Source organism: Clostridium sediminicola, assembly GCF_050402865.1.
Taxonomy (GTDB): domain Bacteria; phylum Bacillota; class Clostridia; order Clostridiales; family Clostridiaceae; genus Clostridium_AF; species Clostridium_AF sediminicola.
This window is the reverse complement of sequence record NZ_BAABMF010000010.1, coordinates 57672-115342: the sequence shown is the minus strand read 5'-3', so window position 1 is coordinate 115342 and position 57671 is coordinate 57672. Positions and strand designations below refer to the sequence as shown.

At 30.8% G+C, this 57671-nt stretch carries 56 protein-coding genes, 2 pseudogenes, 2 riboswitches and 1 other annotated feature (2 of these 61 cut by a window edge); of the genes and pseudogenes, 10 read left to right on the top strand and 48 right to left on the bottom strand.

All coding sequences use genetic code 11. The features are described from left to right. From gltA to ACQ3F0_RS16175, 14 genes are all read right to left on the bottom strand, one after another. Positions 1–320: the 5' end (the start) of an NADPH-dependent glutamate synthase gene (gltA, locus tag ACQ3F0_RS16240; protein WP_428866418.1), read on the bottom strand. It extends 1063 nt beyond the left edge of the window; 320 of the gene's 1383 nt are visible here — the first part of the coding sequence; the start codon lies at positions 318–320; the stop codon falls past the left edge of the window. Further along, positions 320–1210, bottom strand: coding sequence for a sulfide/dihydroorotate dehydrogenase-like FAD/NAD-binding protein (locus ACQ3F0_RS16235; RefSeq protein ID WP_428866417.1), 891 nt, complete (start codon positions 1208–1210; stop codon positions 320–322). The genes gltA and ACQ3F0_RS16235 overlap by 1 nt, the downstream gene beginning before the upstream one ends. A 22-nt stretch (positions 1211–1232) precedes the next feature. Further along, positions 1233–2414, bottom strand: coding sequence for a glycine/sarcosine/betaine reductase complex component C subunit alpha (gene grdD / locus ACQ3F0_RS16230; protein WP_428866470.1), 1182 nt, complete (start codon positions 2412–2414; stop codon positions 1233–1235). 17 nt (positions 2415–2431) lie between these two features. After that, positions 2432–3970 (bottom strand): glycine/sarcosine/betaine reductase complex component C subunit beta, encoded by a 1539-nt coding sequence (grdC, locus tag ACQ3F0_RS16225; protein ID WP_428866416.1) that lies wholly within the window; start codon positions 3968–3970, stop codon positions 2432–2434. A gap of 96 nt (positions 3971–4066) precedes the next feature. Then, on the bottom strand, positions 4067–4540 hold the full coding sequence (gene grdA, locus ACQ3F0_RS16220) for a glycine/sarcosine/betaine reductase complex selenoprotein A (protein WP_428865769.1): 474 nt from the start codon (positions 4538–4540) through the stop codon (positions 4067–4069). Between the two features lie 48 nt (positions 4541–4588). Continuing rightward, on the bottom strand, positions 4589–4909 hold the full coding sequence (trxA, locus tag ACQ3F0_RS16215; protein WP_428866415.1) for a thioredoxin TrxA: 321 nt from the start codon (positions 4907–4909) through the stop codon (positions 4589–4591). Positions 4910–4951: 42 nt separating this feature from the next. Then, a complete protein-coding gene (gene trxB, locus ACQ3F0_RS16210) occupies positions 4952–5890 on the bottom strand; it encodes a thioredoxin-disulfide reductase (RefSeq protein WP_428866414.1) in 939 nt (312 codons plus the stop codon). A 34-nt stretch (positions 5891–5924) separates the two neighbouring features. After that, on the bottom strand, positions 5925–7406 hold the full coding sequence (locus tag ACQ3F0_RS16205; RefSeq protein WP_428866413.1) for a glycine betaine uptake BCCT transporter: 1482 nt from the start codon (positions 7404–7406) through the stop codon (positions 5925–5927). Positions 7407–7420: 14 nt separating this feature from the next. Continuing rightward, positions 7421–8734, bottom strand: coding sequence for a betaine reductase selenoprotein B (gene grdH, locus ACQ3F0_RS16200; RefSeq protein WP_428866412.1), 1314 nt, complete (start codon positions 8732–8734; stop codon positions 7421–7423). Between the two features lie 15 nt (positions 8735–8749). Then, entirely contained in the window at positions 8750–10078 is a 1329-nt protein-coding gene (locus ACQ3F0_RS16195) for a glycine/sarcosine/betaine reductase component B subunit (RefSeq protein ID WP_428866411.1), read from the bottom strand. A 210-nt stretch (positions 10079–10288) separates the two neighbouring features. Then, positions 10289–10957, bottom strand: a complete 669-nt coding sequence (locus tag ACQ3F0_RS16190) for a TetR/AcrR family transcriptional regulator (RefSeq protein WP_428866410.1) — start codon at positions 10955–10957, stop codon at positions 10289–10291. A 232-nt stretch (positions 10958–11189) separates the two neighbouring features. Next, a complete protein-coding gene (locus ACQ3F0_RS16185; protein WP_428866409.1) occupies positions 11190–11417 on the bottom strand; it encodes a thioredoxin family protein in 228 nt (75 codons plus the stop codon). Between the two features lie 62 nt (positions 11418–11479). After that, a complete protein-coding gene (locus ACQ3F0_RS16180) occupies positions 11480–12496 on the bottom strand; it encodes a permease (protein WP_428866408.1) in 1017 nt (338 codons plus the stop codon). Positions 12497–12511: 15 nt separating this feature from the next. Continuing rightward, on the bottom strand, positions 12512–12862 hold the full coding sequence (locus ACQ3F0_RS16175) for an ArsR/SmtB family transcription factor (protein ID WP_428866407.1): 351 nt from the start codon (positions 12860–12862) through the stop codon (positions 12512–12514). A gap of 422 nt (positions 12863–13284) precedes the next feature. On the opposite strand from ACQ3F0_RS16175, the gene ACQ3F0_RS16170 reads away from it, so the two are divergent. Continuing rightward, positions 13285–14658: a DUF4317 domain-containing protein gene (locus ACQ3F0_RS16170; RefSeq protein WP_428866406.1), complete on the top strand. Its 1374-nt coding sequence runs from the start codon at positions 13285–13287 to the stop codon at positions 14656–14658. A gap of 114 nt (positions 14659–14772) precedes the next feature. Continuing rightward, positions 14773–15108 (top strand): DUF1292 domain-containing protein, encoded by a 336-nt coding sequence (locus ACQ3F0_RS16165; RefSeq protein WP_428866405.1) that lies wholly within the window; start codon positions 14773–14775, stop codon positions 15106–15108. A gap of 118 nt (positions 15109–15226) precedes the next feature. Here the strand turns inward: ACQ3F0_RS16165 and ACQ3F0_RS16160 are convergent, their stop codons facing one another. The 6 genes and pseudogenes from ACQ3F0_RS16160 to ACQ3F0_RS16135 form a co-directional block, all read right to left on the bottom strand. Continuing rightward, entirely contained in the window at positions 15227–15583 is a 357-nt protein-coding gene (locus ACQ3F0_RS16160) for a hypothetical protein (RefSeq protein ID WP_428866404.1), read from the bottom strand. 83 nt (positions 15584–15666) lie between these two features. Beyond that, positions 15667–15778: riboswitch (SAM riboswitch) on the bottom strand. 346 nt (positions 15779–16124) lie between these two features. Then, the gene (locus ACQ3F0_RS16155) at positions 16125–16430 is read right to left on the bottom strand and encodes a hypothetical protein (RefSeq protein ID WP_428866403.1); all 306 of its coding nucleotides are present in this window, start codon (positions 16428–16430) and stop codon (positions 16125–16127) included. 140 nt (positions 16431–16570) lie between these two features. Continuing rightward, complete coding sequence (locus tag ACQ3F0_RS16150; protein ID WP_428866402.1) at positions 16571–16798, bottom strand: ATP-binding cassette domain-containing protein; 228 nt, start codon at positions 16796–16798, stop codon at positions 16571–16573. 190 nt (positions 16799–16988) lie between these two features. Next, positions 16989–17852, bottom strand: a pseudogene (locus ACQ3F0_RS16145) (iron chelate uptake ABC transporter family permease subunit). 11 nt (positions 17853–17863) lie between these two features. Then, positions 17864–18124: a hypothetical protein gene (locus ACQ3F0_RS16140; RefSeq protein ID WP_428866401.1), complete on the bottom strand. Its 261-nt coding sequence runs from the start codon at positions 18122–18124 to the stop codon at positions 17864–17866. Positions 18125–18229: 105 nt separating this feature from the next. Next, a riboswitch (cobalamin riboswitch) is annotated at positions 18230–18401 on the bottom strand. Positions 18402–18781: 380 nt separating this feature from the next. Beyond that, positions 18782–19972, bottom strand: coding sequence for a PspC-like choline-binding domain-containing protein (locus ACQ3F0_RS16135; RefSeq protein ID WP_428866400.1), 1191 nt, complete (start codon positions 19970–19972; stop codon positions 18782–18784). A gap of 538 nt (positions 19973–20510) precedes the next feature. On the opposite strand from ACQ3F0_RS16135, the pseudogene ACQ3F0_RS16130 reads away from it, so the two are divergent. After that, positions 20511–20764: pseudogene (locus ACQ3F0_RS16130) on the top strand (helix-turn-helix domain-containing protein); the annotation flags it as partial. A 723-nt stretch (positions 20765–21487) separates the two neighbouring features. On the opposite strand, the gene ACQ3F0_RS16125 reads toward ACQ3F0_RS16130, so the two are convergent. The 14 genes from ACQ3F0_RS16125 to ACQ3F0_RS16060 all read right to left on the bottom strand — a co-directional run bounded on the left by ACQ3F0_RS16125 (position 21488) and on the right by ACQ3F0_RS16060 (position 38683). Further along, positions 21488–22288, bottom strand: coding sequence for an ABC transporter ATP-binding protein (locus ACQ3F0_RS16125; RefSeq protein ID WP_428866399.1), 801 nt, complete (start codon positions 22286–22288; stop codon positions 21488–21490). After that, complete coding sequence (locus tag ACQ3F0_RS16120; RefSeq protein ID WP_428866398.1) at positions 22275–23192, bottom strand: ABC transporter permease; 918 nt, start codon at positions 23190–23192, stop codon at positions 22275–22277. The genes ACQ3F0_RS16125 and ACQ3F0_RS16120 overlap by 14 nt, the downstream gene beginning before the upstream one ends. 18 nt (positions 23193–23210) lie before the next feature. After that, positions 23211–24215 carry an ABC transporter substrate binding protein gene (locus tag ACQ3F0_RS16115; protein WP_428866397.1) on the bottom strand — a complete coding sequence of 335 codons (1005 nt, stop codon included), beginning with the start codon at positions 24213–24215 and terminating at the stop codon, positions 23211–23213. Between the two features lie 57 nt (positions 24216–24272). Further along, positions 24273–24515 (bottom strand) — a binding site (T-box leader). A gap of 323 nt (positions 24516–24838) precedes the next feature. After that, positions 24839–25723: a hypothetical protein gene (locus ACQ3F0_RS16110; RefSeq protein ID WP_428866396.1), complete on the bottom strand. Its 885-nt coding sequence runs from the start codon at positions 25721–25723 to the stop codon at positions 24839–24841. 19 nt (positions 25724–25742) lie between these two features. Further along, positions 25743–28109 (bottom strand): ABC transporter permease, encoded by a 2367-nt coding sequence (locus ACQ3F0_RS16105; protein WP_428866395.1) that lies wholly within the window; start codon positions 28107–28109, stop codon positions 25743–25745. A 1-nt stretch (position 28110) separates the two neighbouring features. Next, positions 28111–28869 carry an ABC transporter ATP-binding protein gene (locus ACQ3F0_RS16100; protein WP_428866394.1) on the bottom strand — a complete coding sequence of 253 codons (759 nt, stop codon included), beginning with the start codon at positions 28867–28869 and terminating at the stop codon, positions 28111–28113. Between the two features lie 333 nt (positions 28870–29202). Next, entirely contained in the window at positions 29203–30633 is a 1431-nt protein-coding gene (locus ACQ3F0_RS16095; RefSeq protein WP_428866393.1) for a sensor histidine kinase, read from the bottom strand. Then, positions 30623–31330, bottom strand: a complete 708-nt coding sequence (locus tag ACQ3F0_RS16090) for a response regulator transcription factor (protein ID WP_428866392.1) — start codon at positions 31328–31330, stop codon at positions 30623–30625. Before ACQ3F0_RS16090 ends, ACQ3F0_RS16095 begins: the two co-directional genes overlap by 11 nt. A 310-nt stretch (positions 31331–31640) precedes the next feature. Then, entirely contained in the window at positions 31641–32750 is a 1110-nt protein-coding gene (locus tag ACQ3F0_RS16085; protein ID WP_428866391.1) for an ABC transporter ATP-binding protein, read from the bottom strand. Between the two features lie 12 nt (positions 32751–32762). Continuing rightward, entirely contained in the window at positions 32763–34439 is a 1677-nt protein-coding gene (locus tag ACQ3F0_RS16080; protein ID WP_428866390.1) for an ABC transporter permease, read from the bottom strand. 78 nt (positions 34440–34517) lie between these two features. Next, entirely contained in the window at positions 34518–35615 is a 1098-nt protein-coding gene (locus ACQ3F0_RS16075) for an ABC transporter substrate-binding protein (RefSeq protein ID WP_428866389.1), read from the bottom strand. Positions 35616–35645: 30 nt separating this feature from the next. Then, a complete protein-coding gene (locus ACQ3F0_RS16070) occupies positions 35646–36470 on the bottom strand; it encodes a DUF3919 family protein (protein WP_428866388.1) in 825 nt (274 codons plus the stop codon). A 105-nt stretch (positions 36471–36575) separates the two neighbouring features. Continuing rightward, a complete protein-coding gene (locus ACQ3F0_RS16065; protein WP_428866387.1) occupies positions 36576–37985 on the bottom strand; it encodes a sensor histidine kinase in 1410 nt (469 codons plus the stop codon). 8 nt (positions 37986–37993) lie between these two features. Then, positions 37994–38683 (bottom strand): response regulator transcription factor, encoded by a 690-nt coding sequence (locus tag ACQ3F0_RS16060; RefSeq protein WP_428866386.1) that lies wholly within the window; start codon positions 38681–38683, stop codon positions 37994–37996. Positions 38684–39142: 459 nt separating this feature from the next. Here ACQ3F0_RS16060 and ACQ3F0_RS16055 point away from each other — a divergent pair, with 459 nt between their 5' ends. Together ACQ3F0_RS16055 and ACQ3F0_RS16050 are read left to right on the top strand one after the other, a co-directional pair. After that, positions 39143–40534 carry a leucine-rich repeat domain-containing protein gene (locus tag ACQ3F0_RS16055; protein ID WP_428866385.1) on the top strand — a complete coding sequence of 464 codons (1392 nt, stop codon included), beginning with the start codon at positions 39143–39145 and terminating at the stop codon, positions 40532–40534. 413 nt (positions 40535–40947) lie between these two features. Next, a complete protein-coding gene (locus ACQ3F0_RS16050; protein WP_428866384.1) occupies positions 40948–41445 on the top strand; it encodes a superoxide dismutase family protein in 498 nt (165 codons plus the stop codon). Positions 41446–41787: 342 nt separating this feature from the next. On the opposite strand, the gene ACQ3F0_RS16045 is transcribed toward ACQ3F0_RS16050, so the two are convergent. The 3 genes from ACQ3F0_RS16045 to ACQ3F0_RS16035 are packed head-to-tail and all read right to left on the bottom strand — an operon-like array spanning position 41788 to position 43993. Further along, the gene (locus ACQ3F0_RS16045) at positions 41788–42468 is read right to left on the bottom strand and encodes a hypothetical protein (RefSeq protein WP_428866383.1); all 681 of its coding nucleotides are present in this window, start codon (positions 42466–42468) and stop codon (positions 41788–41790) included. Continuing rightward, positions 42465–43148, bottom strand: a complete 684-nt coding sequence (locus tag ACQ3F0_RS16040) for a fluoroquinolone export ABC transporter permease subunit (protein WP_428866382.1) — start codon at positions 43146–43148, stop codon at positions 42465–42467. Before ACQ3F0_RS16040 ends, ACQ3F0_RS16045 begins: the two co-directional genes overlap by 4 nt. After that, positions 43145–43993 carry an ABC transporter ATP-binding protein gene (locus ACQ3F0_RS16035; RefSeq protein WP_428866381.1) on the bottom strand — a complete coding sequence of 283 codons (849 nt, stop codon included), beginning with the start codon at positions 43991–43993 and terminating at the stop codon, positions 43145–43147. The genes ACQ3F0_RS16040 and ACQ3F0_RS16035 overlap by 4 nt, the downstream gene beginning before the upstream one ends. A gap of 292 nt (positions 43994–44285) precedes the next feature. Between ACQ3F0_RS16035 and ACQ3F0_RS16030 the strand changes: the two genes are divergently transcribed. Beyond that, entirely contained in the window at positions 44286–44732 is a 447-nt protein-coding gene (locus tag ACQ3F0_RS16030) for a GNAT family N-acetyltransferase (protein ID WP_428866380.1), read from the top strand. 29 nt (positions 44733–44761) lie between these two features. On the opposite strand, the gene ACQ3F0_RS16025 is transcribed toward ACQ3F0_RS16030, so the two are convergent. The 5 genes from ACQ3F0_RS16025 to ACQ3F0_RS16005 all read right to left on the bottom strand — a co-directional run bounded on the left by ACQ3F0_RS16025 (position 44762) and on the right by ACQ3F0_RS16005 (position 48321). Next, entirely contained in the window at positions 44762–45040 is a 279-nt protein-coding gene (locus ACQ3F0_RS16025) for a zinc ribbon domain-containing protein YjdM (RefSeq protein WP_428866469.1), read from the bottom strand. Between the two features lie 88 nt (positions 45041–45128). Beyond that, positions 45129–46271 (bottom strand): toxic anion resistance protein, encoded by a 1143-nt coding sequence (locus tag ACQ3F0_RS16020; protein WP_428866379.1) that lies wholly within the window; start codon positions 46269–46271, stop codon positions 45129–45131. 23 nt (positions 46272–46294) lie between these two features. After that, complete coding sequence (locus tag ACQ3F0_RS16015; RefSeq protein WP_428866378.1) at positions 46295–47437, bottom strand: 5-bromo-4-chloroindolyl phosphate hydrolysis family protein; 1143 nt, start codon at positions 47435–47437, stop codon at positions 46295–46297. 316 nt (positions 47438–47753) lie between these two features. After that, positions 47754–47960 (bottom strand): hypothetical protein, encoded by a 207-nt coding sequence (locus ACQ3F0_RS16010; protein WP_428866377.1) that lies wholly within the window; start codon positions 47958–47960, stop codon positions 47754–47756. Positions 47961–47985: 25 nt separating this feature from the next. Beyond that, positions 47986–48321, bottom strand: a complete 336-nt coding sequence (locus ACQ3F0_RS16005) for a zinc ribbon domain-containing protein YjdM (protein ID WP_428866376.1) — start codon at positions 48319–48321, stop codon at positions 47986–47988. Positions 48322–48589: 268 nt separating this feature from the next. Here ACQ3F0_RS16005 and ACQ3F0_RS16000 point away from each other — a divergent pair, with 268 nt between their 5' ends. The 3 genes from ACQ3F0_RS16000 (at position 48590) to ACQ3F0_RS15990 (ending at position 51464) form a co-directional block, all read left to right on the top strand. Further along, on the top strand, positions 48590–49873 hold the full coding sequence (locus ACQ3F0_RS16000; RefSeq protein ID WP_428866375.1) for a dicarboxylate/amino acid:cation symporter: 1284 nt from the start codon (positions 48590–48592) through the stop codon (positions 49871–49873). 240 nt (positions 49874–50113) lie between these two features. Then, on the top strand, positions 50114–50863 hold the full coding sequence (locus ACQ3F0_RS15995; protein WP_428866374.1) for a PHP domain-containing protein: 750 nt from the start codon (positions 50114–50116) through the stop codon (positions 50861–50863). Between the two features lie 88 nt (positions 50864–50951). Beyond that, complete coding sequence (locus tag ACQ3F0_RS15990; protein ID WP_428866373.1) at positions 50952–51464, top strand: DUF3189 family protein; 513 nt, start codon at positions 50952–50954, stop codon at positions 51462–51464. 145 nt (positions 51465–51609) lie between these two features. Here the strand turns inward: ACQ3F0_RS15990 and ACQ3F0_RS15985 are convergent, their stop codons facing one another. From ACQ3F0_RS15985 to ACQ3F0_RS15970, 4 genes are read right to left on the bottom strand one after another with little or no spacing between them, the layout of a single operon-like run. Continuing rightward, on the bottom strand, positions 51610–51921 hold the full coding sequence (locus ACQ3F0_RS15985) for a hypothetical protein (protein WP_428866372.1): 312 nt from the start codon (positions 51919–51921) through the stop codon (positions 51610–51612). Between the two features lie 39 nt (positions 51922–51960). Beyond that, a complete protein-coding gene (locus ACQ3F0_RS15980; RefSeq protein ID WP_428866371.1) occupies positions 51961–52854 on the bottom strand; it encodes a hypothetical protein in 894 nt (297 codons plus the stop codon). Further along, positions 52847–53071, bottom strand: a complete 225-nt coding sequence (locus ACQ3F0_RS15975; protein WP_428866370.1) for a helix-turn-helix domain-containing protein — start codon at positions 53069–53071, stop codon at positions 52847–52849. Before ACQ3F0_RS15975 ends, ACQ3F0_RS15980 begins: the two co-directional genes overlap by 8 nt. Before the next feature lie 9 nt (positions 53072–53080). Beyond that, entirely contained in the window at positions 53081–54049 is a 969-nt protein-coding gene (locus ACQ3F0_RS15970) for a hypothetical protein (RefSeq protein ID WP_428866369.1), read from the bottom strand. A 231-nt stretch (positions 54050–54280) separates the two neighbouring features. Between ACQ3F0_RS15970 and ACQ3F0_RS15965 the strand changes: the two genes are divergently transcribed. Beyond that, positions 54281–54907, top strand: coding sequence for a GTP pyrophosphokinase (locus ACQ3F0_RS15965; RefSeq protein WP_428866368.1), 627 nt, complete (start codon positions 54281–54283; stop codon positions 54905–54907). 151 nt (positions 54908–55058) lie between these two features. Here ACQ3F0_RS15965 and ACQ3F0_RS15960 read toward each other — a convergent pair whose 3' ends face one another. Both ACQ3F0_RS15960 and ACQ3F0_RS15955 read right to left on the bottom strand, forming a co-directional pair. Further along, entirely contained in the window at positions 55059–57302 is a 2244-nt protein-coding gene (locus tag ACQ3F0_RS15960) for an alpha/beta hydrolase (RefSeq protein ID WP_428866367.1), read from the bottom strand. Positions 57303–57460: 158 nt separating this feature from the next. Continuing rightward, a protein-coding gene (locus ACQ3F0_RS15955) for a GNAT family N-acetyltransferase (RefSeq protein ID WP_428866366.1) crosses the window boundary here: on the bottom strand, positions 57461–57671 show its end. 245 nt of this gene lie beyond the right edge of the window; the window shows 211 of its 456 coding nt (coding positions 246–456); the start codon falls outside the window, past its right edge; its stop codon occupies positions 57461–57463.

The following is a 57671-nucleotide window of genomic DNA, read 5'->3' as shown; positions in this document are numbered from 1 at the left end:
CCTTTTATAGCAAGAACACATTTTCCTTCACACTGTACTTCTTGAGGACAAACTCTACCACATACAGCAGGAAGTGCGCTATATTTAGAAATTACTTTTGCAGCCTCTTCAAATTCTCTATTTTTTACATGTTGAATAAATCCAGGAATATCTATAGCTACAGGGCACATAGGCACACACATAGGTTTTTTGCAGTTGATACATCTACTTGCTTCTTTTACTGCTTCTTCTTCAGTATAACCAAGACAAACTTCTTCAAAGTTTTTTGCTCTTTTTGTAGCATCTTGTTCAGAGATAGGCACTCTAGGCATCTTAGCCATTACTCATCACCTCCGCATAAACCACACCCACCAGAGTGAGTATCACCTTCAATTTCTTTAAGTTTATTTCTTCCCTCTTCTGTTTTATACATAGTTTGTCTTCTCATAGCTTCATCAAAGTCTACTAAATGACCATCAAACTCTGGTCCATCAACGCATGCAAATTTCACTTCATCTCCAACAGTAACACGACAAGCACCACACATACCTGTACCATCAACCATAATCGTATTTAAACTTACAGTTGTTTTTACATTATATTCTTTTGTAGTAATTGAAACAAATTTCATCATTATCATAGGACCAATAGCTATAACATGATCATATTTTTTCCCTCTATTATCTACAAGATCTTTAAATAAATCAGTAACCAAACCATTGAAACCATAAGAACCGTCATCAGTAGCTACATATAAATTATCAGCAACTGCTTCCATTTCCTTTTCTAATATTAATAAATCTTTTGATCTAGACCCTAAAATCACGTCTGCTTTAATTCCATTTTGCCATAACCATTTAACTTGTGGATATATAGGAGCAGCACCTACTCCTCCAGCTATAAATAAAATATTTTCATTTTTTAGACTTTCTAAATTTTCAAAGATAAACTCAGAATGTTTTCCTAGAGGACCTACGAAGTCAGCAAAAGCATCACCAACTTCAAATTTAGCCATATTTTCAGTAGATTTACCAACACATTGAAATACAATAGCTACTGTACCTTTATCTCTATCGAAATCAACAATTGTAAGGGGAACTCTTTCACCCTTTTTATCATCTATAACAATAACAAATTGTCCTGGTTTAGCTGACTTTGCCACCATTGGCGCTTCTACATCCATATAAATAATGTTTGGCACCAAAACTCTTTTTCCTACTATTTTATACATTCTATTCCTCCCGTATATATTTCTAACAGCAATCTCCCTCTTTTGCAATAAATCCAACACATTGTAAAACTTCTCTAGCTTCTGCAACTTTTGTTTCATGAACCATTACTATTGGTCCTGTACATCCCATTCCACTCTCAGCATAGATTCCATTTTTCCAAAGTGCTTTTACGGCATCTTCAAGTTCCATTATATCTACTCCTGATAATGAACCTGTTACTACTTGCTTCGGTGGTGCTGTTATTTCTTCTTCATCTGAAGATTTTTTTGCATCTTTATTAAGAGATTCTAAAATTGAATTTAGTTTTGCATCTTTTGCTTTTTTGAATTCTGCTTTTGATTTTTCTACTACTTTACCTTTTGCAAGGTCTGCTGCATATTTTATTGCGTTTGCTACAACTGGTATTCCTGATGCTCTTGATACTATTAGTATATTTCTTTCATATCCTTCTCCAACTCCAGGACCATATCCGTATCCTGTTGCTTCGTAGCTTCCACCTGTTGTGTAAGCTGAGAATACTTTCATCATAATGTTACCTGTTAAAGTATCAGTAATCATAACATCTGCTGTGCCAGCTAATAAGTCATTACCTCTCATTACGGCTCCGCCATCGGCACGAGCTGAGTCAGCAAATTTTATTTTATATCCGTTACTATTTAATTCTTTTAAAATACGCTCTACTTGTCTTGCTCCATCTAAGTTAAGAATTCCAACTGTTGGCTCTTCTATTCCCATAGATTTTGCAGTTATAATTCCGTGCAAAGCGTTTTTAACCATAGCTTCTACTCTGTTTACTGCTGCCGTTCCTGTAGTAGTAGCTAGGAACATTTCTTTTCCCATTCCTGGAGTTATTACTCTTCCTACTGTTGAAACTCCAACTGGGAAGTTATAGTGCATAGTTACACAACCTTGAAGTTCTCCACTATCTAATAACTCTTCCATTTTAGAGTACATTTCATCTTCACTGTTTGCTTCAACTATTGTAAGTTCTGTTTCAACCTTCGGTCCTATTAAAACAACCTCAATATTTTCAGAAGTTTTTGAAGCTAATTCTGCTGCTTTTAGAAGATTTTCAGTTCCATGCTCTGAACCTAAAGTAGTTATTCCTATTCTTACTTTCTTTCCAAATTGACCAGATTCAATTGCCTCTGATACTTCAAGCAATGCATTTCCAATCATTTCTTTAACTGAAGATTTACTCATTGTCATATAGTTCACCCCTATTCCTTTAGTAGAAGTGCTGCTAAATCTCTCATTGATTCTGCAATTAATGTTTTAACTTCATCTTGAGAAACACTTGAACCAGCTTCCTCTTTTTTGCCTGAATTTCTTTCTATAACAACTGAAACTCCATCAAATAGGTTAGTCATACGACCTAAGAACAAGCTTCCTTTTGCTACGATCATTACTTTATTTAAACTACCTTCTGTTAAATCATCCATAGCAAAACCTAAGTAAGGAACTCCTGATGGAATATGACCTTGAGTTGGAGCCCATCCTGGCATTCCATGTTTTTTGATAAATGGAAGTAATTCTTTTCTTTCAAGCTCTTTTCTCTTAACACCTAATGCACCAATCATTTTGTAGTTTCCTTCTGGTACATCTCCAGCTCCTGCTGGTTTAGTTACATCTGGATTTTGCATTTCAACTGAGTATTTATCTATATCAGTGATTTTTAATCCTGCTCTATCTAAAGGTGCAGCGATTAATGATGTCATTACTGCCTGTGGTGAAGAACCTGTACCAACTGTATGTCTTCCTAAAATATCTGTTCTAATTAGAGGGCTTACGCCATCATTTTCACTAATTAATACTGCAAATCCACCTAATATATCTTCAAGTACAGGAATTCCTTTTTTAACATGGTCTTTTCCGTTCATTCCAAGCTTCGCTGTAGCACCACCAGCTACTATAACAACATTTTTGTATATTCCTGCTTGAACTAAAGCTGACGCTTCTATAAGTGCATGAGTTGGTGCAGCACAGAACCCTCTAGTATCAGAACCTGTTGCATTTACAGCACCTGATATCTCTGCTATAGATTTTGCAAAGTTTCCGCCACCTCTTTGGTTCATGTCTCCGCAAGCTTCTTCTGAACATTCAATTACATATTCAATATCTTCAACATTAATGTTGTTTTTAGCAACAAGATTTTTGAATGCAAGAACACCAGATGCTTTAACAACTAAGTTTTCGAATAAAACATGAGCAGTTAAGTTTCCATCTATATCATGAGCTTTTTTAACACATCCAACTAATTTCCCATCATTATAGATTCCTTCTCCATGAAGTTCGTTAACAATGTTCTCAATCTCTTCCATTGAGTCTCCATCTTGTAACTTATCTATCTCATCTTTGAATAATGGGTGATTAGCTAATTTTTCTTTGATGCTTGCAGTGATTTCTTTATTAAGTTTTACAAGTTCAAAAGCATCTGAAATCTTCATAAGACCAATAAACTCATCTTGTGGCATGATCTCACCAAATTTACCATCACGAGTTACACCTTCAACGCTCTTGTCGTACCAAGGCATCTCATATCCTCTTAATTCTTCTGGTGTCATGTTTCCTATATAAGCTTGGTTTGGTGCATAGTTAACCACTTCTTCAAATGGTCTAATATATTTAGAAATCTCCTTCAAATAATGTGAATCAGGATTTGTTATTTTCTCCATTGTTTGAGTTGTACCATTATGTAAAATCATGTCAGGAGTATTTACTAATACATAACCAGTTCCTTTAATAACTGCATAGTTCATTTTATTTTCCCTCCGATTTAATTAAATTTATAACTTGCCACTTCTATATATAAAAAAACGAGTGATGCGCACATCACCCATTTCATATTTTGAACATTATAAAAATTTACAAAATTGTTCTCTGATAGAAGACATTTCAGAAATTATATCATCTACATCTAATACCATTTCCATCATGCCTATTTGCTCTTCGTATACTTCCTCATTTACTGCTTCTTTTACTTCTGGCTCTACTACGTGATAAGTTTTTAGTCCCAACTGGACTCCTGCTAATGAACCTGCGAAAGTAGGGTCTCCGTTTGTAACTGTTTCTGCTGCTAATCCTGCAGCTTCACCTTCTGCTGCACCTAAAAGAACTATCATGTTCTCTGCACCATACTTTTCAGTTAAACTTTTTACCCTATTTTGATTTTCTAGATCCATAGCACCTGCAGCTGTTCAGACAAAGCATTCTGTTGATGAAAAAACTATTTCAGCACCAGTACCTTTGATACATTCAGCTATTGCAGGACCAGGTATACCATCTCTATCGCCAACGATGATTACTTTTGCTCCTTCAAACATACTCATGTTCGATATCCTCCTTTTATTTTATAAAATATAGATCTCTATTATTTTTTAGCCTAAGTGTTTATTAATCATTGCATCAATATTAGCTTTTGTTGCATCAGTTTTAGTTAATTCATCAATCTTAACTCCATCTCTATAAAGAGATATTGTTGGAAGACCTAAAACTTTTTGAGAAATTGCTAATCTTCTAGCTTTTGAAGTATTCAATTTAGTGAATTTCATTTTTCCTTCATACTCCTCAGATAATGCTATAACATCTGGTAATAATGCTTCGCATGGTACACATCCATCACCAAAATAGTCAACTAATACTAATCCTTCTGCTTCTAAAACTTCAGTATTAAAAGTATTTTTATCTAAAATAACCATACTTTCACCTCCCTAAACTTGTAATCTTTATAGTATAAATTCTTATTCAGAATCTTCAACGTATCTTTCAGCATTTACAGCTGCAATTGCTCCATCTCCTGCTGCTGTAATTACTTGTCTTAAAGATTTAACTCTAATATCTCCAGCCGCAAATACACCTTCGATATTTGTTTTCATGTCTTGATCTGTAACAATATATCCATGTTCCATTTCAATTTGTCCTTCATATAACTTACTAATTGGAGTGTATCCAATGAAAACAAATATTCCAAAGATTCCATCATCTTCATCAGCAAAATACTCAGTTGTTTCTCCAGTTTTAGTATTTTTGAAGATAGCTGACTCTACTATGCCATCACCTTTTATTTCTTCAATTACTGAATCCCACATAAAATGCATCTTCTCATTTTTAAATGCTTTTTCCTGAATTGACTTTGCAGCTCTTAATTCATCTCTTCTATGAACTATAGTTACTTTTCTTGCAAACTTAGTTAAGTATAATGCTTCTTCAACAGCAGAGTCTCCTCCACCTACTACAAATACTTCTAATCCTGCAAAGAAATCAGCATCACAAGTTGCACAATATGAAACTCCTTTACCTGTAAATTCTGCTTCCCCTGGACAACCAATTAATTTTGGTTCTGCACCAGTTGCAATTATTACAGATTTTGCATGATACTCTCCTTTTTCCCCTTTAATAACTTTTACTTTACCAGAAAGTTCAACTTCAACAATATTGTCACTTACTCTTTCAGCTCCAAATTGTTCAGTTTGATTGACCATTCTAGCTATTAAACTAGGACCACTTTCTTCCGGCATAGCACCAGGATAATTTGCAATCTCATGAGTTATCACAATTTGTCCACCTGGACTATCTTTCTCCAAAATTAAAGTTTTCATTCTTGCTCTAGCTGCGTAAAGTCCTGCAGATAATCCAGCTGGTCCCGCGCCAATGATGACAACATCATACAAATTCTCCATCATGTTACCTCCTAATATTTTAACTCAAATATATTTATAATTTTTCTTTATTAAATGCTTTAAATAATGATACACAAGCAAAGAACATTATGAATATGAAAGGGAAAGCTGCTGCAACAGAAGCTGTTTGTAATGCAAGTATTCCACCTGACAATAATAATGCTGTTGCAAGTAATGACTGTACTAATCCCCATATTACTTTTTTTCTTGATGATGGATTCAAATCTCCACCAGATGTAAACATCCCAAGAACAAATGTAGCAGAGTTTGCACTTGTAATAAAGAATGTGCATAATAATAATAATGTAATAATCGATAGTATTTTTCCTAAAGGATATTGGCCATAAGCGGCAAACAAAGCAGTTTCCGGAACTTTAACAACTTCTGCTAACTGTTGAATTCCCATTTTATCCACTAAACCTATTCCTAATCCTCCAAATATAGCAAACCATACAAATGATGCTATAGCTGGTGCAACTATTACTCCAAGAATAAATTCTTTTACTGTTCTTCCTTTAGATATTCTTGCAATAAAAGACCCTACAAATGGCGCCCATGCGATCCACCAAGCCCAATAGGATACAGTCCATCCATTTACCCATTTATTTTCTCCCAAAATATTCAAATGTAAACTGTCAGTAATGAAATTATTTAAATATCCTCCAAGACCTTCTGCAAGAGAATTCATCATTATTATCTTTGGTCCAATTAAAAATGTTAGTAAAATTAATCCACCAGCTAAATATAAATTGATATCTCCTAATAATTTAATTCCTTTTTCAATACCTGCTACTGCAGTACCAATATATAATACTGTGATTATACCAATAATCCCTATCTGAACATAAGAATTAATTGGTAATCCGAACACATAATTCATTCCACTATTTATTTGCATTGTTCCAAGGCCTAAAGATGTAGCAACTCCTGCAACTGTTGCAAATACAGCAAAGATATCAATAGTTTTTCCAATTGGTCCTCTCACTCTTTCTTCACCTAGTAAAGGAACAAATATACTACTTATTAACGCAGGATATCCTTTTCTAAATTGGAAATATGCTAAAGCAAGTCCTATTATTGAATAATTTGCCCAAGGATGAAATCCCCAATGCTTAAAAGATGCTCTCATAGCAAAAGATGCTGCTTCACTACTTCCAGGATTAGAGTGTGATACCAAGTGAGATATTGGTTCTGCAACTCCCCAAAATACTAATCCAATTCCCATACCCGCTCCAAATAACATTGCAAACCATGAAATAGTACTGAACTCAGGTTCAGAATCATCTGGTCCAAGCTTTATTTTTCCAAATTTACTGAATCCAAGCATCAAAGCCACAATTACAAATATAAACATAGCAAATAAATATAACCATCCAAAGTTATTTTGTAAAAATCCCATTAATTTATTTGCTACTTTTGAAAAGTGATCATTGAAGACCAATCCCCAAATAGCTATTATAAAAACTATGAACAAAGAAACGTAATATACTATTTTGCTGTTTTTTTGGGACGTCATTCTTAATCACCCTCCTATTTCTTTACTTTAAATACTGTTTGTTCTTCTACATCTTGTGTTAAAGCATCTAATGCAACTGATACACGATGATGTCTAAGTTTCCATTGCTCCTCTTTTGGTGTATTAGGATCTCCTAATGGATATGGTATTGAAATAGTAGGTACTATTTTGTTTGCTCCAACAGTTGTTGCTACTGGTATTAAGTTACACATTATAACTATAGGATAACCAGCTCTTTCAAATTCTTTTACCATCGTTGCACCGCAACGTGTACAAGTTCCTCAGGTTGAAGTCATTATAATTGCATCCACACCATCTTTTTGCAAGAATGGAATTATCTCTTTTGCCATTCTACTAGCCTCTGCTTCAGTTGTTCCAGTACCAACTGTAGAATAGAAATAGTCATCTAGCTTTCCAAGTATACCTTGTTTCTCAATATCTCTCATAACATCAACTGGTACACAAACATTAGGATCAGCATCTGCTGCTGCTGGGTCATAACCTGCGTGGATTGTTTTAAATACTCCGCCTTCTAATCTATCCATTTTACTTATATCATATCTTCCCCATCTTGTTGCAGATGCAGATTGAATTCTATCAGGATTATCTACTGGTACAATACCTCCAGTTGTTACAATAGCAACTCTAGTTTCAGCAAGATTTTTGATTGGTGCTGCAATAGGAATTCTGTCTATCTTAGGAATTGGTAATTCAGTTACATATGGTTCGTTATTTACTTTTTTAAGCAACATTTCAATAGCTCTATCTGCTGCTGGTCTACCATCGTTAAGCCATACTTGATGTCTTATTCCTCGTGCGAAATATCCTTCTTCTTCAGCTAAGAATTCAGTTTTTCCTTCTAATATTTTATCTCCTAATCCACCCATTTTTGCAGTATCTTTTCTCATAGCAGCTGCACTTTTTCCTCCTGGGAAAACATACATATGTTTTTTAAACATTTCAACACCTGGGTTTTCTTCGTGCATAGAAGTAATAACTTCAACACCGAATTTTTCCTTAACGTGTTTACATATAGTTCCACATGCAACTCCATAACGACCTGCTTGGAAAGCTGGTCCTGCGAAAAAAATATCAAACTCTATGCCTTCAAGCATTTCACTTATTAATTCTATAGCTTCTTCAGTATTTGAACCCATAAAATTATCTCCACATATTACAGTATGTGTTATTTCAGCATTTTTTAAATTAGCATTTAATGCCATTGCAGGTCCTACTAATCCTTCTCTAATTTCTGGTCTATGATCAGCCTTTTCTTCTCCACCGATCCCAGCGAAAAATTGATTTATATACATTATAGCTTTTCTCATAACGTTCTCCTTCCTTTAAAATTCTTTCATTGTCTTAGGTGACCATCCGCATACTTGATCTCCACAGAACATTGAATTGTTTTCTAATATAATACTTCCGTCTTCTTTAACTGATGGTCCTAACTTTTCATCATGTGCCCATCCGCCTGATAATCCATCTCTTCCTAATGCCTCTAATTCACCAATTACGTTTTTCATTGGAGGTAATTTTATAAGTTGAGATACATTTCCACAAGATACGATTGCATTTGCTAATTCATCTAGTGTTACAAGAGGTTGTGATTGTCCATCTCTACCTGTACATTCATTTGTCATTCCGACAGTTTTTACTCCGGCCTTTTCTAATTCAACAAAGCATGCAATAAAATCTGCATCAGGATTACCATAGCCTTCTTCTGCCAATATAGCACTATCAGCACCAACCATTTTAGCTAGTTTACTTACATATTGAGCTGATCTTTGCTTTTGTTCCAAAGAAACATTTAAGTTTGATAAAATAACGCCTAAGAAGTTCAATGTTTTTCCGTGTTCTTCATATAATCTTTTTATAGTTGGATTATTTTGAAAATCGTAAGTTGACCATTTAGATGAACAAGGCATAAATGATCCAGATATAATTGCTCCATCCAACACTTCATTTGGATGCACTAGTGAAGGTATATAATGATTTAAATCCCATCCATATAATAAATCATTGTATCCCATTTCTTCCATCTGAGATTGAGGTTGCATAACGTAAACAACTGATGGTAGCTCTTCTATAGATTTTTCTCGTTTAATCATTGCTCCTAGTTCATATACGTTTACATCATCAGGTTCCAAATCCTTAACAATAGATCCTAGATATTCTGCCAATCTGTGAGCTGCCCAACGAATTGCATGATTTTTCTTTTGTTGTTCATGTCTTTCTTCAACCTCATCAGTATCAACTACTAAACAAACATTATTTAATTGTGAAAAAAGTGTATATTTAGCACCTTCTCCTGACATATCAATAAGGCCATCTCCAAAACTTCCCCAATGTTTACCTACTGCTAAAACACTACAACCTTTTAACGCATGTGTTCTTCCATATCCAGTTTGTACTACTTCTCCTGTCACACCTGGAAAAGCAGGAATATCATCATTAACTTTAACCCTTGGTTCAACTGCCTCCTTTACTGGAACAATTCTTGTTTCATCGCCTGGCTTTGCAATAACCAAATCAGCATCAGTTATATGCTGATCTTCTCTTACTACTTCAAGAGCCTCTTCTTTATTAATCCAAAGAGTTCCATCTGAGAATTTTGATTCACTTCCAAATCTAATATCCTTGACATAAAAATTACCTAACTCTAACTTCACTATAGTAGCTCCTTTCTTTGTTAAATTTTAATCAATTTCATTGTACACTATTTTCAGACTTTTGTAAACATGATTATAAAATAAACATGATTATTTTTTCAGAAAATTTTCTTTTCCGTGTTAATTTAACATAAAAAATGAAAGAACAGGGAAATAATCACCCCTGTTCTTACATAATTTCTCAATTATATTTATTATTGTTTGGTCTTCCTACTCCTTATATCCCTCTAATATTTTACGGATGTACTTAACAGTCTTTTTAACTTCTTCTTCTATATTTATTTCTTCGTAATCAAGCTTATCTATAATTCTTGCAAGCATTCCTCTATAAAAAACTATGATAAAATCATTTATTTCATCAATGTTTTGCTCTCTAATATAATTTTCTTCCACTAAATTCATTAGTATTGCTTTATCTCTTGAATGAATATCCTTTTCAATTAACATTTGCGAAACGTAACTATTGTATTTACCAAAATCAAAAGGAAAAATACTAAAATAGTCATTAAATATTTCTGAAGTAGTCTGTTTAGTACTGGAAAAGAAAATAGTTCTATATATCTTAGGATTCTTGTAAGAATGAGTACAAAATTTTTCCCAAATTAATAAAAATCTTTCATATCCATTCTTTGCTTCTTTGATGTAATCATTTAAAGAAATATAATAATCTTTTAAATATGATATAGCAGAATAACATACTAAATGTTCAAGATTTTCAAAGTAATTGTATATTGTTGCACTATTATACCCTGCTAGGTCTGCAACCTTTCTTATTGTTAGTTGGTCAATTCCTTCTTCATCTATTATTTTATCTGCAGCGTCTATAAAATAACTCATCATTCTTTTTCTTTTTATTTCTTTTTTATCAATTGTTGTCATATGATACTCCTATTCCAAGCTATGTGATTTGAATATTATGTAGATATTCTTCGCTTTCCAATTTTATCAATATACTTCAGTATACTATTTTAATATAATTTATTCCAGTGTTAATAAAATAAAACTTATTTTGGAATAAAAAAGTTCTTAATTCTGTTTTTAATCATTTCATACTTTCATAATCAAAAATAACTACCTTAGTATTTATTCTAAGATAGTTATTTTAATTATTTTATAATAATTTGATTATTTCATCAACTTTTGCAACTCTACCTGAGACTTTTACTTTTTCATCTATTACTAATGCAGGTGTTTTCATCACTCCGTACTTCATAATATCTTTGAAATCAGTAACCTTTTCAACTGATACATCTTTCCCAGATTCTGAGACAGCTTTTTTTGCATTTTCCTCTAATTTCTTACACTTTGTACATCCTGTTCCTAATACTTTAATAATCATATTATTAACTCCTTTTCAAATAAATTTATTTATTGTGATTAATTTATCACTTATATCCTCTATTAAACAAATATATATGCGAAAGCATTAAATAAATATCCAATGATAATTATTCCAATAGACACTATTGTAATAAAAGCTCCTAATAACTTAGGTTTAACAACCTTACTTAACATTACCATAGAAGGGAGTGAAAGAGCTGTTACAGCCATCATAAAAGATAATACTGTTCCAATTCCTACTCCTTTTCCAAACAACGCTTCTGCTATAGGCAATGTTCCAAAAATATCTGCATACATTGGTATTCCAACTATTGTTGCTAATAAAACTGAAAAAGGATTATTACCTCCGATAACATTTTCTATAATAGATTGTGGTATCCAATTATGAATAGTAGCGCCTATTCCAACCCCTACTAAAACATATATCCAAACTCTATTAATAATATCCTTAACTTGATCCTTTGAATAAGAAATTCTATCTTCTTTAGTCATTTCTTCAATATTTGCATCAACATTTTCAATTTCTCGAACATAGCCTTCAACATACTTTTCGAGCCCTAGCTTGTCAATTAGAGTTCCACCAATGACTGCAAGTATTAACCCAACTATTACATAAGCACCTGCAATCTTAGCCCCAAAGAATGACATTAATAAAAGAAAAGATGCTAAATCCACCAATGGAGAAGATATTAAGAAAGAAAATGTTATCCCAATAGGTAACCCTGCTGAAGTAAAACCTATAAATATGGGAATACTAGAACAGCTGCAAAATGGAGTTATCGTTCCTAGTAATGCTCCTAAAATATTTCCTTTTATACCCTTTATACCACCTAACAACTTTTTTGTTCTCTCTGGAGGGAAATAACTCTGAATATATGAAATCACAAAAATAAGAACAGATAATAAAATAAATATCTTTATTGTATCATATATAAAAAAATGTATACTTCCACCAACATTATCCTCTATTGATAATCCAAAAACTTTTTCAACCAATAACCTTACTAAATTATGTAGCCAAGTCATTTTTAATAATTGATCATTTAACCACCCGAATATACTAGTAATAAAAACCATGTTACAAAATCCTCCCTACTTTTTACGTCCCCTTATTTTAATTTCTTTGAATATATCTGCTTCCTTTAATCTTTCTAAGTCTTTAGTGATTTTTTCATTATCACCAGATTGTTCGATGATACCCTCAAGAATATCTCTTAACATCTTATTATCACTTAAGTAATAGTTTATATATTGCTCTTCTCTTTGATCTTTCACAAATCCCATATCTCTAAGTTTTGCTAAGTGCTTTGAAATTTTAGGTTGTGACTCTTCAAGTATTCCTTGCATTTGACAAACGCATAACTCTCTATGGTACATTATTATCAAGATTCTTAATCTTGTCTCATCAGACAAAACCTTAAATAAGTTCGTCAACTCATCCATATTACCTCTCCTTCATCATCTTGGTTATTTATCATGTTTATATACCCATATGAGTATATAAACATGATAGTATTTTTATTTTAGTTTGTCAAGAAGAAATAGTAATTTTTCCAGATTTTTTTTAAACCACGCTCATAACAATCAAGAATCAAAAAAAACTGCAAATAAATTAAATTTCCATGCCACCTTCAATAAGTTTACCTAATAAAATCTTTAATTAATATAAAAAAAATACTATAATTAATAGTGATAATATACTATTTAATGATGTTAACAGTTGACTGTTTACAGTTTACAGTAACGGATACCTTTCGATAAATCGAAAGCTTTTAATTGAAATTTTAAGATTTTCTGAAAGAAAATCATCCTTAACTGTAAACTGTGCATTGTGAACTGTGAACTAGATATAAAGGGGTTTATATATGAGAAAAAAAGATATACTTGAGTTAAAAAGACGTTTTAAAAAAGGTCATTGTACCTTCACTAAAACGTGCGGATGCTATGTTAATGGTGAAAAACATGTTATTTTAAAATTTAGAGAATCCTTCCTAAATTTAGATGAGGATGAATACTTTAAATACTTAGAAATTGCTAAAAAAGTTTTATCTGGAACTATTGGAAATAATATTTTAGAACTTAACTTTCCAACTAATGAGGATCTTATAAATGAAAAGCAAATTTCTCTTATGCAGCTTAAAAACAGTAAATTAAAAGATGATGCTATTCTTGATGATTTTTATGAATCGATTATAGATAATTATGATTATACTGGTAATTTTTTAATACTTATTTTTCATGATGCTTATGATGTTATTACTAAAACCAAAGATAATGCAAAACTAGATGAATCTGAAGAAGTATATGAATATGTGTTATGTGCAATATGTCCTGTTTCACTTTCAGATCCTGGTCTTAGATACTATGAAGAAGAAAATAAAATAAAAGCACGTATTAGAGATTGGGTAGTTGGTGCCCCAACTAATGGCTTTGTGTTTCCTGCTTTTATTGATCGTAGTACAGATGTTAACTCTATTATGTATTATACAAAAAATGCAAAAGATACACATACTGAATTAATGGAAAATGCTTTAGGTTGTTATTCAAAGCAAACTGCTACTATACAAAAAGAAACATTCCAATCAATTATTAAAGATTCTTTTAGTGCTGACGAAAAGAAGGCTGATAAAATTTTTATGGAAATACAAGATAACTTAAATAATATGATAGATGAATACAATGATATATATGATGATACAGATCGTGAACCGATAAGCTTAACAAAGAAAGATATACAAAACCTTTTAATAGAAAGTGAAGTTCCCGAAGAAATTACTACTAAGATTGAAAAATCCTATATAGAAAACTTTGGTGATGATCTTCCTTTAGCAGAGAGTTTAATTGACTCAAAGGTACTTAAGGCAAATGTGCAAAGGAAAAAGGAAGAACGCCTACACAAACAAGTAGAAATACTTCAAACTAAACTTGAGCAAGTAGAAAAAGAGACTGCTATAGATAATGAAACTCCCCTGTCTACAGAAGTTAATGATGATAATCCGGTTTTAGAACAAGCTTCTGAAACTGATTTAGAAGAAACTTTAGAAACTAATTTAGAGCAAGTTCAGGATGCAAATGCAGAAGATATTAAGGTTACTTCTAGTTATGACGTTATACTTAAAGTAAAACCCGAAAAAATACCTCAAATAAAATCTCAAATGATTGATGGCCAAAAATGTATAGTTATTCCTATTAATGAGAATGAACAAACTACAGTTAATGGCTTGGATGATTTGATTTAAATTATTGGTTACTTGCAATTTAAAATTTTATGAATTAAAATGTATGAATAACCTTTTAAGGTTGCTTTTATAAAATACTAAACATATATAATTGAAAATAACGGAGGATTAAAAATGGATAACCATGAATGTAATTGCAATTGTAACGGGAATGAACTCAAAACAGAAAGTGGATGTGGTTGTGGATGTGGACACGAGCATGAACAGGAAACAATGCCTATAATAACAATACCATTGGACGATAATACTGAATTAGAGTGTAATGTGGTAGGAGTTTTTTCTTATAAAGATAATGATTATATAGCATTAATACCAGTAGATGAAGAAGAGGTTTTATTATTTACTTATGAAGAATTAGGTAACGAAATGGTGATGAATAATATAGAAGATGATGAAGAGTATGAAAAAATAGAAGAATATTTTTTTCAAATAACTAGTGAATCAAAATAATAATTTAAAAGTTAATTCTTATAAAAGAAGTGATATATTTTCAAATATATCACTTCTTTTATTGTGCATTTGAATTTAGTGGCCGTAATTGTGGTTACTACTAAAATCCCGGACCTAATTAGCTATTTATCATCCCATTAACCCTTTTATAATAATTTGAAGTTTCATCAAAATCATTAATTTTTAATTTAATCAACTCAAGAAGAGTCATATCAAAAGTAAGTATACTCTTTTGTCTAAAGGTCTCAATTTCTTCAAAAAGATTTTCTATAACCTTCTTTTTATTACAATAAATCAATGCAGTCTTTTGGTTTAACTTATACGTTATAACTTTTTCATCTTTAAATAATTTTTTGTTGATAATTGAAATTACGTATTTTACATACTCCTCAGTATTTGAATTTGTTCTTATAATAGAATCTGTAAAAGAATTACCTCCTATAACCCTTCTTGTTTCTGTATTAACATTATTCATTATTATCTGCTCCTTTTAATTTTTCTAATATATACAAAAAAACTTCCTATAGAAAATACTATAAGGAAGTTTTTTATTATTCTCGCTTATAGTCCCATATCCACAATGGCTATGGTGGGCATTAGCACCAACACTATTTCTAGTAGGTTGCTGTAAGTTCATAGAGCCTTAACTCTCCCTTACTCTTTATAAGTTTAACTATAAACATACCACTTCAACTATAAATCTAAGCAAATCTAAAACCTGCTATAACTTATGATTTTAGACTTGAATAGATTAAGTTCCCGTAAAGTATGTCATTATTCAATTGTAATTAAAAATATAAAAACCTTCTTATCCATAGGATAAGAAGGTTAATTAAACTTTTTTGTTTAAAATCTTTTTATCCTTTTTGGGTGGACCACCTTGCCCATAGACAGGTTGGTATAGGGTTACAGAGCCAATTCTCTACCCTAACTCAATATAAATAAATTTCTAAATATTTAATTATTAACATTATACATCTAAAAATCTTATTTGTAAATATACAGATTTTAAAAAATTAATATGGCAAACGATTCAATATTTGTTCTATCAAATACAAAGTACCTTTTATGCCAAAATGAGTTTTAGCGATGACATCTATATTTCCCATACTCGGAATATCAATCTCAATGGACTTAAATGTTTTATGCTCTCTACAACATTGACTAATGGTATTACCATTTGATAATAGTATTTGTCCCGGGCAATCTAGGACATCTTGTTTAAGAGCATATGATAAATGGTGATTGTTTAATAAACTCTCAAGAATATTTCTATATTCATTCATCAAACCATCTTGTACAGAAATTGATTCTGGTACCATACCTAAATAATAGAGTAAAAAGTTTGTATATGCTAAACTTGATGATGGCGCAGCATGAATTGAATATGTTACTCCTCTAGGTAATCCTGTTAGTGAATGAAGTCTTGATATATGAATATATGCTTCTCCACGTGCTCTTTCTAAATCATATTATAAGAGTGTTCCCTTAGAGAAAAAATTCCTACATCTTTTAAAGTTTGATATACAATTTCCTTATCCTCTTTATTTTTAAGTTGAAATCTATCTTGACAAGGAATTCTTCCCATCATTGCAATTTCTTCTACTGTAAAATCAAATGGAATGTTGCTTGACTCGGTCATTACACCAATCATCTTTGAAGCGTCTTTAATAGATACATCACTTAACAAATCATTACCCAGATATATTCTACTAACACTAGGCTTGATAACCCTATATATTGTCTATAGTAGTGTAGATTTTCCAGAGCCATTGGGACCAATTATCCCACAAATTCATTATTATCTATACTTGCTGAAACATCATTTAAAATCTCTTTTTCATCATATTTAAAATGTATATTTTCTAATTTTATTTTCATCAGTTTTCTCCAAAACCATATGTCTTTTTAGAAATCATATAAATAAAAAATGGGCCTCCAAGTAAAGAGGTAACAATTCCAATCGGCAGTTCCTCAACTCCCATTGCTGTTCCAGCAATATCATCTCACCAAATTAAAAATTCAGCACCAATAATCGCAGAACATAATAAAACCCTTTTATTATCTGATCCGACAATAATTCTAACAACATGCGGAACTACCAGACCTACAAAACCAATAGTTCCAGTAACAGAAACAAGAATACCTGTTATTAAAGACGTGATTACCAAATATTTTTTTCTAACTTCTTTAACATTAACGCCTAAATTTAATGCATTTTCCTCTCCTAGCAATAAAGCATTAAGAATATTACTTTCAAATATAAAATATAGCATACCTATCAATACAACTATGGTTGGCAAAATAAAATTATTCCAAGAGGCAGTTGCAATACTTCCCATAGCCAAAATGACGCAGTACGTATCCCCGCTGAATTTTTCGCCATAAAGATAACAAAGTTTGTACACGCAGCCGCCACCATTTTTATCTTCAACAGGAGTACTACCATAATCTAAGAAAATAATATAATCTGGGTTTGCATCTATTAATACTTCTGCAAAAACACGTCCCCATGCTTTATTAAGTATTTTTTCACAAACGTTAACGCCGCCTACTAACTTTATTACTTCATTAGCCATGATTGTACCAGAAGTGAAAATTAAGTTTTCATCATTAATACTGTCACATACAAATAGTTTAACTTTATCTTCTTGCTTAATATCTTTTTCTTTATCCTTAACAGCAGCAATTTTATCTTGCATTTCTTTCACTAGAGATTCTTCTTTGTCTGTTACATGGAATATAACACCAAGATTTAATATATCATCATAAACTTGGTCGATTTTTTCATAATCATGTAATGTTCCCTCTGAACAGTTATGTTTGTACTTAATACTTTTTCTGGTACATAATCCATTTCAAAGATTCTTGTACCATTTTTAATAGTAACAACTTCTTTTGACTCACTAGCTTCAGTTTGTTGCTCTGAACTAGTTGCTTTTTCATTTGTTCCTCTACATGCTACCAAAGATACCATAAGTATCATAGCAATAAGTGTTGATAATAACTTTTTCATTTTTTTCTCTCCTCGTCAACAGAAACAGTCCACAAGCGCAAAAAAAGCTATAGGAGTCCCATAGCTTTTAAATATCTACACGAACTATATTCCCCATTGAAATATTAGTTAATTCTTTTTATGGCAGGTCTCCTGACTCGAAATCAACTTCACAATCGTCTTCCCAATATAAATATCAGTGACATTTGATTGCTCATCCTTCTTACAGTAGCAAGGGCTGTTACGGATTTACACCGTATTCCCTATTAAGAATAAATTCACCATTTGAATATAATAACACTAAGTGAAATTTATGTAAAGTTATCCATGTAAACAAGCAGGATAAACGCGTGAAAAGTTATAACTGCATAAGTAAAACTACGATTTATTAAATTCAAATAATTTTACTTATGCAGTTGATTGGATTTCAACATATCGCAAATCTTTTTAATTTTCAACTTATCTTTTTTCCTATATCTAAAAGTTTTAATATTTACAATGTCCATTTACAGAAAACAAGTTCGTCGGCAAAGCCTCCTTACAAAAGCACTGGCAGGCTGTGCTCTTAGTGAGGAGGCTTTGCCGACGAACTTGCTTCATACATGTTCAAATACAAAACTACCATGATTATCCTTAAACTAATTCACTAAAAAAATTTATTACTAATTGAAATAACGACTAATGTAGATCACCGAACTCATCAAAAAAGTACCACTTTCCATCTATTTGTTTATAATATGTTACTAGTTCACCGTTAGGTAATGAATAGTTCCATGCATCTCCATCCCAAACCCAACCATTTTTATTTAGCACACCATCAGAATTAAAGAAATAAAAAGTATCATCTAGCTTCCATTTACCACACAATAATGTAAAGTCATATATAGCATAATCATTACCTGATTTATTTATCCATCCTGATTTTATTAATTTTCCTTCTGAGTTTGCATAACCCCATTGTCCATTAGATAATTTTGCCCAACAATCATGAAGTAAAGCTCCACTAGAATCAGCTGCATACATACACCCTTTAGCATTAAATTCATGTGTAGCTAATTTTCCTTCATAACTAAAGCAGTACCATTTGTTATTATGTTCAAACCATCCTGTTTTTAAGCTTCCATCAGGTTGTATATAAAACCACTCACCATTATATTCATACCATTCCCCTTGAGCTAAAGCCCCTGATTCTGTAGATAGGTAGTATTTATTACCATCAGTAAAGTTTCCTGTAAGCATATTACAAGCCTTATCAAAATAGTACCAATTACCATTTAGATTTTGCCATCCTTGCACTAAAACTCCCTCAGAATTTGCATATTTCCAACTTCCGTTATCTTCAATCCATTTATTAGGCAATAATTTATCCTGTTTATCTGTTTCTTGATATGTATCATCTTCTTTGTATGCCTTTAATCCAAAACTATCTTGATAGTAAGTTTTACCATCATATTCAAACCAACCATTAACCATAACCCCATCATCATTAAAATAATAGTTTTTACCACTAATCTCCATAAACCCTTTTAACATTCCATCTTCCAAAGTGAAATAATAAGTATTTTCAACATTTGTTTCATCCGTAATTTCTACCCACCCTAATTCTAGTTCGCCACCATAAGGACTACAATAATATTTTTTCCCTTGATAATCTAACCATCCTACAAAGTTTTTACCGTTGGCATCTTTGTAGTACCAATTATTATTCCATTTTACAAATCCATAATCCGCAGCCACTATCTCAGTTGAAATAGTTTCTGCTATTTTTGAGCCAGTATTATTAAGTTCTCCAGAGCTTGTACTAGCATAAACTAACTGAGATGATAACAATAAAGCTCCCATAACAATAGGTATAATCTTTTTTATCATAATTGACCTTTCCTCCTCTAATATCAATGTATCAACTTATATTTTCAACTAATTATAATTATAAATTATATCATACATTTTTAGAAATTAATAGCATTAATACCGTATTAAGTATGCTAATCTGATTTTATAATAAATGCTATAATTTAAAAAATAAACTAAAAAAAACAATAAGTATAATCTATCATGCTCACATTTTAAATAATTATATCTACATATTAAAAATATTTTTCTTCTTTTTCTCTCAATTTCGTATTCATTAGTAATAAATCAAAATCTTACAAGTCACCTATACTACTTTCATAGAATACATAATGTATCGAACTCACTCCTTCAGCTACATCTCAGACACGATATTTTACTGTTAAATCGTGACTTTAGAAGATTGTGAACTGCCCCTAATTTGTTTTAGTATATTGCAAACTCCTGTAAGTATCCATATATGCCGACAACATCATGGTTTTAATTCCAAAAAAAGGATTTTCATTGTTTTCTATAGCAAAGATATAGAATCTAAAATCCGCCACCAAAAATAAATTATAATTATTTTTTATCGAAATATGAATTGTTGCGTAGCAAGCACAATGATAAGGATTTTGCAATATAACATATACTTTTAGCTGCATTCAACTTTAAAAATCGTAAAAAAGGTGTAAGACAAATTAAAATGACATTGGAATACCAATATGGAATTGTATATAATCTAAAACGTATTCGTAGAATTATGGAAAATATAATATTGTTTGTCCTCATAGAAAAGCAAATCCATATAAAATAATGATAAAGTTAACCTGATAACATAAAGTGAATCACTGTAGGAATCGCAATAAATGTTGGCATAGTAATAATGGCAAACCTTGGTTATTCATGACTGATAAAAATAGTCTAATAAACCTAAGGACGATTGACATTAAGCGTCACCCAAATCTACAGATATCAAAAAATCCGTTCATTGATAAGAGATACTTCATTAAAAGAAGGATTCGACTAAAATCTCATGCTGCCGCCAGAAATGGTTAAGAAATGCTTGAACCGTATGAGCGGGAAACTCTTACGTCCGGTTCTTAGATGAGGGAAAGGGAGTAATCCCTTTTTCTTAATCGATTACACAAGTCTCTAGTTTCAAAAGTTAGTAAAAGATTGTGGTCTTGATCAGTCTATGTATAGGAGAGGTAACTATTAGGACAACGCTCCTCAAGAATCGTTCTTCGGGCATTTAAAATCTCCATTTAATGTGATGAATTTACACTTTGGGTTTAATAGTCATAATTCACCTGATTTTAAGTAAACAAGTTCGTCGGTTGCCCTCCTCACTATGAGTACCGGTGCTTTTTTGTGAGTAAGATCTGCTGACGAACTTGCTTTCTGTGACTACCTTGATTTGGTTATTACCCCACACTCTATTGAATTCTGTACTCTACGCAGAACTCAGGAAAAGATATGTTTACAACCTCTGTTTACAATCTCTGAGAATCCTAGCAAAACCTTTAAGCTTATTCATTGCTCTGGTTACTTTTAATCTTCTTTTAATAACATTCTATCATTATTTAATCTAGTTCCACTTTTTTTACTAAATTGTTCTATTAAAGAATCTACTGTCATGTTTTCTCTTTCTTTTCCTTTAATATCTAAAATAATTCTACCTTCATTCATCATTATAGTTCTTGTGCCATATTCTAAAGCATGATTCATATTGTGTGTTATCATCATTGTACAAATATTATGTTCCTTTACTATTGTTTTAGTAAGAGATAAAACTTTTGCTGCTATAGATGGGTCTAAAGCTGCTGTATGTTCATCTAAGTGTAGTAGTTTTGGTTTTACAATTGTAGCCATCAAAAGAGTAAGTGCTTGTCTTTGACCTCCAGATAAAAGACCAACTTTATTTTTCATTCTATCTTCAAGTCCTAAGCCAAGTAGTGCTACCTGTTCTCTTAAAAAATTTCTATCAGACTTATGGATGCCTTTTCTCAGCCCTCTTCTTCTTCCTTTAGATAAAGCAATAGATAAATTTTCTTCTATTGTCATATCAAAAGCTGTTCCTCTTAGAGGGTCTTGAAATACTCTTCCAATTTCTTTTGATATTTTATACTCAGGCATATATGTAATATTTTTAGAATCCAGAAAAATATTCCCTTTATCTACATTGTGAACACCTGAAATACAATTAAGCAAAGTAGATTTACCTGCTCCATTTCCACCTATTATAGTCAAAAATTCTCCTTCTTCTAAAGAAAAACTAATGTTATCAAGCGCTAATTTTTCATTGATAGTACCTATACCAAAGGTCTTACTTATAGAATTAACTTTCAACATCTGTCATTCCCCCTTTAGCATTTGCTTTTCTTATTTTATAAAAGTAAAACTTTTTATTTATTACTGGCATAGATAAGGCCAACATAACAATAATAGCTGAAATTAATTTTAAATCAGTTGCTGGCATACCTAGTTCAAGTACAAATGATATTACAATTCTATATACAATAGCTCCTAATATTACTGCAATCAATCTTCTTAATAACGACTTTGTTCCAAAAACAACCTCTCCAATAATAACTGATGCTAGCCCAATAACTACCATTCCTACTCCCATGCTAATATCTGCAAAAAGCTGATTTTGAGCAATTAAAGCCCCTGTTAATGCAACTAAGCCATTTGAAAGTGCTAATCCAATTAATATAGTAAAGTCTGTATTTGCTCCATAGGCCTTCACCATATCTGGATTATCACCTGTAGCTCTTAAAACAAATCCAAACTCTGTTCCTAAGAAAAAATATAGCATTAGCAAAATACAAATTAAAATAATAGTAGAAATAATTAATACTCTGTATTGGCCAAATACTGTATCTTTCAAAATTGAAAATATTGTTTCTTGATATAACAGATTAATATTAGCCTTATTACCCATCACTCTTAAATTTATCGAATAAAGCGCTAGCATCATTAAAATACCCGCTAGTAGAGGTTGAATTTTAAGTTTAGTGTTAAGTAAAGCAGTAAAACTCCCTGCTATTGAACCTACTAAAAAAGCTACTAAAAGTGCTAAATAGGGATGTCCTGCAACAGTTAACATTGCAGAAACAGAAGCTCCTAAAGTAAAGCTACTATCTACTGTTAAATCTGGTATATTTAAAGTTCTAAATGAAAGAAAAACTCCAAGTGCCATAATGGCATATATAATCCCTAATTCTACTGCTCCCTGCATAGATGAAAATAACATTATAAGTTCCCCTTTTTCTTATTCAAATATTTCTGCTGCTTCTTCTAAAACATCACTAGGTATTTCTATTCCTAGCTCATTGGCTGTTTTTTGATTTAAATAAATATCCATATCAGTCATAGTCTTTACTGGTATATCGCCAGGATTTTTTCCATTTAATATTTGAACTGCCATATCTGCTGTTTCTTTACCTAGAATAGAATAATTAATTCCATAAGTAGCTAATCCACCATCTTTAACCATAGAATCTGCTCCTACATAAAAAGGTACTTGAGCTTTATTAGAAATTTGAGAAACTACTGGTAACGCTGTTGCTATAGTATTGTCAATTGGTGAAAAAAGAGCATCTACTTTTCCAACTAAAGATTGAGTAACTTGCTGAACTTCTGATGAATTTGTAACAGTAGCTTCGATTACTTCCATTCCATTTGCTGCAGCATATTCTTTTAAATTATTAACAACAGAGATAGAATTTGTTTCACTTGAATTGTAAAGAGCACCAACAGTTTTGATATCTGGAGTTATTCTTTTTGCAAGTTCCATAATTTTCTCTGCTGATACAGCATCTGATGTTCCTGTAACATTTTTTCCTGGTTTATTCATATCTAAAACAAGGCCAGCACCTAAAGGATCTGTACATGCAGAAAATATAACTGGAATCTCATCTGTTGCTCCTACTACCGATTGAGCTGAAGGAGTTGCAATTGCTACTATTAAATCATATTTTTTGTTTACAAATTTATTAGAAATAGTTTTTAAGTTTGTTTGATCTCCTTGAGCGTTTTGATAATCAATAGTTACATTTTCTCCATCTTTAAAACCTTGTTCTTCTAATTGCTCTATAAAAGATTCTCTAATAGTGTTAAGAGATGGATGTTCAACTATTTGTATAATACCTATTCTTTTCTGTTCATCTTCTTTTTTAGAATCCTCTACTTTTTCATTATTAGAACATCCTCCAAAAATACCTGCCACTAAAATAGTACATAAAAAAACAATAATACCCCTAAAATTCTTTTTCATTTTAAACTCCCCTTTTTATTTTTTAATTTTTTTACACGACAAAAAACCTGTCCTTAACCAAAGGACAGGTCTAACCTGCGGTACCACCTTAATTGATGTATAAAAACACATCCACTTTAATAGAGTGCTATCACACCCATTGCCTAGTAACGTTGGCAAAACGTTGGAAGCTACTAAATCTAGATTTTTCACCCCACCCTCAGAGACCCACTTGTCTACTCCAACACTTGCTAGGATTACAGCATCCCTAACTCTCTGTAAAGCTGGTTTGTAGTTTTACTCTCTCTTCAACGGTTTATAAATTAATTTAAAGAGATAATATCATAAAAAAATTCAACTGTCAAGCTCCTCTAAGGCTGTTACAAAGAAATTCTGATAGTTCTCATGCAGTAAATTTAGCTATTTTTTTGACTCAACCTGTTTAAATACCTTCATAATTCCCCAACCTATAAAGAATCATATATATTTTGTATAAATTTATAGTCTGAAAATTTGTGCATTATTTAGCTCCCCTATAATCAAATCATGTAAATTATTTTTTCTAAATTACGCATATATTAAAATGATTATATCACAACTTCTAAGCTATATGATTGATTTTATACATTACTTTGAATATTAATTCAATTTACATTTAATTTTTCCAGACCTTCTTTTATAGTTTTGCTTTTACTTTCGTTTATTTTGTACCATTTATTATTAAATTTAAATAGATATTCCGCTGTACTCTCTTCCCACCATAAGTCTATTTTTACTCCCTTGTCCTTTTCATCATAGGAATTTTGAAAAATAATTTTAAAATCTGGTTTATCACTATCATTTCCTTGTGTTTTATGTGCCTTTTTTGCAGTATTCACAGCATTCCTAATGATATAATCATAATTTGTATCTTCTGAGAACTTTCTTCTTATAGTTTTATCTTCTAAATCTTCACATTCTACTGTTACATCATGTTGTCTATTTCTTACAATATGATTTGTGAAAAACTCTATTTTTCTATCTGGTCCAATGGAATTATACATTAGTTTACTTGGCACAAGCAAAACATAAGGTGCTGTAAATATAGCAAGACTCAATGCAATAGTTTTCTTTATTTTCAGATCATAATTTAACTTTTTAAAAGATATTTTAAGATTAAATAAATAGATGGCAACTCCTGATACAATTATTGCAATAAACACATAGCTTAATGAATAAAAGTTATCAAAGGGATTATATGAAACTGGTGAATAAACAAATTCATACCACCAGTCACCATTAGGTATGTGGGATAGAAATAATATTCCTGCACCAATAAAATCTGAGAGAAAACCAAATAGCCACACTTTTAAAATAGACTTTTTGTAGTTCTCTTTTATATCTATCTGTTTTAAAAATATCATTGAGATAATCAAAACAATACTATCAATAATAAAGTTTGCAGGAAGCACAACTATCCATGTAATTGGAAAAACTAATAAAAACCATATAGGAAATAACACATTGTATAATTTAACTTCTTTCTTCATTTTAATTCCTCCTGTATTTCTACTCTTCTATAAGCTCTCTCAAGTTTATTCCCAATAATTTACTACTAGGAAACCACACTGCAGCAAATACTATTATTACAAATAATAAAACACCCAAAATAGTGGTTTCTGTAGTAATTAAAAATGGAAAATTAACCAAACCTTGTTTTGATAAAGCTAGTTCTATTATTTTAGGTCCTAGGGTGAAAGCTAAAATTATGCCTATAAAAGTTGCTAGTGCTGTCAATGCCATAATTCTATTTACTATTGATAGTCTTATTTGCTTTATTGTAAAACCTAAAGCTTTATATATTCCATAGTTTCTTCTTTCCTCGTATACATTTATTAATACAAGGTTAAAAATATTTATGAAACTAATTATTATAAATATCACACCTACCATTAATATTGGTACACTAGCATTTTTGCCGATTTCATTAAATATTTCCCCATTACTCTCTTTAGTTTTTTCAATACTTATATCATTGTATTTAAGAGTAAGCTCTTTTACATATTCATTAGTATCCACCCTATCTTTAAATACTATTAAATAGATCTTTGTATCAAAAGTTGGATATAAGTCTATAACGACAGCTTTTTGTATCCTAAAACCTTCTGCCTCATTAATCATAGTCTGATAAACTCCTGTAATTAAAAAAGTCTTACTTTGTCCTGCTATTGTAATATCAATATAATCTCCAACAGTCTTTTTTAGCCTTCTACTAGTATTTATTGCTATAGATACCTCATTTTTTTCTTTAGGACTTTTCCCTTCAATATTTAACATTCCTATGCTATCCATATCTCCATCATAACAGAATCCTACTATTTGTTTAGCTGGTATATCTTCTCTTTCTATAGCGTCAGTAAAGGACCCCTCAATATAGTAGTAAGGAACTACGGTTTCTATTCTATTATCACTTTTTAGTGAATCAAATAACTCCTCATGGGTTGTTGAACCTTTGGCACCACTTCTAGCTATTTGATAATCACTGCCATCATAACCCCAATATGCTAAATTATCACTAAGTCTAACCAAAGAATTTCTTACATTTATAGTTAAAGTTATCATAAATACTGTAACAACCAAAGTTATAAATATAAATAGAGATTGCTTCTTATTACTAATACTTTGTTTTATAGCTAAAATCAAAGATAATGGTAATGCTTTTAAAAACATAATATTTATTTTGGGATTTTTCTTATAATTTTTCATTGGCTTGGCATTTCTTATTGCCTCTGCTGGTTTGATTTTTGCTGCTCTTCCCGCAGTTATATAAGAAGTTATAATTACTATACCAACTATAAAAATAATAGTTATTATTATTTCTTTAACCATACTTTCATTAATATTTACTACACCTACCACTCTTAGAAAGGAATATAGTATGGTATTTATTAATATTCTACCTAATACTAAACTTGGCAGCACTGCTATTGTTGATAAAATAAAAAATTGTCCTGTATATATTGTTTTTATATTTACGTTAGATAAACCTTGTGCTTTTAACACTCCTATAGTTTTATAATCAGAAAATATAGCATTTTTTATGGTATAACTTATTACTAACACTGTTATAGCTAAAACTATTATTGATAATATCATCAATATAGAAGCTATTAACTTAGATTGAAAGGTATATATATACTTAATAAAACTATATTGAAATATACCACCCTTAAATTCTCCATTTTGACTATTTAAAAATTCACTCCATATTTTTTCCGCTTTATTATAATCTTTATATACAACTCCCATGGAAGTTAAATTATTATCTACATCATTAAAAATCTTATCTACTTCTCCAGTTTTAACCCACATCCGTGTTGGACTAATCATAGCACTGCTAAACTGTGGATCAACTACAATGGCACTAACTTTCAAATCCACATCTTTCTTATTAATTTTTATTTTCAATATACCGCCTACTTCAATATTTTCTTGGTAGGCTATGCCTGTAGGTACCCATATTTCCCCTACACCAGGCGCTTCCTTATTATCTCCTTCTACTATTAAAAGCTTATCTTGCGGTAATCCCTCTTCTCGTTCTGTAAAATTTATTCCATATCTAAAAGGATTGTTATTATAGCTTGCCTTACCATCATAATTATAAACTTTATAAATTTGAACGCTCTTAACCTCTTCATTGTCTTCCCACCAAGTTTTTAACTTACTTGTATCATAATCACTTTTTTTAAAACCAATTATGTCATGGGATGCATTTAGATTTTGTTGCATCTTTAGAAAAGGCTCTTTAGATTTTGTAAGTATGCCTAGGGAGATAAAAAACATTACACAACTTACCATTATTATTAAAGTAATTAACAAACTTTGAAGTTTTCTCTTTTTTATATTGTTTAGGATAATGATGTATATGCTTCTCATACTACCACCCCTTTTCTGTAAGAAAATCAAATAAGGCCTTTTCTCTTTGTTCCATTAATCCAACTTCAAATTTGGGAAATTTCAGATCCCCGCTTATGCGTCCATCTTTAATAAATAAAATTCTATCTGCTCTACAAGCAGCCTTTATATCATGTGTAACCATAACTATATTTTGTCCCTTAGTATTTAACTCTGTTAAAATATTTAAGATATTATCACCTTGAGAAGAATTTAAAGCTCCTGTTGGCTCATCCGCAAAAATAACTTCTGGTTCATTTATAAGCGCTCTTGCTATAGCCACTCTTTGCTGTTGACCACCAGATATTCTAGAAGGCAATCTATTTAGCTCTTCACTAAGTCCTACAATATTTAAAAGCTCCTTTACTCTCTCATCTACTTTTTTCCTATTCTTACTTGCTAAATATCCTGAAACAGCTATATTTTCAAAAATAGAGAGACTAGGTACTAAATTAATACCTTGAAATACAAAACCTATGCTCTTTCTTCTAAAATTAGCCATTGACTTTTCTTTAAGTTTATTAATAAGTAAATCTTGAAAACGCACCTCACCAGAAGTTATAGAATCAAGACCACTTAAAAGATATAACAAGGTTGATTTCCCTGAACCTGAACTTCCCATTATAACTGTAAAATCACCTTCATATATCTCTAAATTAATATTTTTTATTGCATGATAACTTTCACTATCACTAATATAAGTTTTGCATAAATCTCTTGTCTTTATAATTACCCTTTTCATTCGCCATATCTCCTTAAAATTAACAAAGTCATATATATCGTAAAAGCCCTTCCACTTCACTAAGAAAGTCTAATTCCAATGTCTTTTCCGCTATATATGCTTTTTCTACCCACTGATGGATGGAATTTATAAATTCCTCATATAATAAAAAATAAATTATAGGATTTCCTATAATTTAATATTAAATGCCATAACTTAACTAACCTTTATGTATTTATTAAGAATTCATTAAGTCTAGGGATTCCATTGTGAAACTTAATTTATACATGTACTAAAATCTTAGATATTAGTGAGTTATAGTACATGTATAAATTAATAGTTGAACTGGAATACCTATATCGGTAAAGTAAAAGAAAACTCACTTCCCCTATTTTCTTTACTAACTACATTTATAATTCCACCATGTTTCTCTACAATATATTTACATATAGAAAGTCCTAATCCCGCTCCCCCAAAGTCTCTACTTCTGGATTTTTCTCCTCTATAAAACTTTTCAAATATAAAAGGTAAATCTCTTTGGGATATACCAAACCCATTATCTTTAACTATTACTTTTAAGTTCTTACCCTCTATTTCTGTACTAAAATTCACTTCTCCACCTTCTGGTGTATATTTTATGGCATTTTGTATAAGATTCATTATAACTTGCTCAATTCTAATTTTATCAACAGATATAATTACATTAGCAATAGGCTCATTAATATGAAGCTTTATAGATTTTTTTTTCGCCTCTAATTTCATATTTTGTACTATTTTATTTAAAAACTCTCTACTATAGCTTTCAGTAAAACACATATTAAGCTCTTCAAGTTCTGCTTGAGAATGCTGAAATAAGTCATTTATTAAATAGATTAAACTATCAGTTTTCTTTGCTATAACAGAAATATATTTGTTTCTCTTTTCTTCATCATCAGCTATACCGCTCTTAAGTCCATCTACATATGCTTTTATAGACGCTATAGGTGTCCTAAGATCATGAGAAACACAGGCTATTAATTCCTTTCTGCTTCTTTCTAATTCTTCTGTTCTTTTTAAAGCTGTCCTGAGCTCGTCTCTCATAAACTCAAAATCATTACAAAATATCCCTAACTCTGTATTATTTCTATACCTTATTTTTTTATCATACTCACCTAAGGCTATACTGTTGGTGGCATCTTTTAAGTCTCTCAAAGGTTCTATAAAGTCTCTTGTTATCTTGAAGTAAAGAAAAATAATAACGCATACTATAAATAAAAATCCTATACCAATAGGAATCAAACCATAATAAACTGATATTTTTTCAGCCATCGTATAATTACCTTTAGAATTAATAATAAAAATTCCATTACCTATTTGCTTTCCCTCTTTAACTAAAGGTACAGTAAATCTTATCTTTCCTGGTTCCTCTTTACTAAAATTTTTATCATAGGAAATATTACTCTTAATATCTATATAAATATCTTCTTTTCCCAGTATAGTATTTTCAGAATCAAATAACACTTTTCCCTCTAAATCAATTATTCTCAAATCTCCTTCTATTTCTTTCAGCCTAGATAAAACATAAGGTATGACTCTTTCTGGATTTTTTGATAAATCTTCATAACTATTTTCTATATAATTTACTATGTTATTAGTTACTATTCTTTGTTCATTAAGTACAAAACTATTTTTACTATTCTTATCTATAGCTTTAGTAAAAACAATTGATAATCCCCCACTTACTATAAATACTATAAGGGATAATACAAAAATAATATTTAAATTCTTTTTGAAATTACCCCTCATTACACTCACCATCAAATTTATATCCAACACCCCATACGGTTTTTATGTATACTGGTTCTGAAGGATTGTCCTCTATTTTTTCTCTTATCTTCCTAATATGTACCCTTACAGTAGTTATGTCACCATATTCTTCAAATCCCCAAATTTGATTAAATATCTGCTCCATAGTAAAAACTCTATTAGGATTATGTGCCATGTAACTTAATATCTCAAACTCCTTGGCAGCTAGGTTCACAATTTTTGAATTTACATATACAGCATAGGCTTTATCATCTATAACTAACTTTCCAAATGTTAGAACTCCACTTTCCTCTTCCGGCATTGAAAATTGTGTATATCTTCTTAATTGAGCTTTTACCCTAGCTATAAGTTCCATAGTATCAAAGGGTTTCATTATATAATCATCCGCACCTAAACCAAGACTTATAACCTTGTCCGTACTGTTACTTTTAGCACTAAGCATTATTATAGGCACATTAGAAATACCTCTTATGGTTCTGCAAATCTCCATGCCATCCACTAAAGGAAGCATTATATCTAATATTACCAGTTGATGTTTTTCCTTTTTAAAACATAATAAACCTTCTTGTCCATTTACTGCAGTATAAACCTGAAAACCTTCTGCCTTTAAAAAGTCACCTACTATATCTGAAAGTTCAACTTCATCATCAATTATCAATATTTTTTCTCCTGCCATATCTTTCACCCTCTTTATTATTCTAATACTATTATGTAGAAAACAATAGAGAATCCAATTTTGGATTCTCTAACATATATTGTCTTGTATTATTATACCATAATTTTTCATGGGATATAGGATAGTTTAGTACAAGAATATTAACTTGCCCTAACTTGGGTTATACTACGATGTAATTTGTTTCATATGATGCAAAATAAGACCTAAACATAATTAATATTGTATATATCTAGGTCTTAACTATTTATATTTTTCTATAAAGTTCATTATATCAGTTTAAAGTTTTAAAGTTGTTATAAACATAGAGAAATTAATCTTCTTTTTTTATTACATGGGACTTATTAGGTTGAATAATAAACATAACATTTCCTTGTAATATACAATCTCCACTGTCAAAGCTATCTATAATCCACTCTTTTATTCCTGTAACAGCCTGCCCTTTTAAAGATTTTTCTTCTATATAATATCGTACTTTCTCTCCAATAAACATAGCCTGTTTTACAACTCCATATATTTTATTACAATCGCTTTCAGCAGGTTCTCTTTCTTGCTTCATTATTTGAATAGATTCTGGTCTTATACTTAAATAAACATCATCATTCAAATTTACATCTGTTTCCGTTTCAACCTTTAATTCTTTTCCATTTGCATTGACTACAATACTAGCTCCTACTTTTTTTGTTACTTTTCCCTGTACAAAATTTGTTGCTCCAATAAAATCTGCAACAAACTTTGTTCTTGGTTTAAAATATATCTCCTGTGCCGTTCCTACTTGTTGAATCGTTCCGCTTTTCATAACAACAATTTGATCCGACATAGCTAAGGCTTCTTGCTGATCATGAGTAACATAAATGGATGTTAGCCCTAGAGATTTTTGAATCATGCGAAGCTCAGCTCTTACACTTTCTCTTAGCTTTGCATCTAAATTACTAAGGGGCTCATCTAATAATAATGCTTCTGGATTCATAACTAAAGCTCTTGCGATTGCTACCCTTTGCTGCTGTCCTCCTGACAACTGATTAGGAAATCGTTTTTCTAACCCTTCTAACTGCAAAAGTCCTGCGGCTTGATTCACTTTCCTTTGAATTTCATCTGAAGAAGTTTTTTTCAACTTCAATCCATATGATATATTGTCAAATACCGTCATATGAGGAAAGAGCGCATATTCTTGAAATACCATAGCCGTACTTCGTTTGTAAGGGGGTAATTGATCAACTCTTCTTCCATTTATATGAATTTCTCCTCCATCTGGCTCATAAAATCCAGCAATCATTCGTAATGTAGTTGTCTTTCCACAACCACTAGGTCCTAAAAATGTTGTAAAGGATTCTTTCGGTATTTGTAAAGAAACACGATCAACTACGATATTTTCCCCAAATACTTTACTAATATTTCTTATATCTACTACAGGTGATTGCATATATTCCGCCTCCTATATATCAAAAATATTTATCTTATCTTTTAACAATAATTTTGCTATTCCAAATGTAATAAAGATAATACCTACCATACCAACAGCAATTGCGCTTGCTATCCCTATGAATCCTTGTTCTGCAAAACTTAATATTGCAATGGAGCCAATCATCCATTGAGGAGATACCAAGAAAATAACTGCACTAAGGGTATTCATGGATTTCATGAAACTATACACAACACTAGTAGACATTGCATTTTTAAGCATAGGAATTATAATCGTTCGAATTACAGTAAAACTATTTGCACCCAGATTAGTAGCTGCTTCTTCAATTGATTTATCAATTTGCTTAAATGCAGAAATTGAATTTCTATATCCAACAGGTAGCTGTCTCATAACCATTGCAATAACTATAATAATACCAGTACCTGTAAGCATTATTGGTTCTTGATTAAATGCCAACACCAATCCGATCCCAATAAATGTTCCTGGCAAAGAAGCAGGTAGTAATGTTATAAAATCCAATGCATTTTTTCCTGGGAATCTTTTTCTTGAAATTAAAAATGCAATAGTAATGCCTAAAATCGTTGTAATAATTGCAGAAATAACTGCTAACAACCAGCTGTTTTTTAGAGCACTGCTTTTTATAATTCCTTCTATAAAGTTGTTTAATGTAAATGTATTATTTACACCAAATACTTTAGTAAATGCAGCTAATACTACAATAGTGAAAATGGAACAAATAAATAGAACAATCAAACAACAAAAGCTAAATAATATCCATTTTGTCATTGTAGATGTAGTCACTCTTTTTAATCCAGCTACAGGCTTTCCTGTTACTGTTGTAAAGGATCTTCTCTCTAAATAATATTTTTGAATGAAAAATACAATTAACGTAGGAATAACAAGAACCATACTAAGTACTGCCGCCATTTTCAAATCCCATTGTCCGGCAACCTGCATATAAGCTTCTGTAGCCAATACTGAGTAATCTCCGCCAATAAGCATCGGATTACCAAAATCAGCTAAAGAGTTAATGGCAACCAATAAACTGGCACTTAAAAGTCCTGGTAATGCTAATGGCAAAGTAACTGTTCTAAACAACTTAAATCCATGTGCTCCTAAATTCTGTGCTGCCAATTCAAGATTAGGACTAATTGCTTTTAATACACCTGAATTTGTCATATATGCTAGTGGAAAAAATGCCATTGATTGTACAATCCAAAGTCCAATCCATCCATATAAATCAGTTGTCATATGCAACAAAGAATATGTAATAAGACCTCTTCTACCAAATAAAACAATAAAGGCAATCCCTGTAACAACCGGTGGAGCCATCATTGGCACCAATACAATTGTGCGAAAGAATTTTTTTCCCGGAATATCTACATAGTTCATGGTATAAGCATAAATAAAACCAAAAACAGTTGCAGTAAGGGTTGCTAAAAATGATGAATAAAAAGTATTTTGAAATGCCGTTAAAAATCTTTCTTCGTGAAAAAAACGCATCCAGTCTGTTGCTTGGGGCATAATAACAACTTTGGAAAAAGGATAAACTACAAAGAATCCAGACAAACCTATTACAATCAAAATAATTGCTGCCAATACCGGCTCACCAATCAGTTTTTTCAGATCATAAATGAGACCTCTTTTTTCTACACGAACCTGTGAACTAAGATCTGCATCTGTTCTCATATCATTACCTCCAATTCTTTTATCATATTACAGCCTCCTTAATAAGGCGGCTGTAATTTTTAAAGGGTGGTGAGAAAATTATCTACCTATTACTTGCGACCATTTTGCTTGTAGTGCTTTTTTATCTTCTGCAGCTTTAAAGAAATCATAGTCTCTCATAATATCCATATCCTCTAACTTTTGTGATCCTTTAGGTAATTCTACATCTGCTCTTGTTGAAATTCTTTCTGTTAAGTCAGTATGTAGCTGCCCAGCTTCTTTTCCTACCATAAAGTCGATAAATGCTTTTGCTGCCTCTGTATTCGGACCGTTTTTAATAATAGATGCTGCTCCAATCTCCCATCCTGCACCTGCTGGTACAATTGTATCTATTTTAAATCCTGATTTTTGCATTAATTTTTGGTCATGAATAAAGTTAAGTCCTAATAAGTATTCACCTGTTGCAACCTTTTGTGCTGGAGTAAATCCACTCTTTGTGAATTGTCCAACATTTTGAGCAAACTTTTCAAAATACTCAAATGCTGCATCTTCTCCCATTTTTTGGACCATTGCAGCTACAATAGTATATGCTGTACCGGATGTTCCAGGGTTTGGCATGATAATTTCACCTTTGAACGCAGGATTTAATAAATCTTCCATTGTTTTTGGCTTTTCAATTCCTTTACTTTCAAACTCTTCTTTCCATCGTTGTTCATTAACTGCAATAGAAACCGGCCCTACATAAATTCCTGACCAATATCCATCAGGACTTTTGAATTCTTCTGGAATATCTGCTGCAACCGGTGAAACATAAGGCTCAATCAGACTATTGTCTGCTAATACTTGATGAACGTCTGCCGGTCCGCCAAGAATAATATCTGCCTTTGGTGAATCTTTCTCAGCCATAACCCTTGCTGCCGTTTCTCCGGTAGGCATTCTTAAATATGAATATTCCACACCTGTTTTTTCTTGAAATAATTCTAGTAAACGTTTCCCTTCTTCCTCATGAAATGTAACATATACAACTAACTTTTTTCCCTTTAAGTTTTGAGATGATTCTTTATTTGCCACCTCAACGTCAGTATTTCCGTTTACATCGTTTTCAGTTTTTTGCGAACTATTTCCACAACCTGCCATAAATACCGTGCTTATTATAACCACTAACAATAAGATGCTCATTTTTTTAAATAACTTCATATCTATATCCTCCTATCTGGATAATTGATTTTATTTTTGATTATACTGGGTAGAACTATAATCAAAAAGATTACCTTTCAAATGCATAATACTCCTCATATTATCTCCATGCATATCCCATACTGTGAAATATTCAGAAGAATATACAGTAATTAGAACTATATCCTCAGATTGAATTTCATTCATATTTTCATTCATTTTGTGCAATTCATCAAATAATACCACTATTTGATACTGCGCGATCATATGTTGCTCATACAAATCTTTCAAAGTATCAATACCTGAAATTATAGTTCCACTATCTACATTATCTATTAATCCTTCTATTTGTCTTTTTGTTAAAAAAACACCATTTTTTTTCGTATCAAAGACAGAATATAAAATAATTCCTTGAGAATTTAAAAGTAATTGTTTAATATTTTCCACAGTATAAAGATTTTCTTTTACACTTTGATAAGCTGTCTTCAATGCCACACTGGCTTCTTTGCTTCCATAGTAGTTATGACCAATCTGCATATATAGCTCACCTATAAAAAAAGGAATCCTTCTTCCTCCCAGCAAATAAGCTGTTCCGATCAAATCCTCTTTTTGTGGAATATAAGCTGACTTGTCCACCTTAGAGATCTGATGGGATACCTCCCACACTTCTTTGATAATTTTTTGATCATCCACCACACCTTTTCCCCATCTCATACTCTGTATTTCGATGCGAATAGGTGTATTTTCTGTCACCATCCTCTTAACTTTTTCTCCATCATGAATCACATACAACTTATCCTCAGAAATAACTGATGTACACCCATTTATCAATAAAACACTACACAATACAAGGACATATATCCCAAACTTTTTCATTTCTACCCCCTAGGTTCAACTTAATTATAGAACACAAATATATAACAATTATGATTTTAATGTAACTTTCTTGTAACTTTCAAAATAGTTTTACATTCTTCCTGTTTATTGTATGTGGATTTCTACAATAGTTCCATATCCTTTTTTACTCATAATTGCTATAGTTCCTCCATGATTTCGTATAATTTCTTTACATATAGAAAGCCCAAGACCTGTTCCTTTTACTTTTCTATTCTTATGAGACCGATAAAAAGGTTCCCATATTTTTTCAAGTTCTTCTTTTCCCATGCCTTCTCCATTATCCCGAATTCTAATAATTGTTTGTCCATTTTTTGGATATGCTTCTATTAAGATGCTTGTACAATTACTATATTTCAAGGCATTATCCACTACATTTAAAATCACTTCTTTAAATTTATTCATATCAACAAAAATTTCTACATCTTTAATCTTCTTTTCTAAAACAATATTATAATTTTTAGCTTTTATTTTTACAATTTCTAAACAATTATTTATTAAATCTGAAAGCATAACAGGTTCTTTTATAATCGCAAAGTCAAATCTTTTAAGGCTTGAAAGTTCTAAGAATTCTTCAACAAGATTAATTAGCCGCATACTTTCTGTTTCAATATAATAAATACTTTTTTCTTTAATATGATCCGGCAGCTTTTCTCTTTTTAAAACATCCGCATATCCCAATATTGCTGTAATAGGCGTACTAATTTCATGTGTAACATTATCAAAGAAAAGCTTTTGTTTCTCTTTTTCCTGTTTCAATTGAGAAATATTTTCCTGAATGGTTTCCACCATTTCTTGGAAAGAATGACTAAGTTCTTCTATTTCATCTCCTGTATGAATATTGATTTCTTTAATTTCTTTCCCTAATGCAAATTTTTTCATTGTATTTTTCAATTCTGTAATGGGAACAATCATTTTATACGAAAAAAATAACGTTATAATAAAAACAATACTAATACCGATCATCCCTAAAAAGAATGCAATTATCGTCATATTTTTTTTCATTTCATCTTCTTTTGTAAGAGGATAAATATAACCTACTGTACAAATCACATCATCTCTATATACAATTGGAATACCCATAAAAAAATATCTTTTCCCATTTACTTCTTTATAAATATAGGCTTTTTCATTTTGAAATCCTTTCTCAATTTCAGGCCGTAATGCTAAAAACTCCTCATTGCTGTCCGAATCTCCATATACATTATTGTCATAAAAAATCTGCACTCTACCCCCTACCTGATTTTTGATATATGAGGCATATAAAGATGCATCTTTTTTCTTAAAGTTATCCATATCTAATTCATCCTGTTGTGATTCAAAATACTGAGTCATATTAACTTGTGTTGTATAACTGTGATTGAGTAGATAATCTCTTATCATCACAAGATTGTATGAATCCAATGTTTCAATCAAACAAACACCAAAAATAAAAAGAATAGGAATAATTATTCCTATATTCATCAAAATCATTTTTTTTCGAAAGTTCATTTTCATTTATATCATTAGTTCCTTTCTTCCTCAATCTCCATCTTATATCCTACACCAAAGACCGTTTGAATATAGTTCCTACATATACCTAATTTTTTTCTGATCCTACGAATATGCATATCAATAGTCCGTGTTTCACCTATATAATCAAATCCCCATAGTATTTCCAATAACTCTTCTCTCGAAAATACCTTCCGATAATTTTCTGCAAGCACACAAACAATACCAAATTCTTTCGCTGTAAGTTTAACTTCTTTATCATTTACTTCAATGATTCTTTTTTCTTTATCTAATTTCAATTGACCCTTTTTGATAATATGTTTTTCTTCCCTATTATCCTTTTTCTGTAATATCCGTCTACGAAGTATTGCTTTAACACGAAGCATTAACTCCCTATTATCAAAAGGCTTAGTAATATAATCATCCGCCCCTAAAGTAAGCCCTAATAGTTTGTCATTAATATGTTTTTTAGCTGTAACCACAATTACAGGAATATCTTTATTTTGAAGATTTTGTAATACTTCAAAGCCATTCATTTCAGGCATCATAACATCTAAAATCACAAGATTAGGATTTTTTTCCTGAATTTTTAGTAAAGCTTCTTTGCCATCATATGCAACAATAACTTCATATCCTTCCAACTCTAAATTGATAGAGATTAAATCAACAAGTGCCTTTTCATCATCTACTACAAGTATTTTCATTTTTACCCCCCTTAAAGTTAGTTTTATATTGTTTATCATTTTTACAAATTTTGCTTAATTGATCATATTATATCAAAATAAGTAATTGCCGTCTAATTGTAGAGTATTTTATGTGTTTTGGTCAAATAAAAATTTTAGCACTATGCATAAGTATAGGCACATCGGAGATAGACCTTATGGTTCTGCGATATCTTTTACCCTCTTTATTATTCTAATAATATTATGTTCAAATAATAGAGAATCCAATTTTGGATTCTCTAACATATATTGTCTTGTATTATTATAGCATATCTTTTCATGGGATAAGTGAGAGTTTAGTACAAGTTGGTTTGCAATATTATACCATTAAACTTGCCAATTTTTGTTATATCTTTTATTTTATTGTATCGCAAACCCATTTATGATATTATTTCATTTGTATAAAACATTAAAATCATATAAACTAAGGAGGAAATTAATTTGTTTTACAAAAAAACTTTATCATTTTTATTGGTAACTCAATTATTAATTAGCGGATTACTTATTTCCACCACTAACGCTACTGTATTAGAAGGATGGAATCAAGATGGACAAGCATGGAGCTATTATACAAATGGTGTCATGCAAAAGGATTCTTGGATACAAGGTTCTATGAATACATGGTATTATATAGGCTCTGATGGAATAATGAAAGTAAACTCATGGGCTGAGGATTCAGTGGGTAATTGGTATTATTTAGGCGAGAGTGGTTTGCTTCAAAAAAGTAAATGGGTGCACCATACAAATGATAAATGGTACTATTTAGATTCAAACGGCGTAATGAAAACAAATTCTTGGGTTAAAGACTCTGCTGGTCGATGGTATTTCTTAGGTTCAGAAGGTGATATGCAAACAGGCTGGCTAAATAGAAATAATAGGTGGTATTACCTGAATACTGACGGCTCAATGCTATACAGTCAATGGATTACTATAAATGGTCAATCATTTTACTTAAACAAAGATGGTGACATGGCTGTTAATACAACTACCATTGATGGTTATAGAGTAAACGAAAATGGTGTATGGGACGGAAAGCCTGGCATAGATACTGTGGTAAGGTTTAGTGATAAAAATTTAGAGTCAGCTGTTAGAAGTGCCCTTGGTAAAGATGCTGGGATTATATATAAAAATGATGTTGCAAATATAACCGAATTAGATGCAGCGGAATTAGGAATTACTAATTTAAGCGGAATTCAAAATTTAAAAGCATTAAAAACACTTGATTTATTCAATAATTCTATTTCTGACATAACACCTTTAAGTGGATTAACTAACTTAGAAGTGCTTGATTTATCCTTTAATTCCATTAGTGATATAACAAGTTTAAAGGGATTAACTAAATTAATAGCTATGGACTTAGGTGATAATAGAATTAAATACCTAACTCCACTGAATAGTTTAACTAACTTACAAAATCTTTTCTTATATAATAATTTGATTAGCGACATAACACCATTAAGTAGTCTAAGAAATCTAACAATTTTAGACTTACGTTCAAATGCAGTAACTAACTTAGTAACATTGGAAAAATTAACTAACCTATTGGTTCTTGACTTAAGTGACAATAATTTTGAAAACATAAGTTCATTACAAAAACTATATAATTTAACTGCATTAGGTTTGTCTTCTAATAATATAACCAATATTTTATCATTGAAGGATTTAAGAAACTTAACAGTTCTCAACTTGTCCTATAATCAAATAAATGATGTAGCTACCTTAAAATCAATGACCCAATTGGCATATCTTGATATAAGCTTTAATAAATTTAGTAATGCTGATATTTCACAGTTAAGTCTTTCTTTGAAGAATTGTAAGGATCTAATATATTAGTTCTAGGAAATCAAAAAAGGATGAGATTAATCCCCTCATCCTTTTTTGATTTTCACTTGCTATCCATTTAATGTTATCCCACTATACTATTAATTTTACTAATCCATAGCTGTTATTTCCTATCCTACCTTGCTTTCATTTGTCTATATAATACATCAAATGTCTTTAGATTTACACTTATGTACATGTTATATATAAAATATGTGCATAAAATAATAACTATAGCAAATAATCTAATCTTCTTCATCTTGGATATAATCATAAATTTCTTAAGTCTAGTTATGTGATAAAATGTTAATATTATATTTTTATATAAAATTAAGCTTGCTTCATGGCCTTTTATTGCAGTTAACACTATAATTTTAGCGTTCATAGTATATACTGTATAATCAGAAAAATTTGGAGATGAATAAATGGAATGTAAATACCCAACTATGGCTATGGCAAATATAAAAGGAGGTCCATTAAGACCCCAAATTGAAGGAATAGTAATTATAAGAGATATGCCCTGTGGTGCTTTTGTATTCGCTAATATACAGGGACTGCCACTTTACAAACCTGCAAAAAAGGATAAAGGACCTATAGGACCTTTTGGATTTCATATTCATGAGTTTGGAAATTGTAAAGTAGGTAAAAGTGACAAACCCTTTATGGATGCAGGTGGTCACTGGAATCCGACAAATCAACCCCACGGTAATCATGCTGGAGATTTACCAGTACTTTTTTCAAACAACGGAATATCTATGATGGAGTTCTTTACTAATAAATTTAAGGCTAGCGACGTAATCGGAAAATCCATAATAATTCATGAAAACCCTGATGATTATAGATCACAACCTTCAGGGAATGCTGGAAGAAGACTGGCCTGTGGAGTGATAGAAGCCTGCTTCTCTTATTTCCCTGAAACTTAATTCAATATTTCTAACTTTTATCCTACTTGCAAAGAATTAAGGAACATTTAAGAAATATTTATCTAAACTCATTTAACGTAACTAATGACTTAATAGTAAATGCTTTTGAAAATTCATATCATTAAGTTTGCTTTATACAAAAACAAAGATTAAGACTTTTATAAAGAATATTATAGAATCCTTAATCTTATTTTTTTATTAATCAGATTTTGCCATGGACCATGAAAGCAACACGCTTTATTAATCGTCTTCAATTGAGAAAAAATATAATTTATATAAAGTTGATTTGTCAAAGAAGAAAAACGTTCCTAAAAATTATTAAAAGATAATATTAATGCAAACTCAAATGATTTTTCTGTTAAATCGTCTATATAACATAATAATCCAAATCAATGATGTCAAGATAAAAGGTATAAAATACAGATATTCTTCATCAAATATTACTTTTCCAGCCCAAAAAGATGGTAAAAATCCGGCCGCATACTGAATCACTTTATCACCCAAGAAAAAAGGTAATGGAAAGCCAAGTATTAGTATATTAGATATTTTTGTAAGTGCCATCCCTTCAACCCTATTAGATGAAAGTGATACAATTAACATACATATTGTCATGCTAATAATACTAAAGAGTAATGTATATATAATACTTTGAAAAATTGTTATTCGGGATATGGAAAAAAAATAACTAACTACCGTTCCAAACACAAGGGATATGGCAGTAGGCAACCCCAATCTAGATATAAGGTAGCCCTTTTTACCAAGAGGTGTAACAGAAAGATATATAGATATATTATTATCTATCTCTTCAAGTATAACCATTGCACCTATAAATGAATAGATAAGTGGAGTTATTGACACAATCAAAATATCTGCCAAAAGAAAATATGACTGATTAGCTATTCTGGGGATAACTAATCTTAATAAAGTACCTGAAAGTATTGGTGTAAAAAGCATAACTGCCAACATGTAGTCTTCACCAATTTCTTTAATATATTGTCTAAATGAATAATAGAAAGCCTTCATAGTTTTGCACCCCCTATTTGAACAAACGCCTTATTAACAGTTTTTATACATATAAACCATGCTAATATGATCCATATCAGTAAAATAAATATCAAAATAGAAGGATTGCTTTCGTTGCCATATATTAATCTTATAGCGCATATCCCAGGATGTAATATAATATTTACTTCATTTATACCTAATTGTAGCAAAACAGGCGGAACAGTAAATAATATTTGAAATGGCACTGTTGCAATTATAAATTGATTCAAACTATTGATTCGAAAGGCAACAATAATTCCAATGATGGAAAATAAAATAGAGGATAATAATACACTTGCAATTACATAATGATAACGATTGATGTTAGCAAAAACCGAAATCGAAAAACCTACAATAGTGCTAATAAATGATATAGATATTAATTTTGCAAGAATATATTCTTTAATTGTAACAGGAGAAATAGCAATCGAATCTAATACTCTCTGACTTTTTTCTAGTAAAACAATTGCCCCCATGAAAAACATTCCTATAGCTGCAGGATCAGAATAAATCATAATTGAAGCAATTGCTCTTTTCCATTCAATAGGTAAAAATGACAAGATTACAACATAAAAAACCGTAAACACTAGATATAAAAAATAAAACCCATATTTAAATTGAAAGTGTATATCGGCCAAGGTAAGCTTTAAAGCTCTCATTTAAGTTCCCTCCCCGTCACATCCATAAAAATATCACTTAATGTTGGCTCTAAGCTATGTATTGTTAGAACTTTTCCCGAATTAATAAGCTGACATAATTTTTTATCTTTATGAGTTTGTGAAAGGTTACATTCTGCAAAAATTTCTTTGTTATTTTCTATATATGAGTACATAAGCTTTGATGCACCTTTTTTCATAATCAGATTCCTCGGTGTATCAAGAGCCTTTATTTTTCCATCAACAATAAAGGCAACATGATCACAAAGTTCTGTGGCATCTGTCATATTATGTGTTGTAACAATAATAGTTTTTCCGTTCTTCTTTTCTTCAAGAATTAAATCTTTCATAGTCCTCCCATTTGCAGGGTCCAAACCGCTTATAGGCTCGTCTAAAAAAATGATTTCTGGATTATGAATCAATGCTTTTACAAAATTCAATCTTGATTTCATTCCTTTAGAATACTCAGATATTTTTTTCTCAGCATCATTTAGAAGACCAACTGAGTTTAAAAGCTTATCTACATCTCTAAGTTGATTAGAATATAGTGAACCAAAGAACTTTAAATTTTGCCTTCCAGTAAATTTATCGTATAGACTTGGAAATTCAAAATCCACACCAATTTTTTGGTAAAAATTATTAGTCCTATGCTTAACTTCTGTTCCGTTTACAACTACTCTACCGGAATAGTTTAGTATTAGTCCTGTAAGAATTTTTTGCAACGTACTTTTCCCAGCTCCTGATGGACCAAGGAATCCAAAAATTTCACCTTTTTTTACACTAAAATTAATATTTTCAATAAAAGGACTCTTTGTATAACTAAATGAAACTTTTTCTACTGTAATCATCCATTCTACACTCCTTATTAAAGCAAAGTAGCTTCTAAACATATATTACCATTAATTACCTAAATTAACAAAATCAAATTTGTCATCTTTGATTCCTCACTAGGACCTCCTACAGCTCAAGCGATAACTTGCAGTTATTACCACTGCACCTAGAGTACTACCAAAAACTAGAAACAGAGTGGATAGTTTTTGGATTCTAAGAAATATTCAAATGATTTTTATTTGAATTTTGAAATCAATTAGTATAAAATATTATAATTGAGTAAATATAGAAGTAAAAGGAGACATAGTTATGAATAAATTTAAAATACGAGTAGCAAATTTAGAAGATGCGAATGAACTCGAACAATTAATGCAAGCAGCTTACTCTATATATGATGAAATTTTAGATGGGATAGTACTTCCTCCAATGCATGCAGATTATAATGAAGAAATTGCTGACTATCCAACTTGGGTTATGGAATATGAGAATCATTTAGCTGGTGGATTGATCATGTATTTTGATGAGAAAGATGCCTGTTTATCCAATATTGCTGTTCACCCTAAGTACAAAGGACAGGGCTTAGGCAAAATATTAATTAGTTTTGCTGAAACTATTGCAAGAGAAAAAGGTTACAACTCCTTAAGTTTAGCTACTCATATAAAACTACTAAACAACATCAAGTATTATAAAAAATTAGGGTTTGAAGAAATTGATAGAGATGAAAATAAAGTCTATTTCACAAAAATTTTAAAGTAATCATTTTAAGACACCCGCACTTAACCAAACTATATTTTCTTTACATAGATGGATGTAACTTTCATAGTTCCAAATCCATCGATTTTACAATCTATATTGTGATCATCCGCATCAATAAGCTTGATATTCTTGATCTTTGTTCCCATCTTTAATGGATTTGAACTTCCTTTAACTTTAAGGTCTTTTATTACTGTCACAGAGTCTCCATCATTTAAGATATTTCCGTTAGCATCCTTATGAACTCTTTCCTCAGCTTTTATTGTTTCTTCGTTCCACTCATGGGCACACTCTGGACAGACAAATAAAATAACAAGCTATCATAATTTTCAATTTCTTTATAGTTTTTCTCATGAGTCAGGTGTGCTACTGGGCGCAAAGTGCCCCAGTTGCTCCAGCTTATACCCCTAAAAGTTTATCTTTTAATTGTTTTTCAATATTGTGTAATTCTACTTCAGCCTCTTTACGTTTTTGACGGCCTTCTGTTTGTATACGAAGTACTTCATCAATAGTTGAAATCAATGATTCATTTGTAATTCGAAGAGTTTCAATATCAATAACTCCGCGTTCAGATTCTTTAGCTGTTTCTATAGTAGCCATTTTCAGTTTTTCTGCGTTCTTACGCAAAAGTTCATTTGTCATATTTGTCACTTCATTTTGAGCTTTAACTGCATCTTTAGAATGAGAAACTCCAAGTGCTAAAACAATTTGACTTTTCCAAAGTGGGATAGTATTTACAATTGTAGATTGTATCTTTTCTGACATTAAAGAATCATTATTTTGAATTAAACGAATTTGTGGAGCCATTTGAAGCGAAATCATTCTTGTTAACTCTAAATCATGAATTTTTTTCTCAAAGCGGTTACAAAGAGATTTAAAATCATTAATTTCCTGTGCATCTTCTGGAAGTAAACTAGTTTCAGCTTTTTTCACTAAGATTGGTAGTTCTTCTTTTTCTAATTTTGAAAGTTTCTTTTTCCCTGCTAAAATATACATAGAAAGTTCCTTAAAATACACCTTATTTATTTCATACATTTTATCTAGCATAGCAATATCTTTTAAAAGTTGTATCTGATGTTTTTCAAGCATAGTACAAATTTTGCTTATATTGCCTTCTACTTTCTCATATTTCCTTTTCATCTTAGAAAGTTTTTCTTTAGGTTTCTTAAATACTCCTAGAAAACCTCTTTTTTCATTTTCATCGGTGGTTTCAAAATTCTTTAACTCACCTACTATATTTGAAAGCATTTCACCTACTTCACCTAAATCTTTAGTTTTTACATTATTTAAAGCTGTTTCAGAAAAATCCGAAATTTTCTTTTGAGTTCCAACTCCATATTGTAGAATTGAATTAGTATTAGTTATTTCAATTTTATCTACAAATTCATCAACCATCTTCTTTTCTTCTTCTGTTAAATTGCTATCTTCAATTACTTCTTCTTTTTTTTCTTCTTTTACTTCAATAATTGAATCCTCTTCTTGAAATGGTTCAAATGTTAAGCTTGGCACTACATCAGTATTTTCTTTAAATTCACTAGTCAATTTAAAATTCACTCCTTTTTTAGTTACTTTTGAAAATCATTTTTAGTCAATCCTTCTTGTTTAAACAATGTTCTAAGTACAGAAATATCTGTAGAAACGTCTAAAGATAATTCCTCAAATAAATCATCTAATAACTTTTCAAAAGCAATATTTATAAGATCAATACTCTTTTCAATTTCATTTTTTGTGTTCTTTATATTATCTCCCTCAACTGGTTGATCATTTAACTCCTTGTACCCATTAACTAACTTTAAAGTTATTGGAAGATAATGTGTAGTAAATTTTCTAACCTCTAGTAACTTTTTAGGGTTTTTCTCTACAAAATTAATTATTTCACTGACAATATTCTTTAATCTTTGCAACTTTATTGATATTTCTTTGTTAGATATAGCATTACTTACATTTTTTATCTGTTCAATATAGTTCTTTACCATTTCAATTGTATATATTAGTTCTTCATTTTCAGGATCATTTATATTTTCGTTTAATTTCTCTTTTTTAAGTTCTTCTTCTTTACGTTTTTTATAATTTTCTTGTGATATTAAATAATTTTGATAAACTTCATTACTTAGCATAAAGTATGTTTTTTCTTCATTAATATATGCTTCTTTAAACATACCTAAGTCAGTCATTTTTCTTAAATCTTTAGCAACAAATTTTTTCTTTTTTCCTGTAGCTATAGCTAATTGTTGAATTGAACAATAATTTTCACCATCAAGTAAACTTACATACTGATTAAAACGCTTTACTCTTTTTCTTAAGCTTTTACCTTTTAAAATCATAGCTATATTTAATCCTAAAAAAGTAAGTAGAATTGCTGACACCTTAAAATTATCTAAAAATCCAATAACAAAGAATACAATGAAAAGAATACTTAATACTCCTACACCCATACTTCCAAATATTATGTGAATTATTCCTGATATTCTTCCAGCTGGTTTTTTAGAAATATACATTGACTTTTTATATTTATTTTGTGTTTCATTCTGCATTTTTTCATTAAATTGCTGTGATTTATTCTTTAAATTCATTTTTACATTATCTAAAGTGCTTTCAGCTTTACTACTAATATTTTTCTTTAACGTAACAAAGTCTATAGCATCCAAAGCATTCTTTACTGTATCTTTAATTTGATCTTCTAAATCTGGAAAATCCTTTTTATTCATATAATTCCTCCAAATTATTTATCATAAAACCTGTACACACCGTTCTCAAATCCTCTATTTTCTGAAGCCTGTTTTGCTGTGATTTTATATAGTAATTATCATTTTCATGATAGCATATTTTTGAATAATTGTAAAAACAAACACCATGTAGTGAGGAGAATACTTATTATATATGACATTTATCACAATATGAGCAAGCTTCTTCAGTTTCATTTTAAGAGGTAAATGAAAAGGACCTAATTAATAGATTGTAATAATTTAATAATCCATTAATTAGGTCCTTTTCGTATTAGTCGCATGATTGCTCTTACCTCTCTTAAAAGAAGTCACCCATCATTTCTTTCATATGTTTTAACATTGGTAAGTTCTTTCTAAGTTCCTCTTTTGGCACATCACTTGGCAATTTATCAAGATAGTCATTTAACTTCTTCTCATCACTACTTAAATAAATATTAATCAATTCTTCCATTGTAGATTCATCAAGTGATGCAAAGAATAGTTCCACTGCGTTATTATTGTCCATTTTAAAACCTCTCCATTTAACTAAACTATATTTTCTTTACATAGATGGATGTAACTTTCATGGCTCCAAATCCATCGATTTTACAATCTATATTGTGATCATCCGCATCAATAAGCTTGATATTCTTGATTTTTGTTCCCATCTTTAATGGATTTGAACTTCCTTTAACTTTTAGGTCTTTTATTACTGTCACAGAGTCTCCATCCTTTAAGATATTTCCGTTAGCATCCTTATGAACTCTTTCCTCAGCTTTCATTGTTTCTTCGTTCCACTCATGAGCACACTCAGGACAGACGAAGAAAACACCGTCTTCATATGTATATTCTGAATTACATTTAGGGCATCTAGGTAGTTGTTTCATCTATTTTCCTCCTGCAGTTTTATTTCCATACTTGATTTCAAACTATTTTATACTACCATATGAATCTCAATATAACAAGCTGTCTAACCTATGATTCGTTGACTAAATTGCAAGTATATACCATTACTCTTGCATTATTTGATTTATTAATGTATTTATGGTAGAATTTTTAATGTAAATATATTTCATAATGAATAATTACATATCTATACTTTCACAATTCCTTTTTTATAATAACAAAAAAAAAATCAGTTTATAGGAGGCACAAATGAAAAAAACGAAATTATCTACTAAAGTAATTATAGCTATGATACTAGGACTTATTTTAGGCTTACTTTTTAATCCACAAATATCAGTTTTGCCTGAAAGTTTGTACAAGCTCCTAGAAACATATGCATTTACCCCTATCGGTAAAATATTTATTAATGCAATAAAAATGCTAGTTGTTCCTATGGTATTTATATCTTTGGTAAATGGTGTTACTCAAATTAACGATATAAAAAAATTAGGTCGTGTAGGTGGAAAAACTATAACTTTCTATCTATTAACTACCTCTGTTGCTATAATAGTTGGCTTATCTCTGGCCTTAATTATTCAACCTGGTGCAAACAGCGTATTAGCTTCTGATACTGCTGTATATGAAGTAAGCAAAACTGTTAACTTCGTAGATGTTTTAGTAGACATGGTTCCAACAAATCCATTAAAAGCAATGGTTGAGGGAAAAATGCTGCAGGTTATAGTATTTAGTTTACTTCTTGGAGTTGCTATTAATAGTGTTCCAAAAGAAAAATCAAAAATTATCATAAATATATTTGATTCTGCTAATTATATTATTCTAAAAATGATTGATATTGTAATGTTAATGGCCCCAATAGGTGTATTTGCCTTATTAATCAAGGTTGCTGCCACTCTTGGACTTGACTCACTTGTTAAATTGAGTCTGTATATGATAACAGTTTTATTATGTCTATTTATACATTTAACTTTAGTTTATACAGGTAGCTTACTTATTTTTACAAAGTTAAATCCAATAATTTTCTTCAAAAAATTCTGGAATGTTATGACTCTAGCATTTAGTACATCTAGTTCTAATGCTACTTTACCTGTTACTATGGAAACTGTTGAGAAAAATTTCGGTGTACACAAAAGTATTTTTGGCTTTACTTTACCGTTAGGGGCTACTATAAACATGGATGGAACCGCTATAATGCAAGGGGTTGCTACAGTGTTTATTTCTCAAATTTTTAATGTTGATTTAACCTTATCTCAACTTTTAACTGTAGTTTTAACAGCTACTTTAGCATCCATTGGAACTGCGGGTGTTCCTGGTGTAGGAATGATAACACTTTCTATGGTACTTTCTTCTGTTGGACTACCAGTAGAAGGTATTGCACTTATTATTGGAGTTGATAGAATTCTTGATATGTGTCGTACAGTTGTTAATGTAACTGGAGATACTGTGGTTACTCTGATTGTAGCTAAAAGTGAAAATGAGATTGATAAAGAAAGTTTCTACAGCGATAAAAACCTTATGGTAGAAAATAATGCATAATTTCTGTATCAAAGAAGGCAGTCCAATGTTGGGCTACCTTCTTTGTTTATTCATATTTACCTGGAAACCTATTTTTCGCACAACCTGTCTGGAGTGGTTGCGAGTATTATTCAGTAATATAGGCAAAATAGAAATGTATAAAAAACATGTCATAGGGAATTTACATATTTGATACAAGAAGCTTTTCAATTTGATAATGAAGTGTCTAATTAAAAGCTATAAAACCATGGAGGTGATAAAATGAGTTTTAAGATTATCGCAGACTATCATACTCATACTAAAATTGCAAAGGGACATATTCCCTTATTTAATATTATTTTTGGGGAACATGCAAAAGGAAGTATTGAATCAAATGTTAAAGCTGGAATAAAAAGAGGATTAAAAGAAATCGCCATAACAGACCATGGTTATAGGCATGTTATCTTCGGCATGAAAATAAATCAATATGAAAAAATACGTAAAGAAATTGATGATTATAATAAGAGTTCATTATTGAAAGAGAATAACTTTAAGATTCTACTTGGCGTAGAATGTAATATTATTACTAAAAAAGGTGATATAGATATTAAAGATGAAATAATTGATTACCTGGACATAATTTGTGTAGGTTATCATCCTGGATCACTACAAAATCCATTTTTATTGAGGAATTATACAGAAGCTGCAATCAATGCTATTAAAAAATATGAAATTACAATACTTAATCATCCTTTAGAGCATGTTAACCCAGATATTATCGAAATTGGAAAGGTTGCTGTTGAAAGAAATACTGCTTTGGAAATTAACAGAGGTCATAGGAATATGGATATTGAAACAATAAAAAGGATGAAAAATATGGGGGTTAAATTTTCATTAGGAAGTGATGCACACAAATCGGAGGATGTAGGGTGTTTTGGTAAAGCTTATGATATTGCAGTTGAAGCAGGCCTTACAGATGATGATATTATTAATGCTAATGGAAGTGCCCATAGCTCAATGAAATTATTATGAAGCGTTTTCAAAGAATAATTATTATCAATGGTTAATGCATATACTACAATTATTAAAACAGAACAAAAAAAGGAATCAGGTGATTTAAATGATATACATATATAATTGTTATGGAGGTACCCACTCCTCTATTTTAGCAGTTGCTTATCACTTAAAAATGCTAGATGAAACCAAAGAACCGACCAAGGATGAAATATTGGAGTTACCTAACTTTAATAAGTTAGTATATGGAAATTGTGGAGAACTTTTTTATTATGGAAGTGATGAAGATGGAAATCAAGTCTATACTGTAGGCAGGGGACGTTCTAAATTTTTAATACCAGGATTATTTAATTTAGCTACTATGTTTCACAAACAAAATGTATTAAATGAGAAAATTATATTTTCCAATACGTCGCCAACTGTTCCATTACCAATGACTTTTGGTGGATTGTTTTCTAGATGGCTAAAAATTGATTTTATAGGAGTGCCCTTGCTTGTAAAGGGAGCAAAACAATCATACAAGAACGTTATAAAACTCGTAAATCACACAAAGAGGGCAGCAAAGGAAGATATGTCTGGGGTTATTATTTTAGATAACAATGAATTTAAGAAAAAATGATTTTTAACTATTATAGATGTTAGCAAGCTCGTCGGCAAATCCTCCTCGCTACAAGGTCCGGACCTAGTAAACAAATTTTCAATAACTAACAAATATTTAATTAGGTCCGGGCATTTAGCGACTGAATCGCAGCTAAAGGAGCTTGCTATTCACGCACATACATTTTTCCTTCCCAACCATGTCGAGCATATAGATACTTAAATTCTTTATCGCCCTTAATCCTATACAAATCCAGCACTCTTGTTCCATCTGGCCATGCTCCTTTACCGATATGAAAACTTTTGTCAGTACCATTATATGGTGTATCTCCCCAAACATAGGAAACATCATCTATTATAATCTTTTGCATTTCAGGACCATAAATAGTCCCAACAATCTTATTCCGCTGTATGAACCAAAAAAGCAAACACATAACAACGCATATAATAGCAATTAAGAATTTATATTTTTTTTTCATAAAAAACGTTCCTTTCTCTCATGGATAATGTAAAATTTATTAATAATTCAATAGTATCGAATGACCTTCTGCGAAAGCACTTTCATTGAAAAAGTAAACATAAAAATACTCTTCGTCATTAATAAGCTGTCTTTCTACAATTGGATTCCCTTCATAATCCACACCAACTTTTTCAAGAATCATATATTTTGTTTCATCTCTCACTTCAATACTACTAGGTATATTATTACTATAGATTTTCTGTGTAATGACCTGATCGTCATCATCATCCATCTGTTTTAAAACATAATACTCCGCATCAATAACACTTTCAATATTAACTTTTACTTTAAAGCTTTCAGAGGATTCACTATTCCCTTCACGAATCGTGTGATTCTCTGATAAGAACATAGACATAGCACCACCGCCACATTCACCATCCATAGATATTCCTGATCCTGAAGTAAGATATATCTCACCTTCACCCGTCTGGTAAACCGGATTCAATACAGCCAAAATCATAGGCTCATTTTTCGCAAAAATAGTACCTTCTATTTCTTTACCATCATCGTCAACACTTACATGTATCTGAGTGATCTGATTACTATTCCCAACACGGTTATAACTTTCTCCATCCTTTTCGTAACTGGCATCTATAAACAAGACACCCTCATAATCTTCAAAAACAACATCATTGTAATTATTTTCGTCAATTGTTCCAAATACTCTTCCTTCATATTTACTGTCTAAAACAACTTCTCCACCTTGAATCAATTTGTTACTATTTTCTGATGCAAACGCCTCAATATCGTATAAATCAAGGTGTTCTTCTGTCACAAAAACCCCTACTAATTTGTCCTCTCCATTAGGACTTCCAGCTTCTTCTACAGCAAGCTGACATCCAGAAAATATAACGGATATCAACACTAAGCATGCAATAATTTTCTTATTCATCTTCGTCCTCCATTCTCCCATCAAATTTCAATATGTCACCCAACTCACAATCCAAATAATAACAAATTTTATTCATTGTATTGAACCTTATCCCTTTTGCCTTACCACTGCGCAATATAGATAGGTTCGCCTCTGTTATGCCTATCAAAGAGCATAGTTCTTTGGATGTCATGTTTTTTTCTTTCAACATTTCTGTTAAATATACCTGAATTGCCATACCTACCTCCTAAACAAACAAATCCATTTCTTCTTTTATCTGTGAGCTGTGCGCAAAATACTTTGCAAGCAACATTGTTATTATGACAATTAAAAGAGATGTAAGTGGTATATCAAGATGATAATCACTGTGAATCAGCTTTGCACCTGCTATTAATTGCAGTACATTTATAATAATGGATGCAGCAACAGTTACCATGATGGCTTTTTTGCATTTATTTCCTAACTGAACTGCCTTTTCTACCACTTCATGGCTATATCTTTCAACTTTTAATTCCTGTACCAAGTCAAATCCAGCTAAAACAATTAGAATTTGATAAAACAGTGGAATCATTTTATTGCCTTTTCTTAATATAATAAATAAATGCGTAAGGGAAAAATCAATACCCTCCATTGTATTAGCAGCTTCAATATTTTTCATTTCCCTAATAATCTCCAATGGCATTATAAAAGTTAATGTCAGTACTAAAATAACCGCAAATACAACCAGCATTACTTCAAGATCAATAAGCAGTTTGCTAGTCATCTCAGTTTGAAATCTACGAAGCAGTCGAAGAATTGCATATCCAATTAGGACAATATATACAACGCTTGAAGTCCCCATTTTCCATGACCCGCTAAGTCTAGCTGGAACTAATATACCTTCCGCCAAGCCAGGATTAATCATATAATACATACTGACAAACAAGAGAACACACAATAATATAAGTAGTATATCCTCACTTTTGTGCAAGCCTTTTTTAATTCTTAGACTCAGTAAAATTAAAGGCGCTATGCAAAACAACACATAAGCTATCCAAGCTATAACATTCCCAAAGGGACCACTTAATGACATTGTTCTGACCAGATAACCTATTTGTACAAATGGAAAGGAAATTATACTGTCATAACCAATCACATGATCTTTCATCAGAAATAAAGTGATTAAACAAATCAAACCCTCTCCTATCAAGAAACTATTTAGCCTTTTATTATCCATAATCCACCCCACTATTATTGTTTTACGATAATTATAATATTAGTATATCACTAAAATTATTGTTTATCAATAATTTATGAATGTATGTTTGTAGCTCCTGAGGAATGGTTGCGAGATCTTTAGGTTGCACTTGCTATGAAGATAAAATCAATTCTCTTTTTTTATAAAAAATGATATAATTTGATCATAAAATACTTTTTTAGAAGGTAATTAAAATAGGAGTGATCATATTTGGAGTCAAATATTTTGAAAAAACATAACGATGAATGGAATAATTTACTACTACTAAATAAATTCGCCTTAAGCGAAGTTAGTACCAAATTAAATATACTAAATGAAGAATTTCAGTTTATACATTCCCATAACCCTATTGAGCATATTAAATCCCGTATAAAATCTACGGAAAGTATTCTATCCAAGGTAGAGAGAAAGGGTCATAAAGTAACCGTTGAAAATGCACAAAAATATATCCACGATATTGCCGGAATCAGAATTATTTGTTCCTTTACATCGGATATTTATAACATATATAAATTAATAGAAAAACAAAATGATATTAACATTATCGAAATAAAAGATTACATCAAAAATCCAAAGCCTAATGGGTATCGAAGTTTACACCTTATCGTGGAAATCCCAGTATTTCTGTCATATAGAACAGTCCCTGTAAAAGTAGAAATACAGATCCGAACCATTGCAATGGATTTTTGGGCAAGCCTTGAGCACAAAATTTTTTATAAATTTAACAAAACTGTTCCAACTAATATGACAGGACAACTAAAAGAATGTGCTGACGTCATTACTCATCTTGACTATAAAATGCTAGATATAAAAAACAAAATGGAGGAATATAAGTAAGATTAACTAAATTCCGAATAATTTAGAATATTCTCTCTCTATCTTACTCGGAATTTAATGGTATTTTATGTTATTAAAGAAGTAAGGGGATGAGATTATTGAAACTAATACATAATAAAAAAATTGATGGTATAAAAGCATTAGCTTCCTTTTATTCTCTAATACCCAAATTATCTATAACAATTTCACCTTCTTCACTTTTATTAAAGACAAAACTTAGCTTATTAAGTTTACTTGGATTAAATGCCTTATTTACTTTTTCAAAGTCAGAAAGTTTAAACTCAAAACTTTGTAACACTACTTGAGACATTGGAAAATAATCTCCAAAGGAACCTTTTCCAATTTTCCCTTCAATTTTTGGCAGTAAATATGAAAAATAACTCAGCGGTAATTCTGCTGTATTGTTTTTACTATCATATACTTTTATAGTAAAATCCAATAATTGTTCTTTATCATATTCTTCATCTTTTTCATAGTCTTGTGCTGCCGAAAAAACTATTGTACTAGATTCATCAACTTCAAATTCTCCTGGTATATCTACTGTATAGGATGGGATTTCATCTATCTCTTCTTTATCCCACCCTAGATAAACTACCTTTGTTTCCAGTTTACCTGTTTTAGAATCAGGCTGTTTTTCTTTCCAAACAGTTAAATTTTCTCCTTTAATTTCACAATTTTCGTATTCACCAGTAGTAACATCTATATCCTCTTCAAAGGTACATATTAATTTTGTATTAGAATCTTCATAATTATTTATATAAATAGTATCAGGAAGCCATTGTTTTGCATATCTTATATCTCTAAACAGTTGAGAATATTCTATTTTATCCTTTAAGGTTGATTCTAGAAAAGCTGTAACCATAATCTCAACAATTTTCTCCTGTGACTCCTTTGGCATAAGTTGTTTTCTATTATTTAAAGATGAAGCAAATCCTGATATATCTGAACGTCCCCAACTTGTATTAAATTGACCATGATTAGCCCCATATATATATAATGATGCTTTAAAATATTCTTTTTCCCCTGTAAATTTAACTCTTTCATATTGATTAGCACCATCAAAATTTATTACATCCATATCATGTGCTCCATGTAATACAAAGTAATTCACATCAGTTAATGAAGTAGCTGTGCCACATGGCTTGTACTGTCCATCTGTTGGTGCAACAGCAACAACAGAGCGTATATTAAAATTGTAATCCAATTTAACATTAGCATTATCTGGATAGTATTTAAGCTTATTTAAAGCTGCTGCCACAGCTGCTGCCTCTCCACCTCTTGAATGTCCCATTACAGCAATAGAATTCATATCTACTTTTTTATAAAATATACTCTGTGATGAATTATTCCACTTTTGCCAAAGATTAATGTGTTCTAAAAGAATCCACCCCCTTGCATCATTTTCCTCCTTAAGACCTTTAAATCCTAAATAGTCATTATAACCCAAAGTAAGATTTAAAAAGTTCTCTTCTACTGAGACAAAAATATATCCCTTACTAGCTAATAGCTTTCCTAAATAATCATATCCACCATCTGAATAATCTACCATATCGTGATTTCCATGTACCATAACAACTAATGGAAAAGCCCCTTCCCCTTCAGGATACCACACACTCCCATTTAATGGCATATTTTCCGAATCGAATCCTAAATATTTTGTCCTTCCTTTAGACCATCCTTCAACAAAGGAGGAACCATCGACAGTATGTGTTTTAATATCTACTTTATCACCAAATTCCTTTCGATTTAAATCATTACCACTTCCATAATAAATCCTATTTACTTTATAATTTCCATACTTTCCTGGGGTAAGTAACTCTAAAGTAGTTTGAGAAGTATTTTTATATTCAGAAAAATATTTTGGGAATTCAATGTTACTTCCTTCACTGCCAATCCAAAATATTCCAATTGCACCTATAGATAGCGATGATACTATCCCCATTGAGATAAAAACCTTTTTAGTAATTCCATAGTTTTTAAAACTGCCCTTTTTAATGGAATATATACATGCTCCAAGTATTGAAGTGAATATGGCTATACTTAAAACTACACATATTACTCTAAAAATTAATACTGTAATAAAAGGCGAACCCAATAATAACAATGAACCAATTAAAACGCCAACATATATTGGTGGAATCTTCTTAAGGAAATAACTGATAATTGTAACTACTGTCCCTATTATGAATACTAATAGAACACAAGATATTATATACTTTATAAAATCAAAAAAACTTCCGTAGGATACAGCATTATATACCCCTACAATGAAAACAATTGTAGAAACTAAAAACAGCGATAATACTGCACCTTTCCATGGATTATTGCCAATTATAAATGGTTTCTTTAATGATCTAAAAATTCTTAAGGATAAATCTTTAAACCTTTTTTTCAAAATCCTCACCCCTCTAATACATTTATTTCTGAAATATTAATTTTATTACTGGCTATTAGCAAGCTCGTCAAGGTTCTATTAGGTCATATTTAAAGAAGAATGTGATTTAACCCTAATTAAAAACTATACCTGCTTTATTAAGTTTATATATTTCTATACTAATTAATGTTTTTCTCCAACTTCATTATTATTGTGTCAACACCAGCAGGATTTTTTCCACCATCTTTATAATCTTTAAATCCTAATTTCATATATAACTTTCTTGCAGCTTCACCATCTTTCACATTAGAAGAAAAAGTCTGCACAAATATAGGTCTTTTGTTATCTAAACAATCAATTGCAGCTTTTAATAATTCATAACCATATCCT

Excerpts from the sequence above, each read along its gene's own strand:
- ACQ3F0_RS16235 (WP_428866417.1), bottom strand. The coding sequence starts at position 1,210 with ATGTATAAAATAGTAGGAAAAAGAGTTTTGGTGCCAAACATTATTTAT.
- grdD (WP_428866470.1), bottom strand. The coding sequence starts at position 2,414 with ATGAGTAAATCTTCAGTTAAAGAAATGATTGGAAATGCATTGCTTGAA.
- grdC (WP_428866416.1), bottom strand. The coding sequence starts at position 3,970 with ATGAACTATGCAGTTATTAAAGGAACTGGTTATGTATTAGTAAATACT.
- trxA (WP_428866415.1), bottom strand. The coding sequence starts at position 4,909 with ATGGTTATTTTAGATAAAAATACTTTTAATACTGAAGTTTTAGAAGCA.
- trxB (WP_428866414.1), bottom strand. The coding sequence starts at position 5,890 with ATGGAGAATTTGTATGATGTTGTCATCATTGGCGCGGGACCAGCTGGA.
- ACQ3F0_RS16205 (WP_428866413.1), bottom strand. The coding sequence starts at position 7,406 with ATGACGTCCCAAAAAAACAGCAAAATAGTATATTACGTTTCTTTGTTC.
- ACQ3F0_RS16190 (WP_428866410.1), bottom strand. The coding sequence starts at position 10,957 with ATGACAACAATTGATAAAAAAGAAATAAAAAGAAAAAGAATGATGAGT.
- ACQ3F0_RS16185 (WP_428866409.1), bottom strand. The coding sequence starts at position 11,417 with ATGATTATTAAAGTATTAGGAACAGGATGTACAAAGTGTAAGAAATTA.
- ACQ3F0_RS16180 (WP_428866408.1), bottom strand. The coding sequence starts at position 12,496 with ATGGTTTTTATTACTAGTATATTCGGGTGGTTAAATGATCAATTATTA.
- ACQ3F0_RS16175 (WP_428866407.1), bottom strand. The coding sequence starts at position 12,862 with ATGGATGAGTTGACGAACTTATTTAAGGTTTTGTCTGATGAGACAAGA.
- ACQ3F0_RS16170 (WP_428866406.1), top strand. The coding sequence starts at position 13,285 with ATGAGAAAAAAAGATATACTTGAGTTAAAAAGACGTTTTAAAAAAGGT.
- ACQ3F0_RS16165 (WP_428866405.1), top strand. The coding sequence starts at position 14,773 with ATGGATAACCATGAATGTAATTGCAATTGTAACGGGAATGAACTCAAA.
- ACQ3F0_RS16160 (WP_428866404.1), bottom strand. The coding sequence starts at position 15,583 with ATGAATAATGTTAATACAGAAACAAGAAGGGTTATAGGAGGTAATTCT.
- ACQ3F0_RS16155 (WP_428866403.1), bottom strand. The coding sequence starts at position 16,430 with ATGGTACCAGAATCAATTTCTGTACAAGATGGTTTGATGAATGAATAT.
- ACQ3F0_RS16140 (WP_428866401.1), bottom strand. The coding sequence starts at position 18,124 with ATGAAAAAGTTATTATCAACACTTATTGCTATGATACTTATGGTATCT.
- ACQ3F0_RS16135 (WP_428866400.1), bottom strand. The coding sequence starts at position 19,972 with ATGATAAAAAAGATTATACCTATTGTTATGGGAGCTTTATTGTTATCA.
- ACQ3F0_RS16125 (WP_428866399.1), bottom strand. The coding sequence starts at position 22,288 with ATGTTGAAAGTTAATTCTATAAGTAAGACCTTTGGTATAGGTACTATC.
- ACQ3F0_RS16120 (WP_428866398.1), bottom strand. The coding sequence starts at position 23,192 with ATGTTATTTTCATCTATGCAGGGAGCAGTAGAATTAGGGATTATATAT.
- ACQ3F0_RS16115 (WP_428866397.1), bottom strand. The coding sequence starts at position 24,215 with ATGAAAAAGAATTTTAGGGGTATTATTGTTTTTTTATGTACTATTTTA.
- ACQ3F0_RS16110 (WP_428866396.1), bottom strand. The coding sequence starts at position 25,723 with ATGAAGAAAGAAGTTAAATTATACAATGTGTTATTTCCTATATGGTTT.
- ACQ3F0_RS16105 (WP_428866395.1), bottom strand. The coding sequence starts at position 28,109 with ATGAGAAGCATATACATCATTATCCTAAACAATATAAAAAAGAGAAAA.
- ACQ3F0_RS16100 (WP_428866394.1), bottom strand. The coding sequence starts at position 28,869 with ATGAAAAGGGTAATTATAAAGACAAGAGATTTATGCAAAACTTATATT.
- ACQ3F0_RS16095 (WP_428866393.1), bottom strand. The coding sequence starts at position 30,633 with ATGAGGGGTAATTTCAAAAAGAATTTAAATATTATTTTTGTATTATCC.
- ACQ3F0_RS16090 (WP_428866392.1), bottom strand. The coding sequence starts at position 31,330 with ATGGCAGGAGAAAAAATATTGATAATTGATGATGAAGTTGAACTTTCA.
- ACQ3F0_RS16085 (WP_428866391.1), bottom strand. The coding sequence starts at position 32,750 with ATGCAATCACCTGTAGTAGATATAAGAAATATTAGTAAAGTATTTGGG.
- ACQ3F0_RS16080 (WP_428866390.1), bottom strand. The coding sequence starts at position 34,439 with ATGAGAACAGATGCAGATCTTAGTTCACAGGTTCGTGTAGAAAAAAGA.
- ACQ3F0_RS16075 (WP_428866389.1), bottom strand. The coding sequence starts at position 35,615 with ATGAAGTTATTTAAAAAAATGAGCATCTTATTGTTAGTGGTTATAATA.
- ACQ3F0_RS16070 (WP_428866388.1), bottom strand. The coding sequence starts at position 36,470 with ATGAAAAAGTTTGGGATATATGTCCTTGTATTGTGTAGTGTTTTATTG.
- ACQ3F0_RS16065 (WP_428866387.1), bottom strand. The coding sequence starts at position 37,985 with ATGAAAATGAACTTTCGAAAAAAAATGATTTTGATGAATATAGGAATA.
- ACQ3F0_RS16060 (WP_428866386.1), bottom strand. The coding sequence starts at position 38,683 with ATGAAAATACTTGTAGTAGATGATGAAAAGGCACTTGTTGATTTAATC.
- ACQ3F0_RS16050 (WP_428866384.1), top strand. The coding sequence starts at position 40,948 with ATGGAATGTAAATACCCAACTATGGCTATGGCAAATATAAAAGGAGGT.
- ACQ3F0_RS16045 (WP_428866383.1), bottom strand. The coding sequence starts at position 42,468 with ATGAAGGCTTTCTATTATTCATTTAGACAATATATTAAAGAAATTGGT.
- ACQ3F0_RS16040 (WP_428866382.1), bottom strand. The coding sequence starts at position 43,148 with ATGAGAGCTTTAAAGCTTACCTTGGCCGATATACACTTTCAATTTAAA.
- ACQ3F0_RS16035 (WP_428866381.1), bottom strand. The coding sequence starts at position 43,993 with ATGATTACAGTAGAAAAAGTTTCATTTAGTTATACAAAGAGTCCTTTT.
- ACQ3F0_RS16030 (WP_428866380.1), top strand. The coding sequence starts at position 44,286 with ATGAATAAATTTAAAATACGAGTAGCAAATTTAGAAGATGCGAATGAA.
- ACQ3F0_RS16015 (WP_428866378.1), bottom strand. The coding sequence starts at position 47,437 with ATGAATAAAAAGGATTTTCCAGATTTAGAAGATCAAATTAAAGATACA.
- ACQ3F0_RS16010 (WP_428866377.1), bottom strand. The coding sequence starts at position 47,960 with ATGGACAATAATAACGCAGTGGAACTATTCTTTGCATCACTTGATGAA.
- ACQ3F0_RS16005 (WP_428866376.1), bottom strand. The coding sequence starts at position 48,321 with ATGAAACAACTACCTAGATGCCCTAAATGTAATTCAGAATATACATAT.
- ACQ3F0_RS16000 (WP_428866375.1), top strand. The coding sequence starts at position 48,590 with ATGAAAAAAACGAAATTATCTACTAAAGTAATTATAGCTATGATACTA.
- ACQ3F0_RS15995 (WP_428866374.1), top strand. The coding sequence starts at position 50,114 with ATGAGTTTTAAGATTATCGCAGACTATCATACTCATACTAAAATTGCA.
- ACQ3F0_RS15990 (WP_428866373.1), top strand. The coding sequence starts at position 50,952 with ATGATATACATATATAATTGTTATGGAGGTACCCACTCCTCTATTTTA.
- ACQ3F0_RS15985 (WP_428866372.1), bottom strand. The coding sequence starts at position 51,921 with ATGAAAAAAAAATATAAATTCTTAATTGCTATTATATGCGTTGTTATG.
- ACQ3F0_RS15980 (WP_428866371.1), bottom strand. The coding sequence starts at position 52,854 with ATGAATAAGAAAATTATTGCATGCTTAGTGTTGATATCCGTTATATTT.
- ACQ3F0_RS15975 (WP_428866370.1), bottom strand. The coding sequence starts at position 53,071 with ATGGCAATTCAGGTATATTTAACAGAAATGTTGAAAGAAAAAAACATG.
- ACQ3F0_RS15970 (WP_428866369.1), bottom strand. The coding sequence starts at position 54,049 with ATGGATAATAAAAGGCTAAATAGTTTCTTGATAGGAGAGGGTTTGATT.